54 protein-coding genes, 2 tRNA genes and 1 pseudogene (2 of these 57 running past the window's edge) are annotated in these 57,671 nt (G+C 45.5%); 29 read left to right on the top strand and 28 right to left on the bottom strand.

Going from position 1 to position 57,671, the window contains the following annotated elements:
- On the top strand, nt 1-1,009 hold the 3' portion of the coding sequence (locus C3Y98_RS10010; protein ID WP_135278448.1) for a methanol/ethanol family PQQ-dependent dehydrogenase. 878 nt of this gene lie to the left of the window's left edge; 1,009 of the gene's 1,887 nt are visible here — the last part of the coding sequence; the start codon falls outside the window, past its left edge; the stop codon is at nt 1,007-1,009.
- 26 nt (nt 1,010-1,035) lie between these two features.
- Nucleotides 1,036-1,359, top strand: a complete 324-nt coding sequence (locus C3Y98_RS10005) for a c-type cytochrome (RefSeq protein WP_135278447.1) — start codon at nt 1,036-1,038, stop codon at nt 1,357-1,359.
- 160 nt (nt 1,360-1,519) lie between these two features.
- Here C3Y98_RS10005 and C3Y98_RS10000 read toward each other — a convergent pair whose 3' ends face one another.
- Nucleotides 1,520-3,340 (bottom strand): sensor domain-containing diguanylate cyclase, encoded by a 1,821-nt coding sequence (locus C3Y98_RS10000; protein WP_135278446.1) that lies wholly within the window; start codon nt 3,338-3,340, stop codon nt 1,520-1,522.
- 193 nt (nt 3,341-3,533) lie between these two features.
- Nucleotides 3,534-3,737, bottom strand: a complete 204-nt coding sequence (locus C3Y98_RS09995) for a cold-shock protein (RefSeq protein WP_015832706.1) — start codon at nt 3,735-3,737, stop codon at nt 3,534-3,536.
- 367 nt (nt 3,738-4,104) lie between these two features.
- Between C3Y98_RS09995 and infA the strand changes: the two genes are divergently transcribed.
- The 6 genes from infA (at nt 4,105) to C3Y98_RS09965 (ending at nt 10,630) form a co-directional block, all read left to right on the top strand.
- Nucleotides 4,105-4,362, top strand: a complete 258-nt coding sequence (gene infA / locus C3Y98_RS09990; RefSeq protein WP_135278445.1) for a translation initiation factor IF-1 — start codon at nt 4,105-4,107, stop codon at nt 4,360-4,362.
- Between the two features lie 44 nt (nt 4,363-4,406).
- Nucleotides 4,407-4,802 carry a hypothetical protein gene (locus C3Y98_RS09985; protein WP_135278444.1) on the top strand — a complete coding sequence of 132 codons (396 nt, stop codon included), beginning with the start codon at nt 4,407-4,409 and terminating at the stop codon, nt 4,800-4,802.
- Between the two features lie 62 nt (nt 4,803-4,864).
- A complete protein-coding gene (locus C3Y98_RS09980) occupies nt 4,865-6,163 on the top strand; it encodes a TolC family protein (protein WP_135278443.1) in 1,299 nt (432 codons plus the stop codon).
- Entirely contained in the window at nt 6,160-7,248 is a 1,089-nt protein-coding gene (locus C3Y98_RS09975; RefSeq protein WP_135278442.1) for an efflux RND transporter periplasmic adaptor subunit, read from the top strand. The genes C3Y98_RS09980 and C3Y98_RS09975 overlap by 4 nt, the downstream gene beginning before the upstream one ends.
- Entirely contained in the window at nt 7,248-10,319 is a 3,072-nt protein-coding gene (locus C3Y98_RS09970; RefSeq protein ID WP_135278500.1) for an efflux RND transporter permease subunit, read from the top strand. The genes C3Y98_RS09975 and C3Y98_RS09970 overlap by 1 nt, the downstream gene beginning before the upstream one ends.
- Nucleotides 10,316-10,630: a DUF3240 family protein gene (locus tag C3Y98_RS09965; RefSeq protein ID WP_135278441.1), complete on the top strand. Its 315-nt coding sequence runs from the start codon at nt 10,316-10,318 to the stop codon at nt 10,628-10,630. Before C3Y98_RS09970 ends, C3Y98_RS09965 begins: the two co-directional genes overlap by 4 nt.
- A 175-nt stretch (nt 10,631-10,805) precedes the next feature.
- On the opposite strand, the gene C3Y98_RS09960 is transcribed toward C3Y98_RS09965, so the two are convergent.
- The 3 genes from C3Y98_RS09960 to C3Y98_RS09950 all read right to left on the bottom strand — a co-directional run bounded on the left by C3Y98_RS09960 (nt 10,806) and on the right by C3Y98_RS09950 (nt 12,880).
- A tRNA-Asp gene (locus C3Y98_RS09960) sits at nt 10,806-10,882 on the bottom strand.
- A 70-nt stretch (nt 10,883-10,952) separates the two neighbouring features.
- Nucleotides 10,953-11,028: transfer RNA gene (locus tag C3Y98_RS09955), tRNA-Val, on the bottom strand.
- A gap of 142 nt (nt 11,029-11,170) precedes the next feature.
- Nucleotides 11,171-12,880, bottom strand: coding sequence for a diguanylate cyclase domain-containing protein (locus tag C3Y98_RS09950; protein ID WP_135278440.1), 1,710 nt, complete (start codon nt 12,878-12,880; stop codon nt 11,171-11,173).
- 348 nt (nt 12,881-13,228) lie between these two features.
- Between C3Y98_RS09950 and C3Y98_RS09945 the strand changes: the two genes are divergently transcribed.
- Nucleotides 13,229-13,549 carry a PepSY domain-containing protein gene (locus C3Y98_RS09945; RefSeq protein WP_135278439.1) on the top strand — a complete coding sequence of 107 codons (321 nt, stop codon included), beginning with the start codon at nt 13,229-13,231 and terminating at the stop codon, nt 13,547-13,549.
- Nucleotide 13,550: 1 nt separating this feature from the next.
- Here C3Y98_RS09945 and C3Y98_RS09940 read toward each other — a convergent pair whose 3' ends face one another.
- From C3Y98_RS09940 to ftsY, 6 genes are all read right to left on the bottom strand, one after another.
- Nucleotides 13,551-14,882, bottom strand: a complete 1,332-nt coding sequence (locus C3Y98_RS09940) for a sensor histidine kinase (RefSeq protein ID WP_135278438.1) — start codon at nt 14,880-14,882, stop codon at nt 13,551-13,553.
- Nucleotides 14,882-15,547, bottom strand: coding sequence for a response regulator transcription factor (locus C3Y98_RS09935; protein WP_135278437.1), 666 nt, complete (start codon nt 15,545-15,547; stop codon nt 14,882-14,884). The genes C3Y98_RS09940 and C3Y98_RS09935 overlap by 1 nt, the downstream gene beginning before the upstream one ends.
- Nucleotides 15,548-15,550: 3 nt before the next feature.
- Nucleotides 15,551-15,880: a PepSY domain-containing protein gene (locus tag C3Y98_RS09930; protein ID WP_209308787.1), complete on the bottom strand. Its 330-nt coding sequence runs from the start codon at nt 15,878-15,880 to the stop codon at nt 15,551-15,553.
- A gap of 171 nt (nt 15,881-16,051) precedes the next feature.
- Nucleotides 16,052-16,972, bottom strand: a complete 921-nt coding sequence (ftsX, locus tag C3Y98_RS09925) for a permease-like cell division protein FtsX (protein WP_135278436.1) — start codon at nt 16,970-16,972, stop codon at nt 16,052-16,054.
- Entirely contained in the window at nt 16,969-17,682 is a 714-nt protein-coding gene (ftsE, locus tag C3Y98_RS09920; protein ID WP_135278435.1) for a cell division ATP-binding protein FtsE, read from the bottom strand. The genes ftsX and ftsE overlap by 4 nt, the downstream gene beginning before the upstream one ends.
- Before the next feature lie 44 nt (nt 17,683-17,726).
- On the bottom strand, nt 17,727-18,707 hold the full coding sequence (gene ftsY / locus C3Y98_RS09915) for a signal recognition particle-docking protein FtsY (RefSeq protein ID WP_135278434.1): 981 nt from the start codon (nt 18,705-18,707) through the stop codon (nt 17,727-17,729).
- A gap of 313 nt (nt 18,708-19,020) precedes the next feature.
- Here ftsY and C3Y98_RS09910 point away from each other — a divergent pair, with 313 nt between their 5' ends.
- From C3Y98_RS09910 to C3Y98_RS09870, 9 genes are all read left to right on the top strand, one after another.
- On the top strand, nt 19,021-20,346 hold the full coding sequence (locus tag C3Y98_RS09910) for a M16 family metallopeptidase (protein WP_135278433.1): 1,326 nt from the start codon (nt 19,021-19,023) through the stop codon (nt 20,344-20,346).
- Nucleotides 20,347-20,381: 35 nt separating this feature from the next.
- Nucleotides 20,382-21,722 carry a M16 family metallopeptidase gene (locus C3Y98_RS09905; RefSeq protein ID WP_245234361.1) on the top strand — a complete coding sequence of 447 codons (1,341 nt, stop codon included), beginning with the start codon at nt 20,382-20,384 and terminating at the stop codon, nt 21,720-21,722.
- A 138-nt stretch (nt 21,723-21,860) separates the two neighbouring features.
- On the top strand, nt 21,861-22,421 hold the full coding sequence (gene rsmD / locus C3Y98_RS09900; protein WP_135278432.1) for a 16S rRNA (guanine(966)-N(2))-methyltransferase RsmD: 561 nt from the start codon (nt 21,861-21,863) through the stop codon (nt 22,419-22,421).
- Complete coding sequence (gene coaD, locus C3Y98_RS09895; RefSeq protein ID WP_135278431.1) at nt 22,408-22,908, top strand: pantetheine-phosphate adenylyltransferase; 501 nt, start codon at nt 22,408-22,410, stop codon at nt 22,906-22,908. Before rsmD ends, coaD begins: the two co-directional genes overlap by 14 nt.
- Nucleotides 22,909-22,911: 3 nt before the next feature.
- A complete protein-coding gene (locus C3Y98_RS09890; protein ID WP_135278430.1) occupies nt 22,912-23,163 on the top strand; it encodes a YfhL family 4Fe-4S dicluster ferredoxin in 252 nt (83 codons plus the stop codon).
- A 16-nt stretch (nt 23,164-23,179) separates the two neighbouring features.
- Nucleotides 23,180-23,569 (top strand): lactoylglutathione lyase, encoded by a 390-nt coding sequence (gene gloA / locus C3Y98_RS09885; RefSeq protein WP_015832685.1) that lies wholly within the window; start codon nt 23,180-23,182, stop codon nt 23,567-23,569.
- Between the two features lie 78 nt (nt 23,570-23,647).
- Nucleotides 23,648-23,902 (top strand): GIY-YIG nuclease family protein, encoded by a 255-nt coding sequence (locus C3Y98_RS09880; protein WP_245234360.1) that lies wholly within the window; start codon nt 23,648-23,650, stop codon nt 23,900-23,902.
- Nucleotides 23,892-24,137 (top strand): hypothetical protein, encoded by a 246-nt coding sequence (locus tag C3Y98_RS09875; RefSeq protein WP_135278428.1) that lies wholly within the window; start codon nt 23,892-23,894, stop codon nt 24,135-24,137. The genes C3Y98_RS09880 and C3Y98_RS09875 overlap by 11 nt, the downstream gene beginning before the upstream one ends.
- 230 nt (nt 24,138-24,367) lie before the next feature.
- Nucleotides 24,368-26,062 (top strand): cation:proton antiporter domain-containing protein, encoded by a 1,695-nt coding sequence (locus tag C3Y98_RS09870; RefSeq protein WP_135278427.1) that lies wholly within the window; start codon nt 24,368-24,370, stop codon nt 26,060-26,062.
- 206 nt (nt 26,063-26,268) lie between these two features.
- Here C3Y98_RS09870 and dnaJ read toward each other — a convergent pair whose 3' ends face one another.
- From dnaJ to waaC, 4 genes are all read right to left on the bottom strand, one after another.
- Nucleotides 26,269-27,399, bottom strand: a complete 1,131-nt coding sequence (dnaJ, locus tag C3Y98_RS09865; RefSeq protein ID WP_135278426.1) for a molecular chaperone DnaJ — start codon at nt 27,397-27,399, stop codon at nt 26,269-26,271.
- 101 nt (nt 27,400-27,500) lie between these two features.
- Complete coding sequence (gene dnaK, locus C3Y98_RS09860; protein WP_135278425.1) at nt 27,501-29,423, bottom strand: molecular chaperone DnaK; 1,923 nt, start codon at nt 29,421-29,423, stop codon at nt 27,501-27,503.
- Between the two features lie 134 nt (nt 29,424-29,557).
- Nucleotides 29,558-30,115 (bottom strand): nucleotide exchange factor GrpE, encoded by a 558-nt coding sequence (gene grpE / locus C3Y98_RS09855; RefSeq protein ID WP_425339468.1) that lies wholly within the window; start codon nt 30,113-30,115, stop codon nt 29,558-29,560.
- 27 nt (nt 30,116-30,142) lie between these two features.
- A complete protein-coding gene (waaC, locus tag C3Y98_RS09850; RefSeq protein ID WP_209308786.1) occupies nt 30,143-31,102 on the bottom strand; it encodes a lipopolysaccharide heptosyltransferase I in 960 nt (319 codons plus the stop codon).
- Nucleotides 31,103-31,162: 60 nt separating this feature from the next.
- Between waaC and C3Y98_RS09845 the strand changes: the two genes are divergently transcribed.
- Complete coding sequence (locus tag C3Y98_RS09845) at nt 31,163-32,308, top strand: glycosyltransferase family 4 protein (RefSeq protein WP_135278423.1); 1,146 nt, start codon at nt 31,163-31,165, stop codon at nt 32,306-32,308.
- Complete coding sequence (gene rfaP, locus C3Y98_RS09840) at nt 32,301-33,122, top strand: lipopolysaccharide core heptose(I) kinase RfaP (RefSeq protein ID WP_135278422.1); 822 nt, start codon at nt 32,301-32,303, stop codon at nt 33,120-33,122. The genes C3Y98_RS09845 and rfaP overlap by 8 nt, the downstream gene beginning before the upstream one ends.
- Before the next feature lie 57 nt (nt 33,123-33,179).
- On the opposite strand, the pseudogene C3Y98_RS09835 reads toward rfaP, so the two are convergent.
- Nucleotides 33,180-34,085, bottom strand: a pseudogene (locus C3Y98_RS09835) (lysophospholipid acyltransferase family protein); the annotation flags it as partial.
- Between the two features lie 91 nt (nt 34,086-34,176).
- Here C3Y98_RS09835 and C3Y98_RS09830 point away from each other — a divergent pair.
- From C3Y98_RS09830 to C3Y98_RS09795, 8 genes are all read left to right on the top strand, one after another.
- Nucleotides 34,177-34,953, top strand: a complete 777-nt coding sequence (locus C3Y98_RS09830; RefSeq protein WP_135278420.1) for a lipopolysaccharide kinase InaA family protein — start codon at nt 34,177-34,179, stop codon at nt 34,951-34,953.
- Nucleotides 34,954-34,983: 30 nt separating this feature from the next.
- Nucleotides 34,984-35,787 carry a glycosyltransferase gene (locus C3Y98_RS09825; RefSeq protein ID WP_209308785.1) on the top strand — a complete coding sequence of 268 codons (804 nt, stop codon included), beginning with the start codon at nt 34,984-34,986 and terminating at the stop codon, nt 35,785-35,787.
- Between the two features lie 2 nt (nt 35,788-35,789).
- Nucleotides 35,790-36,686: a 2OG-Fe(II) oxygenase gene (locus tag C3Y98_RS09820; protein ID WP_135278495.1), complete on the top strand. Its 897-nt coding sequence runs from the start codon at nt 35,790-35,792 to the stop codon at nt 36,684-36,686.
- Between the two features lie 27 nt (nt 36,687-36,713).
- Nucleotides 36,714-38,231 carry a lipopolysaccharide kinase InaA family protein gene (locus tag C3Y98_RS09815; protein WP_135278419.1) on the top strand — a complete coding sequence of 506 codons (1,518 nt, stop codon included), beginning with the start codon at nt 36,714-36,716 and terminating at the stop codon, nt 38,229-38,231.
- Nucleotides 38,232-38,305: 74 nt separating this feature from the next.
- Complete coding sequence (locus C3Y98_RS09810) at nt 38,306-40,024, top strand: carbamoyltransferase family protein (RefSeq protein ID WP_135278418.1); 1,719 nt, start codon at nt 38,306-38,308, stop codon at nt 40,022-40,024.
- A 183-nt stretch (nt 40,025-40,207) separates the two neighbouring features.
- On the top strand, nt 40,208-42,022 hold the full coding sequence (gene edd, locus C3Y98_RS09805; protein ID WP_135278417.1) for a phosphogluconate dehydratase: 1,815 nt from the start codon (nt 40,208-40,210) through the stop codon (nt 42,020-42,022).
- A 182-nt stretch (nt 42,023-42,204) separates the two neighbouring features.
- The gene (gene eda, locus C3Y98_RS09800) at nt 42,205-42,831 is read left to right on the top strand and encodes a bifunctional 4-hydroxy-2-oxoglutarate aldolase/2-dehydro-3-deoxy-phosphogluconate aldolase (protein WP_015832665.1); all 627 of its coding nucleotides are present in this window, start codon (nt 42,205-42,207) and stop codon (nt 42,829-42,831) included.
- A 113-nt stretch (nt 42,832-42,944) separates the two neighbouring features.
- Entirely contained in the window at nt 42,945-43,607 is a 663-nt protein-coding gene (locus tag C3Y98_RS09795; protein ID WP_135278416.1) for an HAD family hydrolase, read from the top strand.
- Here the strand turns inward: C3Y98_RS09795 and galE are convergent.
- The 12 genes from galE to C3Y98_RS09735 form a co-directional block, all read right to left on the bottom strand.
- Complete coding sequence (gene galE / locus C3Y98_RS09790) at nt 43,588-44,571, bottom strand: UDP-glucose 4-epimerase GalE (protein WP_135278415.1); 984 nt, start codon at nt 44,569-44,571, stop codon at nt 43,588-43,590. The genes C3Y98_RS09795 and galE overlap by 20 nt on opposite strands.
- A gap of 23 nt (nt 44,572-44,594) precedes the next feature.
- A complete protein-coding gene (locus C3Y98_RS09785) occupies nt 44,595-45,347 on the bottom strand; it encodes a glycosyltransferase family 25 protein (RefSeq protein ID WP_135278414.1) in 753 nt (250 codons plus the stop codon).
- A gap of 46 nt (nt 45,348-45,393) precedes the next feature.
- Complete coding sequence (locus C3Y98_RS09780; RefSeq protein WP_135278413.1) at nt 45,394-46,059, bottom strand: cytidylyltransferase domain-containing protein; 666 nt, start codon at nt 46,057-46,059, stop codon at nt 45,394-45,396.
- Between the two features lie 25 nt (nt 46,060-46,084).
- Nucleotides 46,085-47,020 (bottom strand): hypothetical protein, encoded by a 936-nt coding sequence (locus C3Y98_RS09775; protein ID WP_135278412.1) that lies wholly within the window; start codon nt 47,018-47,020, stop codon nt 46,085-46,087.
- Between the two features lie 15 nt (nt 47,021-47,035).
- Entirely contained in the window at nt 47,036-48,601 is a 1,566-nt protein-coding gene (locus tag C3Y98_RS09770) for a hypothetical protein (protein WP_135278411.1), read from the bottom strand.
- 4 nt (nt 48,602-48,605) lie between these two features.
- A complete protein-coding gene (gene waaF, locus C3Y98_RS09765; RefSeq protein WP_135278410.1) occupies nt 48,606-49,643 on the bottom strand; it encodes a lipopolysaccharide heptosyltransferase II in 1,038 nt (345 codons plus the stop codon).
- Between the two features lie 12 nt (nt 49,644-49,655).
- Entirely contained in the window at nt 49,656-51,116 is a 1,461-nt protein-coding gene (gene hldE / locus C3Y98_RS09760) for a bifunctional D-glycero-beta-D-manno-heptose-7-phosphate kinase/D-glycero-beta-D-manno-heptose 1-phosphate adenylyltransferase HldE (protein WP_135278409.1), read from the bottom strand.
- A 113-nt stretch (nt 51,117-51,229) separates the two neighbouring features.
- Nucleotides 51,230-51,793 carry an SIS domain-containing protein gene (locus C3Y98_RS09755; protein WP_135278408.1) on the bottom strand — a complete coding sequence of 188 codons (564 nt, stop codon included), beginning with the start codon at nt 51,791-51,793 and terminating at the stop codon, nt 51,230-51,232.
- Nucleotides 51,793-52,782 (bottom strand): ADP-glyceromanno-heptose 6-epimerase, encoded by a 990-nt coding sequence (gene rfaD, locus C3Y98_RS09750; RefSeq protein WP_135278407.1) that lies wholly within the window; start codon nt 52,780-52,782, stop codon nt 51,793-51,795. The genes C3Y98_RS09755 and rfaD overlap by 1 nt, the downstream gene beginning before the upstream one ends.
- Nucleotides 52,783-52,861: 79 nt before the next feature.
- Nucleotides 52,862-53,965 carry a ferrochelatase gene (gene hemH, locus C3Y98_RS09745; RefSeq protein ID WP_135278406.1) on the bottom strand — a complete coding sequence of 368 codons (1,104 nt, stop codon included), beginning with the start codon at nt 53,963-53,965 and terminating at the stop codon, nt 52,862-52,864.
- Between the two features lie 52 nt (nt 53,966-54,017).
- Nucleotides 54,018-55,040 (bottom strand): heat-inducible transcriptional repressor HrcA, encoded by a 1,023-nt coding sequence (gene hrcA, locus C3Y98_RS09740; protein ID WP_209308783.1) that lies wholly within the window; start codon nt 55,038-55,040, stop codon nt 54,018-54,020.
- Between the two features lie 37 nt (nt 55,041-55,077).
- Nucleotides 55,078-56,967, bottom strand: coding sequence for a sulfatase-like hydrolase/transferase (locus C3Y98_RS09735; protein ID WP_135278405.1), 1,890 nt, complete (start codon nt 56,965-56,967; stop codon nt 55,078-55,080).
- A gap of 243 nt (nt 56,968-57,210) precedes the next feature.
- Between C3Y98_RS09735 and C3Y98_RS09730 the strand changes: the two genes are divergently transcribed.
- A protein-coding gene (locus C3Y98_RS09730; RefSeq protein ID WP_135278404.1) for an NAD(+) kinase crosses the window boundary here: on the top strand, nt 57,211-57,671 show its 5' portion. It continues 409 nt past the right edge of the window; 461 of the gene's 870 nt are visible here — the first part of the coding sequence; the start codon lies at nt 57,211-57,213; its stop codon lies beyond the right edge, outside the window.

The raw sequence follows: 57,671 nt of genomic DNA, 5'->3' as shown, positions 1-57,671 counted from the left end.
AAACGGTGGTGGCCCGACTTGGGGTTGGTACTCATATGATCCAAAATTAAACCTGATGTACTACGGTACTGGTAACCCAAGTACTTGGAACCCAGATGTACGTCCAGGTGACAACAAATGGTCAATGACTATTTTTGCACGTGATGTCGATACCGGTGAGGCGAAATGGGGTTATCAAATGACACCGCATGACGAGTGGGATTACGACGGCATGAATGAAATCATTTTGTGGGAAGCTAAAGGTAAGAAACTAGCTAGCCACTTTGACCGTAATGGTTTTGGATATACATTTGACCGTACCAATGGCTCATTGCTCGTTGCCAACAAAATGCATCCATTTGTGAACTGGGCTTTTAATGTAGACCTTAAAACTGGTATACCAAATAAAGACCCTAAATTCTCAACCCACCAAGATTACAACGCACAGGGTATTTGTCCTTCTGCACTTGGGGTAAAAGACCAGCAGCCTGCTGCATTCTCCCCAAAGACTGGCATGTTCTACGTACCGCTTAACCATGTATGTATGACATATGAGCCTGTTGAATCTAAGTACGTTGCAGGCCAGCCATGGGTAGGTTCAACCCTCACCATGTTCCCAGGACCAGACGGTGTAATGGGTGGATTTATGGCTTGGGACGGCTTAAAAGGCAAGTCAGCTTGGTATAAAAAAGAACAATTCTCAGCTTGGGGCGGTGCGCTGGTTACATCAACTAACCTAGTGTTCTACGGTACATTGGATCGCTGGTTTAAAGCAGTGGACGCCAACAATGGTAAAGAGTTGTGGAAATTCCAAGTAGGTTCAGGCGTGGTTGGTAATGCCATTACTTATAGCAATAAAGGTAAGCAATATGTTGGCGTGCTATCAGGTATTGGTGGCTGGGCAGGCGTGGCAATGAACCTAGGTTTAACTAACTCCACTGATGGCTTGGGTGCTGCTGGTGGTTATAAAGATCTAGTGAAATACAACGCTGCACCTGGTGGTGGCGCAATGAACGTATTTAGTCTGTAACTTGTTAAGTCATAAGGAAATATAAAATGTCTCTATTAAAGAAAACAATTTTATTAAGTGCATTGCTCTTGAGTGCACAAGCGGCTAGCGCTGCTGATCCGGCAGAAAGTCTTGCACAAAAGAGCGGATGTTTGATGTGTCACGGAATTCAGAATGCGATTCTTGGCCCATCTTACAAAGATGTAGCCACTAAATATAAAGGTGATGCAGCTGCTGAAGCACGTTTGGTTGCAAAAGTGAAAGCCGGTGGTGGTGGTGTTTGGGGCAAGATGGCGATGCCACCTAACAGCCCGCAGGTAAAAGATGATGATATTAAAACGATTGTGAAATGGGTACTTAAGCAGGCCTAGCTGGTTGAGTATTCTGTCATAAAAGAAAAGGGTCAACCGTGAGGTTGGCCCTTTTTTTATCGTCAATTGTGAATGCTCACTTCTCTACAGGCCCCTACGCCGCTTGCTTCCGATTAAAGTACTGAGCATACAGCGTATCTTAGATATTATTCACGAGATTTTATTCAGTGTGCACCTTGGGTGGCTCCGCCCCCACAACGCGGTTACGCCCAGATTGCTTCGCTAAGTATAGCGCTGCGTCTGCTCTTGGCAGAACGCTATCCACAGTTTCACCGTGCACACGCTCCGCAACGCCAGCACTAAATGTAATCAGTACACGTTCATTATTGTGTAAGAAGAAGTTCTTGGTAAGGTCACGCTGCAAGCCAGAAACCACACTGACAGCATCGTTCTGGTTGGAGCCAGGCAGCAGAATCACAAACTCCTCGCCGCCATAGCGCGCTAAGACATCGGTGCTGCGTAAAATACCTTTCACCACCTTGGATAAGTGGGCAAGCGCTTTATCGCCTGTAGAGTGCCCCATCGTGTCATTGATCTTTTTAAAGTGATCAACGTCTAGCATTGCCAGCGAGAGTGATGTGCCATGCCTGTCTGAGCGTTCAAATTCACGAATCAAGGCCTCATCCATACCTCGCCTGTTTAAAGCGCCGGTGAGGAAGTCTTCATGTGCAGCTTCGCTAATGTAGTCCAGCTTGAGTGTGAGCTCGTTGATTTTCTTTTCGGCCTCTTGTGCTTTTTTCTGAGACTCAAGCAGCGTCTCATGATTGGCCTTGGCTTCGGTATTCATTTCGCCAATATCGTCTACTAAATGCTCTAGTATTGTATTGAGTTCAGTAATGTCGTTAACGGCATTAATTTGATTGTGATACTCCTGAATCTTGTTCTGGTAGTTGCCGGTAGAAGAGGTGATGTCGGCCAGCCTGCTGACGAAGGTATTCACCATGCTTTTCAGGGTTTCTTTCGCTTCAATCAGGCCTGGTTTAATTTGCGCCTGTTTGAAAATGAGCTCTTTCAAGCTGCTTTCGGCGTTATAGACTGTATCAATTTTTAATGGCTTAGAAACAATCTCTTTAACGATGGCAATTTGCGCGTGTAGCCATTCATCTTCAATAGTGAGTTCTGCCATACTGGAAACAAGTAGGCGCAATATTTCAATCAGCGCTTCTTGCATTCTGCGCTGTGCGTCAGTTTGCATTTCTGCTCGAAGCAGGGTTGAGCGTAGTGTGCCGTTCAGTTCTTCGATTTGCGCTAATGTTTGCGCTGCTTCAGCTTCTTTAATCAGCTCTTCCACACGGTTCGCCGCACTGGGTGAGTCCGCGAATTTTGGCATGACAATAATCCGAATGGTTCTCACCAATATGTCACGCCAGGCAATCGCGATATCTGCAGGCGTCGAGCTGTTATTGTCGCTGTGCTGAGGCACATGCTTAGTTGCCTGCACATCATGATGATTGAGGGCTGGTGTGTGATTGGCAGATATTTCAATGTCTGCCGCTTTGCCCTCGCCCCACGAGGTAATGAGAGTTTGAATCTTTTCGGCCAGCTGAGCTGGATCGTTACCAAACGTGGTGATGAGGCGATTTAACCCATCACGTTTGCTTGATGCGGATAGTTCTGTATGGTTAAGCTCCAGCTGCTTAAGCAAGTAGCGCAATAGGGGGCCCCACTGTACATCACTATCTTTATCTGCGTCGTTAAGAATAAGCGCACGCAGTTGCGCATCGAGATTAATAGCATCATTCTTTTCAATCAGATTCGGAATACGTTTTGCAATTGATGCGTATTTAGGATGCTCTTTGCCTTTTTCTACCAGTATTTTATTAAGTGTAATATCCAGTAAAGGTTTGCCGTTGGATGGAGTGCCCCCTGCAATCTCATCGTAAACTTTACTGTAGTTTTCCGGCGTAGGCGGTTTCTGGCTCTTTGATAGCTGAATTAAAGTTTGGCGAGCAATTTCAAGTGGTGTTAGTTTTTGTTCCATAAGATCCGACTGATTAATCCTTTTGGGTGATTGTTACATGATGTCGCGCTTGTAACAAGCCACCATCTTACTCTGGAGTCAATTTTTATATAAGTATAAGAATAAACGCTCATCGCTTGATAGTGCAAATACTAAATCTATAGGCAAAAAAAATGACCCGATAAAGGGTCATTTTAAATGGATTCTTTAAGTACTAAATCTTCTGAATGTTAGAAGCTTGTTTACCTTTTGGTCCGTCAGTCACGTCGAAAGATACGCGTTCGTTTTCTTTCAAACTTTTGTAACCGCTATCGTTGATAGCTGAGAAATGTGCGAATAAATCGTCACCGCCTGCGTCAGGAGTAATGAAACCAAAACCTTTAGAGTCATTAAACCATTTTACTAAACCTGTTGCCATATCTTATTCCATACTTTTTAAAAAAGGGAGGCACCCTGAAAGTTCGGGTTTTTAAATACAATCAATCTACGAAAGACTAAAAAATTAAAAATTCAAACGCCTACATTGCTTTTTACGGACAATTTGGGAGCCTGTCAAGCACAATTTGAATTATCTTTGTAGGGTCATACTTGATAGTTATTAAAATCAGGCACTTATTTAACTGATTAGCTTGCTAAATTAGGTTTCTGGGGCTATAGTGCGCGTGCGTTAAGTAGTGCTTGCGTAAACTATTTTATACTCAATATTCCCAACGTTTTACGATTGCATCAACTTTTGATTCGCTTTTTGCTTTAACACGGGTCTTACATGATTTTGGAGCAAAGCAATGGCAAAAGAAGAGTTGATTGAAATGAGCGGTGTGGTAACGGAGATTTTACCGGATTCGCGTTATCGTGTAACTTTAGATAACGGTCATGTATTAATCGCATATACCGGCGGTAAGATGAAAAAGAACCATATTCGCATTTTAGCGGGTGACAAGGTTACGCTGGAGTTATCTCCTTACGATGTAAACAATGGCCGCATTACATTTAGGCATATTGATAACCATCATAGTTTTACGCCTAGAAAAAGAACCTACTAAACACATCGTTTGTCATCTTCCTCAATAGCTGATACATTTATTCCATGCTCAAAGGTTTTAATAAAAAACTATTGATGGTCATTGTGGTTTGGTTTGCGGTATTGCAAGCCTTTACCCCATTTATCCATGCGCATGTGCAGGCGGATGCTCCTGTTTATGGGCATGGCTTGCATATGCATGAGGCAGGGTTGTTTCAATCGCTAGATGCTGTACATACATTTAAGAATGTTAATGATGTGCAGGTGATAGGGGTGGATAAAGCTTTAACTAAAACTAAAAATTTAGAGGCATTACCTGTGCCGCTATTTTTGATGTTATTTATTATTCCTTTACTCGCCATTTCTCTCCGGCGTTATAAATATGCGTTTACGGCGCATATCAGTATTCCTCCTTTTCTCCAGTCTGTAGCGGGGCCGCGCGCTCCACCTCTCTTCTCCTAAAAGTCCAAGATTCAATATTCGTGCTTGTCACGAATGATTTTCTGCTTTTTTAGGAGTGCGATATGTCTATATTCAGCCGACTTTGGCTAGTAATAGCGCTATCTGTCAGTTATAGCAATTTGCTTCATGCCGAGACTCATCTTCAAGGTGATGTTGCGTTGTCATCATCACTTGTGGATGAAAGTAATGCTGGGCGTCACTTAGACTTACTTAAAGTTAACCCAAATTTGCATTTATCCGAGGTGCTGGAAAAAACCTTTATACGTAGCCCTATGCAGTCTGCATTGCAATCTAGAAATGCGCTGGTGGCTTCCAAGCAAACCTTGGCGCATGCTGTCTTACCTGCCGCTCCGGCGATGGTTGTGTCGCATCAAAATGATGCTCTGGCTAGCGGTCGTGGTGAGCGTGAATGGTTAGCTGAAGTTGAGTTGCCAGTTTGGATGCCCAATCAGCGTAATAAGCGCCTCATGGTTGCCGATGCGAGTAGCAGTAGCCTGATGGCTAGCCGTGGCAGTTTAAAGCTGCACGTAGCTGGCTTGCTCAGGGAGGCGCTGTGGGAGCTAGCGATCAGTGAAAATGGCTTAGCCCTGACTGCGAATAAATTAAAGCTTGCCAATCAGCTTCAGCACGATGTGGAAAAGCGTTTTTTAGCGGGTGAGCTTGCAAAGACAGAAGTGATGTTGGTACAGCAGGAAACCTTACGCGCAGAGCAGGATAACCTACGTGCGGAGGCCGAAGTCATGCATGCTCGTCACCGATATTATGTGCTGACAGGTTTGCGCGAGATACCCGCAGGCTTTGTTGAGTCACAGTCGGCTTTGCGTGATTATCAGCAGTCACCTATCTGGCTTGAGGCGCAGTCCAAGTTGGATTTAGCACAAACAGAGCGAGAGCTTGCGCAAGTGGAAAGCCGTGAAAACGTGCAGCTTTCATTGAATATGCGCAGTATCCGTGGCGGCTTCGATGTACTTTTCAATGAAAGTGTTGGCTTGAAATTACGCATACCATTGGGCAGTGAGGTGCGTGCTGCACCAATCAAAGCAGCAGCCGAGCAAAATGTAGGTAACGCTTTAAGTGAGCAGGCAACCTTGCAGTACACCTTGGAAACTGCGATGCATGAAGCCGAGCATAATCTGGAAGTAAGCCGTGCAGAACTTGGGTTGGCGACTAAGCAGCATGAGATTGCGGCCGAAAGTGCCAGGCTTGCGGATAAGGCGTTTAAATTAGGCGAAACTGACTTGGTGAGCCTGTTGAGAGTGCAGGCGCGAGCTTTTGAGTCTGAGCGTATATTCACTAATCAAAAAATAAAAGTGCAGTGGGATATCGCCCGCTATAACCAAACAGTAGGAGTGCTCCCATGAGATATTTTCTTGTATTAATCAGTACGCTGGTATTTCTCAGCGGCAATGCGCAGGCAGATGATGTGGTGATGAGTCTGGCGCAACAAAAAAGTCTGGGCGTTGTAGTGGCTCCAATCAGTAAAAATACTTTATTGAGTAGCCGCCGCTTTCCTGCCGAAATTGTGATTCCAGTTGGTCAGGAGCGCGTTGTTAGCGCGCCGCAGTCAGGTTTGTTAGATCAAATGCATGTTGCAGCTGGGCAGACGGTAAAAAAGGGGCAAGTAATGGCGCATTTAATCAGCCCGGACTTGTTGGGATTGCAGCGCGACTACCTGCAAGCATTAACGCAGAAAAAGCTGGCAGCAAAAGCGTTAGCACGTGATACGGAGTTATTAAAGGACGGCATTATTGCACAGCGCAGGTACTTAGAAACTGAGAGTGCGCATGATGAGGCTAGTGCCAATTTAGCTCAGCGTAAGCAGGCATTAAAATTGTCTGGCGTGAGTGATGGCGTTATTGCAAAACTAAGCCCATCAGCAGGAATGGCTAGCGGACTCAGCTTATTAGCGCCAATTTCTGGCCAAGTATTAGAGCAGATGGCGACGACTGGACAGCGTGTTGATATGGCAACGCCTTTATACCGAATTGCGAAATTGTCTCCGTTGTGGCTTGAAATTCATGCGCCACTTGAAGGCTTGCCATTTGTGAAGGAGGGCATGCAAGTGCAGGTGCCTAAGTTGCAGGCAAGCGGTCATCTTATTGCTGTGATTCGTAGTGTCAATAAAGCCGACCAGACATTGCATTTACGGGCGGAGATAACCAAAGGCGCGGAAAAACTATCGCCAGGACAGTTCGTAGAGGCTGAAATTAACCTGGGTGATCAATCTAAGCATTTTAGTGTGCCCAAATCAGCACTTGCAAGGCAAGGCAGCAATGCCGTGGTGTTTGTACAGACGCAAACAGGCTTTAGGCCGAGTAAGGTGACGGTGATTTCTGAGCAAGGGGATGAGGCTGTAGTAGATGCGTCGTTTATAGGTGCCGAGAAAATTGCAGTGACCGGTATCTCTGCGATTAAAGGCACATGGTTGGGTTTAGGGGGTGAATGATGCTAGCTAAGCTGATTCAATTTGCACTAACGCAACGACTATTAATGGTGATTGCTACACTCGGTTTGGCGGCTGCAGGTACCGTTGCTTATCGCGCATTGCCTATTGATGCCTTTCCCGATGTGTCTTCTACACAGGTGAAAATTGTGGTTAAAGCCCCTGGTATGACGCCTGAGGAGGTAGAGGCAAGAATTACAGCACCGATAGAGGTTGAGGTGTTAGGCATACCCCATCAAGTGGGGGTGCGCTCAGTCGCTAAGTATGCACTCACTGACATTACGATTGATTTTGAAGATGGTACGGATATTTACTGGGCCAGACAGCAGTTGTCAGAGCGGCTAAGTGCAGTCTGGCCGAATTTGCCTGACAATGTGTCTGGTGGTATGGCGCCAATGACAACACCCTTAGGTGAGATGTTTATGTTCACCGTGGAGAGTGATGAGCTGAGCCTGCAGGAACGACGCAGCCTATTGGACTGGGTGATTCGCCCACAATTACGCACAGTTGCCGGTGTGGCAGATGTTAATGCGCTAGGTGGCTTAGTGCGTAGTTTTGAAATCGTACCGGACAATGCACGCATGTACGCAAGAGGTGTGGCAATAGATCTGCTGCAGCAAGTACTGCAAACCAATAATCGTAACGGTGGTGCTGGGCGATTGAACGATGGTGAAGGCTCTTTACTGGTACGCTCAGAGGGTGGTTTTAAAACCATTGAGGATGTGGAGAACACCGTGGTGCGCACGGATCATGGCATGTCTGTGCGGGTAGCCGATGTTGCGACTGTACGTATTGGATCAATTACACGCTATGGTGCCGTAACCAGTAATGGTCAGAATGAAACCGTGCAGGGCTTGGTACTGGGCTTACGCGGAGCTAATGCACAAAAGGTGGTTGAGGGCGTAAAAGCCAGACTGGCAGAAATAGCGCCACAGTTGCCTAAGAGCGTCAAGATTAATGTGTTTTATGATAGAGGCGGCTTGGTTGAACGTGCTGTTAATACCGTGACGAAAGCACTTCTTGAAGCTGTAGTCCTCGTGTTGATTTTATTGGTACTGTTTTTGGGTAACTTTAGAGCAGCGCTGACCATTGCTTTTATTCTGCCGCTTTCTGCATTGTTTACATTTTTATTGATGCGCAGTTTCGGTATGTCTGCCAATTTAATGAGTCTAGGCGGACTTGCTATTGCCATCGGTATGTTGGTAGATGCGGCAGTGGTGGTGGTGGAAAATGTGGTATCGCATCTGGCAGATAGAAAGCAGGCCGGCACATTACCGCGTATGCATATTATTTATCGAGCAGTGCGCGAGGTTAGCGTGCCAGTCACTGCTGGTGTGCTGATTATTATTACGGTATTTTTACCTCTGCTCACATTGCAGGGCTTAGAGGGTAAGTTATTCACGCCAGTAGCCTTGACCATTATGTTTGCGTTAGCCGGCTCGCTCGTATTGTCGTTGACGGTGATTCCTATGCTGTCTTCCTTTTTATTAAAAGAAGTGAGTCACGATAATCCATGGTTGGTGCGTAAGGCACTGGCGATTTATGAACCAATATTGATCTGGTGTCTGGCTCATGCAAAGGTGATTGTCATCGCAGCGCTAGTCATGCTTGCCCTTACTGGCGTAGTGTATAGCCAGATTGGTAAGACTTTTATGCCAGTGATGGATGAAGGCGACATTATTATTGGGGTAGAGAAATTACCATCGATTAATCTTAATCAAACCATCATTACCGATATGAACGTGCAGCGCGCGATATTAAGCCAAGTACCGGAAGTGAAAGGCGTGTATTCGCGAGTTGGTTCCGATGACTTGGGTTTGGACCCGATGGGCTTAAACCAAACTGATAATTTCTTGATATTAAAGCCGATGCGTGAGTGGCGCATGGCGACCAAAGAGGAGTTGATTGATGAGCTGCGAAAAGTGATGAACCAGCTACCAGGTCTCGCCTTTAGTTTTACACAGCCGATTGATATGCGTGTGAATGAAATGATATTGGGCGTGCGAGGTGATCTGGCGATTAAAATCTTTGGGCCAGACCTCAATACGCTGAATGCAAAAGCACAGCAGATTGTTAAAATTTTAACCTCTATTCCGGGTAGTCAGGACGTATATACCCCGCAAAACAGTGGTGTGCAGTATTTACAAATCAAAATTGACCGAATGGCGGCAGGACGCCTTGGCCTGAGCGTCACCGAGATAGAGGCGATATTGCTCGCACAGCTTGAGGGTAAGCAGTTGGGCGTAGTGCAGGAAGGGCAGAAGCGCACCCCGGTATTGATTCGAGGCAGTCAGGATCTACGTGCATCTCCCGCAGACTTCGGTAACTTAATGTTAACACTGGACAATGGTACGAATATCCCGCTTTCGGCTGTGGCTAGAATTGAGCGTGAAGAAGGCCCCGTCAAAGTTGATAGGGAGCGTGGTGCACGTTTCGTTGTGGTGACAGCCAATGTGCGTGATCGTGATTTGGTGAGCTTTGTGGAGGAGGCCAAGCAGCGTGTACAGGCAGAGGTTAAGTTTGATGAAGGCTATGCTGCAAAATTTGGCGGGCAATTTGAGAACCAGCAAAGAGCGTCTGCTCGCTTAGCTATTGTGGTACCAGTAGCGATCGGATTGATATTCTTATTGTTGTTTGCGACATTTGGGTCGGTTAGGCAGGCAGCATTGATTTTGTCTAATATTCCTTTTGCAATGATAGGCGGCGTGTTCTCACTCTGGCTGTCAGGGGAGTACTTATCCGTCCCTGCCTCTGTTGGCTTTATCGCATTGCTTGGGATTGCTGTGTTGAATGGTGTGGTAATGGTGAGTTATTTTAACCAGTTACAGGCGCAGGGGATGGCGATGGTTAATATCGTGGTGGAAGGTGCTAAACGCAGGTTGAGGCCTGTGTTAATGACTGCGAGCATTGCTGCCTTTGGCTTAATTCCTCTGCTGTTTGCAACTGGGCCTGGCTCTGAGATTCAGCGGCCTTTAGCTATTGTCGTGATCGGTGGTCTGGTTAGCTCTACCGCGCTTACATTAGTGTTGTTGCCAATCTTTTATCGCAGGTTTTTTAATGGGGTTACAAAATGAGTCAGTCTCCAAGCGAACAAGGCTTATTAATACTGATGGCGCCAGTGAGTTTAGAAGAAACATTGGTTGATTTGTTGTTACAAAAAGACCAGATATCTGGTTTTACTACCACTAATGTCAACGGGCATGGCAGGCAGCATGCCGAGCTGAGTCTGGTTGAGCAGGTAGCTGGCCGCCAAAAGCGTGTGCAGTTTATGATGCATGCCAGTTTCGCGGAGTTACAAGGGTTGGTGGTCGAGTTGAAGCAAGTGTTTAGTGATACCGGCATGCACTATATATTAATGCCGGTTGCCGAGGCGCAATCTATTTAAAAGTTTAAGCTAAGGTATCGGAACGCTTATATCGTCAGCCATGCTGCTTAGCGGTATGGCTGATAAGTTTGGCTTGTAGCATCCGTATGGCTGGCGTCGAGAGGCGTTGGCCATTTTTGATAACTAGAAAAGAAAAAACCTTTATAAGTTTTCACTTATAAAGGTTTTAAAATATTGGCGGAGTGGACGGGACTCGAACCCGCGACCCCCGGCGTGACAGGCCGGTATTCTAACCAACTGAACTACCACTCCTTGAACTTTATGTATTGATAAAATCAGTACATATTCAGTTAAAGCTCAAATTTTCGTCAGTGCAAATTTTTGGTGGGTGCTAACGGGGTCGAACCGCTGACATTCGCCTTGTAAGGGCGACGCTCTACCAACTGAGCTAAGCACCCTGCAGCACTAACGAAGGCCGCATATTACAGATAATGCGGCATGTTATCAACACCTTTTTCACTTAATTTAAATAAAAATGATATTTTTTTTATGGGCGCAATTTATTGGCCCAAGATTTCAATATTTTGAGGTTTTTTAGTGCTAAATAAAGTCGCTGTCAAGTCTAATTTGGTTGCGACCCGCGGCTTTTGCGGCATACATGGCATCGTCTGCCCGTTTTAAAATTTCATCTTCATCCGACTCATGATTAATAAAGACGACTACGCCTATGCTGGCAGAACATAAATGCTCAATTTTTGTTTTGTTGTCATTGGTATTTAATGACAGTAAATATGGCGCCAATAATGCTTTACGTATTTTCTCTGCAATACGGTTGGCTTGCTGTACGGATTTTTCTTTGTCAGTGGTTAACGTGTTCAGTAGCACAATAAACTCATCACCGCCAAATCGCGCTACAGTGTCGCTTTGACGTACACAGCTTTTGATGCGTTCTGCCACTTCTAGCAATAGTGCATCTCCAAATGCGTGGCCATAAGTATCATTGATGGGCTTGAAGTTATCTAAATCCAAGAACATGAGTGCGCAGTAACGGCTATTACGCTTGCTTGATGCTATGGTCTGGCTCAAGCGGTCTTTAAGCAGGCGCCGGTTGGGGAGTGTGGTTAGCGCATCGTAAAACGCTAGCTGGCGTACTTCATCTTCCAACTGTTTACGTTCTGTAATATCTAAATTGTGTCCTTGCAGATATAGCAGCGTTCCGGTTTCGTCTTTAATCGGTGTGACACGGCAATAGAAGTCACGGTACACGCCATCGTGCCGTTTTAATCTAAAGTAATGGTCATGGCTAGATTTCTTTTCAAAGTCTACTTGCCAGATTTTTTGCGCCTCGGCTAAATCCTCTGGATGCACCACCGAAACCCAGTTTTCTATGGTTAGACTGTTTTCTGGGTTTTGGCCGGTAAAATCAAACCACTGCCTATTGGTATAGGTGAACACTTTGCCGTCAAACGCCCACATATGTATATTGGTGTTGTTTAACAGCACTGATAGTTTTTGCTCGCTGTCAGCCAGTGCTTTGCTTCTGTTTGCAAGCTCGGAGGTGCGCTGTTTGATTCTCTCTTCCAGCGTTTCCTGATTGAGCAAAATTTCGTCAGTGGCGCGTTTGAGTTTATCTAAGACCACTTTAATGTGCTTGATAAACGGGTTGAAAATTAGCATGGCTTCTAGCGTAAGCAGGAGCAAAGTAAACATCCATAAGGCGGTTTCGGCTTTTTCTAACCGCTTGATGGCCGCTTCACCTTCTAATTGATATTGGTGTACTGCTTTATCTAGCGATGAAACTAAAGTACCGGGTGCAGTGAGCGTGATATAGCGCAACGCTGGGTTGTCTATCGACAGTTTTTCATTATCGGCGGCAATTAATGCACGTACCGTATTGATGTAAGTTCTTACTTGTTGGTTAAGAGGTTGCTCTCCATCGTAATACATGGCCTTGATAGCGGGCGACATGGTGCTGGGTAGCCCCATGTCTGGATTGCCATGCAATAAACCGTGATGTGAGGCTGCCATCAGTTCGACAGACTCTTTTAGCTTGAGGCGTATGGCTGCGCGTTCATTTTTGGGAGCTGTGACCAGCAAATTGGCAAATAAGGCTGTGCGTTGGCTTAACATCCGTTGTCGTCCACTTACGTTAACCACAGCGGCCGTACCATTTTGCTCAGAGATAACGAGTTTCAGGCTAAACCATGCGGCGGTTGAAAGTGTTGCGACGAGAGATAGTGCAAGGACGTAACGCCAAGTGAGCGCTTGAGCGATGCCTAAGTCATCTTTGATGTGTAGTTTTGTGAACAAGTATTTTCTCAGTTCTTGTCACTGCATATGACAATTGACTATACGCCAAATTTCTACATCAATGAGGAGACATTCGCATGTCTGTCTGCTGTTTGAAATGTTGAGTTTAGTACATGGTTCAACTCTAACAAAATTGTCTGTACAGGTAAAGTTACCCTGTTGGGTATATGGTTTAATAATTGTGATGCCGTCCCTATTTGAGTGTTATTAGCAGCAATGTCAGTTTGATTAAGTTTCAACACATATTGCGAAGTGATAAACCTTAAGTAATTGTTGTGATGACTTTTTAAGCTTGATTTAAGCTTAGGTGCATAAAGTGTACTCACCATTTATTACAGGAGTTACATCATGAGAAAATCAATCCATACATTGACCTTAGCATCACTTATTTCACTTAGCTTATTATCACCATTAGCATTTGCAGATGATGATATTCATGAAATTGAAGCTATCTCAAAAGAGTTAGGGTTAATTACTTTAGAGCAGGCAAGAACCAAAGCGTTGGCTGCAAAGCCTGGCGCGGTAGCCGATGTCGATCTGGAAAATAGAAGGTTTGGCAAAGGCTGGGATTATGAGTTTGAGATCGTAGATGCTGATGGTCGTGAGTGGGAGGTGTTAGTGGATGCAAAAACCGGTGCGGTACGTGATGTGAGCCGCGAGTGGTTTTAGGTTAAGGGATACGAGGGCTAAATCTAATTTCAACGCGTAAGCCGCCAAGCGCGGCTGAGCGACTAAAGCTGAGCTTAGCCTCGTAGCTGTTTGCAATGTCGTACACGATGGCAAGTCCTAAGCCGCTACCAGCAACCGTTTCATCTGCTCTAAAGCCTCGTTGTGTGAGTGAGTTCAGCTCATGCACTGGGCAGCCTGGGCCGTCATCTTCTACTACAAAAATAGGTGCTTCATTGCCAGTGACTGTCAGTGACACATTGCGTGCGCACCATTTACAAGCGTTATCTAGCAAGTTGCCCAGTATTTCTAATAGGTCTTCACCATCGCCATGAAACCTTGTCCCTTCTGCGACTTCCCACGTGATATTCACGGTTTTGGTTTGATAAATCATACGCATGGTATGCGTCAGCTGTGCAATCTCGGTTTTTAAATCCACCTGCTGCATAGGTTTTGCATTGCCCACTAAACGCGCGCGTTTGAGTTCGCGTTCGATAATTTGGTCTAGTGATGCTGTCACCGCATAAATGGATGTGCGAATCTCGGGTAGGCCATCAATTTCTGCGCGTTCCGCTGTTTGGTTCAGCAGCGTCAGTTTGGTTTTGAGGGCGTGTGCTAAGTTGCCTAGAGACTCTCGGGAACGTTTGGACTTCTGTTGCACCGTATGCAATAGGTGGTTAAGCTCTGTAATAAGCGGTGCAATTTCTTCTGGGCCTTTTGAAGCAATTTGGTCAGCCTCGCCACGCTCTAGTTTGGCAATGTCGCTTTGCATCTCTTTTAGTGGTAGAAGTGCGCGGTGTATCATCAGGCGTTGTATCGCGAGTAAAAGGATGAGGCCAAGCAACGAGATGGCGGCATAAATCAGCTGAAAGCGTTCAATACTGGCTTTTAGCGGGCCAAGGTTTTCAGCAATGGCTATCGTGATTGGCAGCGTTTGCTTTTGGTAGCCATGAGCCACAATCAGCAAAGACTGCTGTTCTGGGCCTTGGCGGTAAATTAATTGCTGCTCACCTGCAGCTAAGGAAGTGACGCTAATGTCGGTATCCCACAGTGAGCGGGAAATTAAGCGCTGCTGCCCAGAAATGACCACATAGTAATTGCCTGAGAATGGACGCTGGTAAATGGCACTTAAGCGCTGTGCGTCAATTTCCAGTTGGTTAGATGCATTTAATCTGGCGCTCGCAAGGAGGCTTTCCCCTTCATGCTCCAGACGTTTGATCAGCTGATCTTCACTGAGTTTATTAATCGCATAGCTAACCACTAGCCATTGTAGCAATAGCAACAATACCAAGCTAAGCGTGATGCTCCATGATAACCTGCCTTTGAGTGAGTGCATTAAGAGCTAACTCCGAACACATAACCTTGGCCGCGCCGGGTTTGTATGAGATGGCTACCAATCTTCTGGCGCAGGCGGTTGACGTAAACTTCAATCACATTGCTGTCTTTATCTGCATCATATTCATATACATGCTCTGTTAATACCGATTTAGACAGAATATGCCCAGGGTGCAGCATAAAATAGCGCAGCAGCCTGAACTCTACGTTGGTGAGGTTATGCTGAGTGCCATCGCCAAATATCACGGTTTGCGTCTGCTCGTTCAGCTTGAATTGCGCAGCGTGCAACTCGCTTGCCTGATTTAGCATACTGCGTTTCAATACGGCACTGATACGTGCCAGCAGTTCTTCAATTTGGAAGGGTTTGCTGACATAGTCATCCGCCCCCGTGTTAAATCCAGCCACTTTGTCCTGCCATCCGCCCCGGGCGGTGAGAATGATGACCGGTGTGTTGATTTGCGCATTGCGCCAGTGTGTCAATATCTCTAATCCATTGCGTTTGGGCAGGCCTAAATCCAGTATAGCTAAATCATAAGGTTCTAACTTACCCTGTATTTCTGCTTCTATACCATCAGTGGCTAAGTCTGTGGCATAACCCGCGCGCTGTAGGCTGGTTTGCAGCTGTTTGCCGAGTATGGGGTCGTCTTCAACCAAAAGCAAACGCATGGGTTAATCCTCAAGTTCCATTTTGATGAGCTTGCCGGTTTTTGCATCCAGTTTGATTTCCCAAACTTGGCTATGTGCATCCAGCAGTTCTACCTCATAAATATACATGCCTTTTTTGTGCTCAAGCTCAGTTTCCAGCACTTCACCAGGTTTAATTTCTTTGGCTAGTTTGGTGATTTTTTCTAAAGGGAGTATTTTTCCTGCACTTAATAGCTGACGTGCAGTTTGCTGATTAATATCAGCTTTTGCTGAATTGTTGGTGAAAGTAAAAGTAGCTGCTAACAATACGCATGCTACAGTTAACAATACAAAAATGCCGAGTTTTTTCATCATAATATGCTTTATTTGCTAAGGGCTAGTTGCTGCTTTAGCAAAGACTCCAAGTGAAGGTCATGGTCATGTATTGTGCATGCGTAAGCTTAACTCAAGCTTAATGATGGCGCATAAGATGATTGACGCCTGTTGTACTCAGGCGTTCAGGCGTGCGTTATCGTGAGGCAGGCATTAGTTGATTTTGTAGCTTGCAATCGCACGTGATACTGCGATGTATGACCCAGCCCAGCCTATACAGACTGCAATAATGATAACTGCTAGAAACAGCTGTAAATTGAATAACGATAAGCTGAAGTCATTGCTATACAAATGGGCGATTTGCGACATGGAGAGATTGAACACGTGAATAATCCCTATCAGCATCAGTACTGCCATTAACCCACCAAATAGTCCGTATAGTGCACCGGCATATAAAAAGGGCATGCGTATAAAACTGCTAGTCGCCCCAATCAGGTTGCTCACTTCAATTTCATCTTTTTGCGTCAAGATTTGCATGCGTACTGTGTTGCCGATAATCACCAGCAATACAATCGCCAATAAGCCGGCAATCATGGAGATTAGCTTTTTACCTAAGCTCAGTAATGATGATAGGCGTTTTACCCATTCGGTATTTAATAGCGCTAGTTCTACGTTGGGTAGGTTTTGCAGTGTGTCTTTGAGTTGAATCAAGCTATCTGGGTCGGCGGATTTGGCTTGAATGAAAAATGCATCAGGCAATGGGTTCTTGCCCAACTGCGATACGGCGTCGTTAACATCCTGATTACTTTGTGATTTAAGCTGTAGTTGTTTCCAGGCTTCCTCTTTTGTCACTAAGTGAAAGCGCTCAATCTCTTCATTCTGTGCTAGTTGACGTTCAATTGTTTTAATCGCGCCAGCACCAGCTTCCACATTGAGAAACAGGCTGATTTCTGTGTCTTTTTGTATGTGGTCTGTAAGTTTTGATAAGTTATCTACCGCCAAATAAAATAAGCTGGGCAGGCACATTGCCACCCCAATCACCAGACAGATCATAAACGTTGACAGCGTATTGGCTTGCATGCGCTTAAGTACCAGCTTAAGGGTTTGTATATGTTGGTTTAGCCAGTTACTCATGATGTAAAACGCTCGATAGAGGATGACTCTTGGTTAAAGTTGGATGTGTTGAGTAAAGGCTCGCTCAATGAGCCTTGGTTAATGTGCAGCACGCGGTTTTGTGCGGTGCTCATGCCTAGAGCGTCATGTGTAGACATGATCACGGTGACCCCAACTTGGTTAAAGGCATAGAAAATTGCCATAATGTCTGCTGCATAGCTTGCGTCTAAATTACCGGTCGGCTCATCCGCAAGTAGGATAGATGGGCGGCTGACCACTGCACGTGCGATTGCCAAACGTTGCTGTTCGCCACCGGATAGTGTGATGGGCATGGCTTTTTCTTTATGCAGCAAGCCTACTTTATCTAACGCGGCACGCACACGCTTGGCTGCCTCTTGTCCGGATATGCCGTTGATGTGTAAAGGTAAAATTACGTTTTCAAAACAGTTTCTATCGTAGAGTAACTTATGATCCTGGAAAATCAAACCAAAGCGACGGCGTAGAAATGGGATGGCAGAAGGTTTTAACTGGCTGACATTTTGATTGGCAATTAATACCGTGCCGCTAGTGGGGCGCTCTGTGGCTGCAATCAGTTTTAACAGCGTGCTTTTACCGGCACCGGAGTGACCGGTCAGAAACACAAACTCACCAGCATCAATGTTAAAGCTAATGTTTTTGAGTATTTCATCGCTACCTGGGTAGCGCTTGGTGACTTTATCAAATTGAATCATGCTGGTATTTTAGTCTTAATATATGCACGCGGATTAAAAATAGTTTACGACTCGATCATCGCGTCAATAAACTCATTGGCATTAAACGGCCTGAGATCGTCGATGGCCTCGCCAATCCCAATATAGCGAATCGGAATCGGTCGCGCCTGCGCGATGGCGGCAATCACCCCGCCTTTTGCCGTGCCATCCAGCTTGCTGAGTACTAAGCCTGTCACGCCCAAGGCGTCATCAAAAATTTTCACTTGAGATACTGCGTTTTGCCCAGTGTTGGCATCTAATACCAGCAACACTTCATGTGGCGCGCCAGGCAGGGCTTTATCCATTACACGTTTTACTTTTGCAATTTCATCCATCAGGTGCATTTGTGTCGGTAAGCGCCCTGCGGTATCTGCCAGCACAATATCTATATTTTTTGCACGTGCCGAGTTGATTGCGTCAAACATCACTGCCGCAGGGTCGCCGCTGGTTTGCGCAACCACATGTACATTGTTACGCTCACCCCAAATTTGTAATTGCTCGCGTGCTGCTGCTCTAAACGTATCGCCAGCAGCAATCAGTACACTCTTGCCTTCTGATTGAAATAGCTTGGCTAATTTGCCGATAGTAGTGGTTTTGCCCGCGCCATTGACACCAGCCAGCATAATAATAAATGGTTGATGATTGGTTGTGACTAATGGTTGCTCTAGCGGAGAAAGTAAGTCAGATAGTGCATCCTTTAATGCCGCCTTGAGTTGCACTGTGTCGTCTAGGCTTTGGCGTTTTACACGGCCTTTGATGTCATCCAGTAAGTGCTGGGTGGCATTGATGCCTACATCTGAGGTGAGGAGTATGGTCTCTAATTCTTCATAAACCTCTGCATCAATTTTGCCGCCACCAAAGATACTGGCAAGTTGGTTACCCAGCTGATTTCTGGTCTTTGCTAAGCCTTGTTTTAAGCGAGCAGCCCAGCTTTGGCTGGGAGTTGCATCTATGGGGCTAGCCTCTGCGGCAACTGGCGTTTTGTCTTTTTTGAAAAAATCGAACATAAATTTTTAACTGAGTTTAGTAGCACTATTTTAGCTTAATTTCGCTTGTGGCAAACCAGTTCATTTGATGTATGTTAATGAATGTTTATGTATTTTTAATAGTGCTGTGTTGATGGTTGATATTGCTCAATCTTAAAATCACGCCAGTAATTTATTGAGATGCCAGCAAGGCTGAACTAAGTCGGTGGTATCCTTGTCCCAAAGTCTGCATTCAATGCATCTTTTGAGCAGATGTTAGCTTTTGAATATTGATCACAATAACTGGAGATTTAGTCCTGTGCGTACAAAATGTTTTTTACTACTTTTGTTAGTAATGCCCGTCGCTGTTTTTGCTAATCCACTCATTAAAGAATATAAGCTGGATAACGGCCTTAAGTTGGTGGTACAGGAAGACCATCGTGCACCGGTCGTGGTGTCCCAAGTGTGGTATCGCGCAGGCAGTCTGGATGAAGTCAATGGTAAAACCGGTGTGGCACATGTACTTGAGCATATGATGTTTAAGGGGACGAAAAAGGTGCCTGCAGGGCAGTTCTCACGTTTAATTGCGGCCGCCGGCGGTAAAGAAAACGCCTTTACCAGCACCGACTACACTTGCTATTTCCAGCAACTGGAAAAATCACACTTACCCCTTTCCTTCAAGCTAGAAGCTGACCGCATGGAAAATCTGCAGTTAAGTGAAGAGGAATTCTCTAAAGAGATTAAAGTGGTGATGGAAGAGCGGCGCTGGCGCACTGATGATAAACCGCAATCTCAGGTAAATGAGGCATTTCAAGGCGTAGTGTATCGCGCACACCCGTATTCACGCCCCGTGATTGGCTTCATGAATGATCTGGAAAATATGACCGTTGCTGATGCGCGCGAGTGGTATCACAATTGGTACGCGCCTAATAACGCGACGCTGGTAGTGGTCGGCGATGTGAAAGCCGATGATGTTTATCAGTTGGCAAAACAATATTTTGGCAAAATAAAACCTAAGGCATTGCCTGAACGTAAACCGCAAGTAGAGCCTGTCCAGCTAGGTGAGCGGCGCGTGGTGGTAAAAGCGCCAGCAAAGCTACCATACTTGTTGATGGGCTACCATGTGCCGCCTGTAGTTAACCCTGAGTCAGACTGGGAGCCTTATGCCTTAGAAGTGTTGGCTGGCGTATTAAGTGGCAACCCTGCCGCACGTTTAAATCAAACGCTAGTGCGAGATACGCAATTGGCGATAGATGTGGACGCAGGTTACGACCTATTGGCGCGTGGTCGTCAAAGCTTATTTTCACTAGATGGCACACCAAGCGAAGGTAAAACTGTGCTTGAGTTAGAGCAGGCTTTAATTGAGCAGGTTGAGAAAATCAAGAAGACAGGTGTTTCGCAGCAAGAGCTTGATCGTGTTAAAGCTGGCGTGATTGCTGCGGATGTGTACCAACGAGACTCCATGTTTTATCAAGGCATGCAGCTTGGCACGATAGAAACCATCGGATTCTCTTGGAAAATGCTAGAAGATTACCCTAACAAATTGCGCGCGGTGACGGCGGAGCAAGTACAAGCAGTGGCAAAAAAATATTTGCATCAGGATAACCTAACCATTGCGACACTAGACCCGCAGCCGATTGCACCGAATGCAAAGCCGCAGGGTAAGCCGCACGTGCATTAATTAGACATTACACTTTGATTTTTAAGGTAAAAATAATGAATTTGCAATATATAAAAAGAATAGTAGCATCAGGTTTTTTAATGATCAGCACTGCGGCAATGTTTGCAGCAACCAGCGTACAAGCAGCGGTTAAGATCGAGCAATGGCAAACTTCAGCTGGCTCAGCCGTGTATTTTGTAGAAAACCATGATTTACCGATTTTAGATTTAAGTGTGAACTTTGCTGCAGGCAGTGCGCGTGATACGTTAGAAAAATCCGGAGTGGCAAGCATTACGCGCTACTTGATGACATTAGGCGCTGCCGGTATGAGCGATGAAGCGATTGCCAATAAATTTGCCGACGTAGGGGCGGTGTTAGGCGGTAGTTTTGATGCGGATCGTGCTGCATTATCGTTACGTACGTTAAGTAGTGAGCGTGAGCGGTTACAGGCACTCAATGTTTTTACGCAGATACTGCAAAAACCAGACTTTCCTGACGCCGTGTTAGCGCGTGAGAAGGCACGGATTATTTCAGGCTTGCAAGAGTCTGCGACACAGCCAGAAAGTATTTCAACAAAAGCGTTTATGTCAGCGCTATATGGCACCCACCCGTACAGCCTGGATGACAGCGGTGAAATTGATACAGTAGCTGCAATTAAGCCTGATGATTTACGTGCGTTTTATCAGCAGTTTTACGGTGCCAAGGGTGCAGTCATTGCCATTATTGGCGATGTAACGCGCGAGCAAGCACAGCAGATTGCGGAAAGCCTCAGTACTGGATTACCTGCATCATCAGCACCAGCGCCGATTGCCGCTGTTACCGCGCCTGGTCAGGCAAAAGAGCAGCGTATTGCGCATCCGGCATCTCAGTCGCATATTCTATTGGGTTATACAGGCATTAAGCGTAATGATCCTGATTTGTTCCCACTTTATGTAGGCAACTATATTTTAGGTGGCGGCGGATTTGTTTCCAGACTAACAGAGGAGGTGCGCGAGAAGCGTGGCTTGGTGTATAGCGTATACAGTTACTTCATGCCTATGGCTGAGGCAGGGCCGTTCCAGATTGGTTTACAAACTAAAAAAGATCAGGCAGAAGCCGCATTGGTATTAGTGCGTGAAACACTGGAAAAATTTCTTAAAAATGGCGTCACCGAGGCAGAGCTAAAAGCAGCCAAAGCCAATATTATTGGCGGTTTCCCGATGCGCATTGATAGTAATAAGAAGATTTTGGATTATTTAAGTGTGATTGGTTTTTACAAATTACCGCTAAATTATTTAGATGGGTACAATAAAAACGTAGAGAGTGTGACCGCTGCGCAAATTAAAGATGCATTTAATCGCCGTTTGCAGACTCAGAACTTTGTTACTGTGATTGTAGGGGACCCGAACGCACAGTAACTTTTATGTCATCTCATTGTGCTTAAATTAATGAAAGCATTTGATTGCCGTGATAGTAAGGCAGTGATTTGCAATGTGGTGCGATGAGAATTGATAGTAAAATGCGGTTTTATTGCAATCAATCGCACCGCATTTTATATGGCAGAAAAAAAACTAAATACTGTACGCATCAATGCAGGAGAATGGCGGAGCCGTTTACTCAAATTTCCTGATGCACAGGGCTTACGCCCAACGCCAGAGCGCGTTAGGCAAACGGTATTTAACTGGCTGGGGCAAGACCTTACCGGTAAAAAGTGCTTAGATTTATTTGCTGGCACCGGCGTGATAGGGTTTGAAGCATTATCACGGAATGCTCAATCAGTCGTGTTGGTAGAAAAAACCACCGCAGTGTACCGCGCGATGTTAGACAATCAGTCAACGCTGAAAGCTGATGCTGCGCAGGTGCTTAATATGGATGCCATGGTTTTTTTAGATAAAAATCAGCAACTGTTCGATGTGATTTTTGTTGATCCACCATATCATCAAGGGTGGCTGAATAAAGTGCTAGCGCAACTGCCTAAGCATTTAAATACGCAAGGCGTGGTCTATGTGGAGGCTGAATATGCATTGGCAGATGACGATACATGGCAAGTATTTAAGCAGAGTAAAGCAGGTAATGTCTTTTATCATCTGATAAAATTGCGCGATGACACAAACTAAAAAACGCATTGCTGTTTACCCCGGTACCTTTGACCCGATTACTTTGGGACATGAGGATCTTGTCCGCCGCGCCGCCTATTTGTTTGATGAGGTTGTGGTCGCGGTAGCGGGTAGTACTAATAAAAGTACCTTATTTAATTTAGAAGAGCGTGTTGCACTAGCGCAAAATCTATTTGCCTCTTACGATAATGTAAAAGTTGTTGGCTTTAGCGGTTTGCTGATGCAGTTTGTACAAGACCAGTCCGCACAAGTGGTGATTCGTGGCTTACGCGCTGCTTCAGATTTTGAATATGAGTTCCAACTAGCAGGGATGAACCGTAAACTCTATCCCAAGCTGGAAACGCTGTTTCTGACACCTTCTGAAGAATATATGTTCGTTTCATCAAGCTTAGTGCGTGAAGTGGCTAAGTTGGGTGGCGCGGTAGATCAGTTCGTGTCTAAATCGGTTGAAGATGCAATTGTGAAAAAGTTAAAAGAGAGTCTTTAGTTTATGGCGTTGATGATTACAGATGAATGCATTAATTGCGATGTGTGCGAGCCTGCATGCCCGAATAGTGCCATTTATCAGGGTGAAGAGATCTATGAAATTAACCCGGATTTATGTACTGAATGTGTAGGGCATTATGATAAGCCACAATGCCAGCAAGTGTGCCCGATAGATTGTATTCCACACGACCCGGATAAAGTGGAATCTAAAGAGCAACTGCTGGAGAAGTATCATCAAATAACAGCATCTAATTAATAATTAAGGACAGTAAATGCGCATGCTACATACTATGCTTCGTGTTGGTAACATGGAGCGCTCAATTAAGTTTTATACCGAAGTGTTAGGCATGAAGTTATTACGTCAGCATGATTACCCAGATGGTCAATTTACCTTGGCCTTTGTGGGCTATGGTGCTGAGAGTGACCATACCGTATTAGAGCTGACCTACAACTACGGTGTAGAAAGCTATGACATGGGCAAGGCTTACGGCCATATTGCCATCGAGGTTGATGATGCTTACAAAGCCTGCGAAGCCGTGCGTAATGCTGGCGGCAAAGTGGTGCGTGAGGCCGGGCCAATGATGCATGGCACTACCGTGATTGCCTTTATTGAAGACCCAGATGGCTATAAGGTCGAGTTTATTCAGGCTGGCACTTATTAATTCTTAGTGGCAATTAACGTGCATGGTGTGTGTTGCCTGTTTAATTGCCAACAAGAACGTATGTTAAGTGCTAGTAAAATGACTTGGTGTTTATACCTGCTGGAATGTAAGAACGGCGCTTACTATGCAGGGATCACCAATGATTTAGCATCAAGGTTTTCTGCGCATGTGGCCGGTAAAGGAGCACGTTATACACGCGCCAACCCGCCTATTAAAATACTAGCTTCTAAGCCTTACCCAGATCGATCGACCGCAAGCATTGCTGAGGCGCAGTTGAAGAGTTTACCCAGACATAAAAAACTCAATTTTTTTGAGGGTGTTAATGATGGATAAAAGTGCTTTACTCAAAGCAGTGCAGGCAGCACAAGCGGGCGATTGGGATCTCGCACATCAAATTGCACAAGATGAAAGTAGTCCCACCGCTAATTGGCTGCATGCCGTGCTGCACAAGATTGCAGGCGATGAGTGGAATAGCAAGTATTGGTATGGCCGCAGCGCAGGGCGGAGTTATCAGGATTTTTCTGATATTGAGGCCGAATTGGGGGCGATATATCAAAGTTTAATCTAATCATTAAGAACGATATGCAGGCAAACCTTGTCTGCTATATGTAATGTATTTAGATTGAGCGTCAGAATAAAGCGCGACTTGATGTGTACGTGTTGCGTCAGGTTGCCGCTGTGCTAGTGTATTAGGCAGATAAAGTGCTGCGATACTGAGTTAGTGCTTAAAACGTAATCTAGAAAATAATTCAAATAAATGCTAACTGCTAGGTTGGCTCGATAAAGTTGTAAAGGCCTATGGATCATAACGTCACACTCATTAGTACTATCGCCGCCGGATTTGGCCTTGCTTTGATTTTTGGTTTTATTGCAGAGCGTTTCAAGCTGTCTGCCTTAGTGGGTTACTTAGTGGCTGGCATGTTGATTGGGCCGGCGACCCCAGGTTTTGTGGCCGATGCCCATATTGCCTCTCAATTATCAGAAATTGGCGTCATGCTGCTCATGTTTGGCGTGGGGCTGCACTTCTCCGTTGATGATTTAATGTCGGTTAAACGTATCGCTATACCGGGCGCAATTGTGCAAATGAGTATCGCTACCGTACTTGGTATGTACGTTGCCAACGCTTGGGGGTGGACGTTTGGTGAAGGGCTGGTATTCGGTCTGGCATTATCTTGCGCCAGTACCGTGGTGCTGCTAAGAGCGCTCGAATCCAGAAACTTGATGCAAAGCATCAACGCTAAAATTACGATAGGCTGGTTAGTGGTGGAAGACCTGCTGACGGTGCTAGTGCTGGTCCTGTTGCCTCCGTTAGCAAGTTTATTAGGCGGCACTGCAGTAGATGGCGGCACAACCTCGATTTGGCAAACTCTGGGACTGACGCTATTGCAGGTGGCTGCATTCATCGTGATTATGTTGGTGGTCGGTAAGCGCTTGCTGCCGTGGTTGCTATGGCATGTAGCTAAAACAGGCTCACGTGAGCTTTTTACGCTGTCTGTGATCTCGGCTGCTATTGGCATTGCATACGGTGCCGCTGTGCTGTTTAGCGTTTCGTTTGCGTTGGGCGCCTTCTTTGCGGGCATGGTGATGCGTGAGTCTGAGTTTAGCCATCGTGCAGCGCAAGAGTCATTGCCACTAAGAGACGCGTTTGCTGTGCTTTTCTTCGTTTCGGTGGGCATGCTGTTTCAGCCATCGATTCTGCTCACTAAGCCATTGAGTGTGCTGGCGGTCGTTGGAGTGATTGTCGTTGGAAAATCAATTGCCGCGATGGCGATTACGCTGGCATTCCGTTACCCGCTTAATACGGCGCTAGTCGTAGCGGCAAGCCTTGCGCAAATTGGCGAGTTTTCTTTTATCTTGGCAGGCCTAGGAGTGTCGCTCGGCATTCTTCCGGCTGAGGGCATGAGCCTGATTCTGGCCGGTGCATTAATTTCTATCGCTATTAATCCTTTGTTGTTCTCAGCCATTAAGCCATTTAGAAAGTGGCTAGTAGGGCTGTCTAGCTTAGCGCGTGAGTTAGAGCAACGAGTTGACCCATTTGCTGAGCTACCTATGAGTACAGAGCGTAAATATTTAGAAGGGCAGGTCGTGCTTGTGGGCTACGGGCGTGTGGGCAGTAGAATCGCCAACGAGCTAAAAGAGCATAATATTCCTTTTGTGGTTGCCGAGCAGAATCGCGCTATTGTAGAAAGCTTGAGGAAAAAAGGTATTCCTGCCGTTTCTGGCAATGCGTCTGAACCTGGGGTGTTAATCCAGGCGCATATTGCGAACGCCTCTATGTTAGTTGTGGCGACACCAGAGCCGATTGATGTGCGCAAGATGGTGGATACCGCGAAAGCACTCAGGCCTGAAATTGAAATTGTGCTGAGGACGCATAACGAAGATGAGTCCGAATTATTGCGCAAAGATAAATTAGGCACAGTGTTTTATGGGGAAGAAGAGTTGGCGATCGGCATGTCTAAATTCGTTGTGAACCAGTTTGCACCTAAGTTGTAGTGAAAGGTAGTTAAATCTGAGGGGCTAGTTTCGGCCGAAAGTCGACATCAATTAAAGAGTTTTTAGAAACGATTTTTTATTATGTTGGTAGGATTGTCTATAAAGCTGAGAGCGTGCCATGAGTCAAATTAAAAGGCCTGCAATTGCAGGCCTTTTAATTTGAGCGTAAAGGTTTTGTTTAGCTAAACAAATTATCTAAACATTAATTATCCAAAAAAGTCTTTAGCTTTATCTACCCAGCTTTTATTTTTGGGGCTGTGCTTGCCAGCGTCTGCCTGCGTGCTTTCTTCAAACTCGCGTAGTAGTTCTTTCTGGCGCGTGGTTAGTTTTACCGGCGTTTCTACCACCACGTGCACCATTAAGTCACCGTAGTCACTAGAACGTAGTGGTTTAATGCCTTTGCCACGTAACCTAAACACGCCACCGGTTTGGGTTTCAGCAGGGATTTTCATTTTTGCTGAACCATCCAGTGTCGGTACTTCAATTTCGCCACCCAGTGCTGCGGTGCTGAAGCTGATAGGCATTTCGCAGTGCAAGTTGCCACCGTCACGTTGGAAAATCTCGTGGGTTTTTAGGTGAATTACAACATATAAGTCACCCGTTGGGCCGCCGTTAACACCGGCTTCGCCTTCACCACTTAAACGAATTCTGTCGCCTTCATCCACACCTGCTGGAATCTTAACGGACAGTGTTTTGTTTTGTTTAACGCGGCCAGCACCGTGGCAGCTAGGGCACTTGTCTTCATCTTTAATGACTTTGCCTGTGCCGTGACACTTAGGACAAGTTTGCTGTACTGAGAAAAAGCCTTGTTGCATACGTACTTGGCCGTGACCGCCACAGGTTGAGCAAGTGACAGGTGATTTGCCTGATTTTGCGCCTGTGCCGTTGCAAGGGTCGCACTTAGCTTGTACCGGAATGCGAATCTTGGTTTCAGTGCCTTTGGCTGCATCTTCAAGCGAAATTTCCATGTTGTAACGCAAATCGGCACCGCGATACACATTGCTGCGTTGGCCGCGTGCGCCACCGCCAAAAATGTCACCGAAGATATCACCGAACGCATCGCCGAAGCCTGCGCCACCAAAGCCGCCTGCGCCGCCACCCATGCTTTGGTCCACACCGGCATGGCCGTATTGATCGTAAGCAGCACGTTTCTGGTCATCAGAGAGCATTTCGTAGGCTTCTTTGGCCTCTTTAAACTGATCTTCTGCTTTAGGGTTGTCCGGGTTGCGGTCAGGATGGTACTTCATCGCAAGTTTGCGATAAGCTTTTTTAATCTCTTCTTCAGAGGCATCCTTATTAACGCCGAGGACTTCGTAGTAATCTTTTTTAGCTGCCATATTATGTAGTCTGTAGTAGTTAGTTGTGACTTGCTGGTTAAATGGAAAAGTCGTTAGCATCGTTTGACGCTAACGACTGTTGACCATAAGCTAGCGCTAAATTAGTCTTTCTTCACTTCTTCAAACTCTGCATCTACTACGTCACCATCCACAGTTTTTTCACCCTCTGGGCTAGGTTGAGCACTTTGCGTGTTAGCTTGCGCTTGTTGCTCTGCGTAAACTTTCTCACCTAATTTTTGTGACGCTGTGGTTAAAGCTTCTGTTTTAGCTTCAATTTCAGCTTTGTCGTCTGATTTTAATGCTTCTTCCAAGTCTTTAACTGCAGTTTCAATTGCTTCTTTTTCCGCTGCTTCTAATTTATCGCCGTGTTCTGTCAGTGATTTTTTCACAGAGTGTACTGCGCCATCAGCAGCGTTGCGTGCATCTACAAGTTCGCGCAATTTGCGGTCTTCATCAGCATACTTAATTGCATCTTCTTCCATCTTCTTGATTTCTTCTTCAGAAAGACCAGAATTTGCCTTGATGGTAATTTTGTTCTCTTTGCCAGTTGCTTTGTCTTTTGCAGAAACATGCAAAATACCGTTAGCGTCAATGTCGAAAGTCACTTCAATTTGTGGCATGCCACGTGGTGCTGGTGGAATGTCGCTCAAATTAAATTGACCAAGTGATTTGTTGGCAGACGCCATTTCGCGCTCGCCTTGCAACACTTGAATCGTTACCGCATTTTGGTTGTCATCAGCAGTTGAGAACACTTGTGATGCCTTGGTAGGGATTGTGGTGTTTTTCTTGATGAGTTTAGTCATCACGCCACCCAATGTTTCAATGCCTAATGACAATGGTGTTACGTCTAGCAATAACACATCTTTCACGTCGCCTTGCAACACGCCGCCTTGAATTGCAGCGCCTACGGCCACTGCTTCATCAGGGTTTACGTCTTTACGTGGTTCTTTACCAAAAATCTCTTTAACTTTTTCTTGCACTTTAGGCATACGGCTTTGACCGCCAACCAAAATCACGTCGGTGATGTCAGAAGCTGAAACGCCAGCATCTTTCAATGCAGTGCGGCAAGGAGCAATCGTGCGCTCGATTAAGTCTTCTACTAAAGATTCTAGTTTTGCGCGCGTGATTTTTACCACTAAGTGTTTCGGGCCTGATGCGTCAGCAGTAATGTATGGCAAGTTCACTTCAGTTTGTTGTGCGCCTGAAAGTTCAATTTTTGCTTTCTCAGCCGCTTCTTTCAAACGTTGTTTTGCTAACAAGTCATTACGTAAGTCCAAGCCGTTTTCTTTTTTGAACTCATCAGCCAAGAAGTCGATTAAACGGTTGTCAAAGTCTTCACCGCCTAGGAATGTATCACCGTTGGTTGAAAGTACTTCAAACTGGTGCTCGCCATCAATGCTAGAAATTTCAATGATAGAAACGTCAAATGTACCGCCGCCCAAGTCGTAAACCGCAATCTTACGGTCGCCTTCTTGTTTGTCTAAACCGAAAGCCAATGCCGCTGCTGTAGGTTCGTTGATGATACGTTTTACTTCTAAACCAGCGATACGACCTGCGTCTTTAGTCGCTTGACGTTGGCTGTCGTTGAAGTAAGCCGGCACAGTAATCACCGCTTCTGTTACTTCTTCGCCTAAATAGTCTTCCGCAGTTTTTTTCATTTTGCGTAAAACTTCAGCTGAAATTTGTGGCGGCGCCATTTTTGCACCGCGAATCTCTACCCATGCGTCGCCGTTGTCAGCTTTGGCAATGGTGTAAGGCATCAAGCCGATATCTTTTTGTACTTCTTTTTCTTCAAAACGGCGGCCAATCAAACGTTTTACCGCGTATAGCGTGTTTTTTGGGTTGGTCACGGCTTGGCGTTTAGCTGGTGCGCCCGCTAAGATTTCGCCATCTTCTTGATACGCGATGATTGAAGGTGTGGTGCGTGCGCCTTCAGCGTTCTCAATCACGCGTGGCTTGCCACCCTCCATTACAGCTACGCAAGAGTTTGTTGTACCTAAGTCAATACCAATAATTTTTCCCATTTTATTTCCTTTTACTTTAAATTTGTTCCAACTGCTTTTAGCGCTAAAGCTTAAAAGCAGCTTAATTGATAACCTTGTTTGCTAGATGGTGATTGTTTTTCTAAATTCAAGTACTTTTGCGATAGAAAAACGAATTACTTGGCTACCATCACTAATGCAGGACGCAATACGCGATCATTCAAGGTGTAGCCTTTTTGTAGTACGCTAGTCACTGTGTTTGGCTCGCCGCTGTTTTCTAACATTGAAATAGCTTGATGTTTGTTCGGGTCAAATTTTTCACCCAATGGGCTGATTTCAGCAATGTTGAATTTCTCAAATACGCTGGATAATTGTTTAGCAGTCAGTTCAACACCATCTTTATAGCTTTGCACTTCGGTAGCTTCAATAGCTAACGCGGCATCTAGGCTATCTTTTACTGCTAGTAACTCGCCTGAAAATTTCTCTAAAGCAAATTTACGTGCTTTATCGATATCATCAACAGCGCGGCGGCGAATGTTTTCACCTTCGGCTTTTACATAAAGTACGCTGGCTTTTGCCTCTTCAAGTGCAGCTTCCAGTTCAGCAATTTTTGCCTCTGGTGTTTGTACATTTTCTGTTGTTGTTTCTAGCTCAGGTTGCGGCGTAGATTGTTCGTCTTGCATGGTTGTCCCCGGTTCATTATTAACACTTCTGTGAATGTGGGGATGCTGAATTGAAATTCAAGCCAACTTGCAAAATTTTTATAGAATATTTTTTAGGGCGTCGGTTACCTGTAACGGTTCAGGAATTATATTGATGTTGCCAAGGTTAATGGCAGGGGCGTGAGCTCCTGCATATACGCCAGTGAGCGCAGGGTTGGTGTCGGTGTAAATGGCGACTGTCGGAATGCTTAATGCGACGCTTAAGTGTGATAAGCCTGTATCCACACCCACAGCCGCCCGCGCTTGGCTGATAATAGTGGCTAGCTGTGCAATGCTTTGCTTGGGCAGTACGGTTGCGTTGCTAAGTGCGCCTGCAATTTGCTGTGCGCGTTGAAACTCAGCGGCGCTGGCCCAAGGCAAGGCTAGCTGTAAGTTCAGCTTCGCTAATTCCGTCCCTAGTTCAATCCAGTGTGTGACTGGCCATAATTTACTGTCGCGGCTGGTGCCATGTAGGCCCACTATGTAAGGGGCGTTAAGGCTCAGGTCAGGTTGTGCTGATACAGCTATGCCGTAACTAGGTAAGTCAGTCGGGATTGTGTAGCCAAAGCTGAGCGCTGCCAAGGTGCGGATTCTGGCCACCGCATGTTGGTTGCGAGCTACTGGATGGGGCGTATTGTAAAAATGGCTGGCGAGCGGTTCGCGGGCAGAGTTTTTATCAAAGCCATGTTTGTGCCCGCGGCTCATTGATGTAATCAAGCCACTTTTTATTAGCCCTTGTGTATCTAAAATTATATCGTAGGGTTGTTGGGCTATCCTGCGCTTTGCTGCACTAATTTCCGACCAGGTGTTTTTGCTAAAAATCGCTTTGCGCCATCTGCGCAGTGCAACTGGAATCACACGATTTACTCCAGAGTGCAGCTTGGGGATGTCAGCAAAGCTTTCTTCCACTACCCAGTCAATCTCTGCATCAGGGTAGTGCGTGCGGATGTCATGGATAATAGGTAGATTGTGGATAACATCGCCCAATGACGAAGTTTTAACGATAAGCAGTTTCAGCATATGTGACATTTTCGCATACAATTAGATTTTTTCATCACCTGTATAAAGTCTGTTAGCCCATTGAAGTTTGCATTCCTCATTTTTAAGGTATTTCCATATGGCGGCGTACAGCGCGATATGTTGCGCATCGCTCATGACTGTGTGGAGGCTGGGCACGAAGTCACTATTTACACAGGTGAGTGGCGTGGAGATATGCCGGATGCACGCATCCACGTGGAGATTCTGCCTAGTCGTGGTTGGTTAAACCATCAGCGTCATCAGTCGCTAATCAACGCAATGCAACATAAGTTACAGCAGCAGCCTGTAGATCTAGTGGTCGGCTTTAATCGCATGGCGGGCTTGGATGTGTATTATGCGGCAGACCCTTGCTACATTCAGCGTGCGTACGAAGAGCGTTCCTGGTTTTATCGCCTGACTGGGCGTTATCGTTTTTTTGCGGCGGCTGAAAAGGCGGTGATGGGGCTGCAAAGCACTTGCCAGATACTATTACTCACTGAGCGCGAGAAACTTAGTTTTCAGCAATGGTATGCGACGCCGGATGAGAGGTTTCATTTACTCCCGCCCAGCATTCCATCGGACAAGTTTGCTAATAAAAATCGTGAGCAGTGCCGCAGTTACACACGTCAGCAATTTGGCTTGCCGTCAGATGCTAATATCGTACTGACGGTGGGTTCTGCATTTATGCGTAAAGGGGTAGATCGGGTAATCGATGCCATGGCGGCTTTACCTAAGGGGCTGCAAGATAAAACCTGGCTGGTTGCGATAGGCGAATATGAATCGAATAGCAATATTGCGGCTTATTGCGAAAAACGGGCGATTGCACACCGATGCTTGCATGTGGGCGGCCGTGCTGATGTTGCGGATTTGATGGTGGGCGCAGATGTGTTTGCGCATCCTGCGCGTTCTGAGCTGGCGGGCTTGGTGTTGATTGAAGCGATGACCGCAGGCTTGCCGGTACTGGTGACTGACGTTTGTGGCTATGCGCCGCATATTGCAGAGGCCGAAGCCGGCCTAGTGCTGCCTGCGCCATATAGCCAAACTGAGATGAATCATGCGTTAGCGCAAATGTTGCAATCGTCACAGCAAGCGCAATGGCGTGATAACGGGATGCACTATACGAACAATATTAAGAATACATCGTCAGACAGTGCTGAAGCGGATTATATTATCGCGCTAGCGCAAACCAGAGGTGGCTCACGTGACTAAACTAGAATTGCCAGTATTGATCAGTAAGTTTTTAGGCGCGGATGCTTTTGATCAAGTCATGCACCTGCAGGGGCGCGTGTATCGTAATGTCACAGGTAGGCGTACCGTGCAGGTGCAATTTGGTGACGAAAGCTATTTTGTTAAGCAGCACTTTGGCGTAGGCTGGAAAGAGATTTTTAAGAGCTTTTTAAGTTTTAAAGTGCCAATTCTAGGCGCACTCACAGAAGTAAGTGCTATTCAGAAACTCAATCAAATAGGCATCGAAACTACGCCTTTGGTTGGTTATGGGGTACGTGGCTGTAATCCGGCGACCCAGCAATCCTTTATTATCACTAAAGATTTAGGCGATATTATTTCTTTAGAAGATCTATGCGCAAACTGGAAAAACAACCCGCCGGATGCGCGTTTTAAAAAACGCTTAATTATTGCTGTGGCGGAACTGGCAAGAAAGCTACATAAAAACGGCCTGAATCATCGAGATTTCTACCTATGCCATTTGTGTTTGGATGCACAGGCATTGCAGCAAAACCAAATCAAGTTGTACTTAATTGATTTACACCGTATGCAGATCCGCCCTCACCCTGCGCTGAAAGCTACGATGAAGGATATTGCTGGATTGTATTTTTCTAGCATGGATGTTGGGCTAACTGCGCGTGATTACCTGCGTTTCAAGCGACATTATGCGGTTGATTTTGATGGCGTGACCTTGGATTTTTGGCAACACGTCGCAGCAAGGGCGGATAAGCTATACGCTAAATTTCACAGTGATAAATTTCAAAAGAGATTACAACAAGAGCATGCCGAGGTAGATTAAGGCGCAGGCCGAGTTGGGCTGTATTATTAAGCTGGCTATAGCTTTAAACTTAGCGATTTAAAGCTCAGCTTCTGCTTTTTTCTGCTCTCGTTTGAGTACACGATTTCTCACTCTATATCGAGGATATTGCCATAAGTACTGCGTAATATTCTTGCTTACTTGCTGCTCTATTGCCTGATTTAACAGTGCAGGGGTGGCAATGGCACCGTCTTCAAGTTTGGTCATATGCACCTGAAAGCCCTCGCCGTGACTGAGGCGTTCACCAAATACCATAATCACGGTGGCACCAGTTTTTTCTGCAAGTTTACCGACCAGTGTCATGGTGTATGCAGGTTTGCCGAAAAATGGTGCCCATTCGCCTTCGCCTCTGCCTGGTACTTGGTCAGGCAAAATGCCGATTGCTTCACCACGTTTTAATGCCTGTATTAGGTTGCGTACGCCTTGCAAGTTAGCTGGGGCTAACTTTACTTGCTGACGGGTGCGGCCAGTCACTGTCAGTGCATGGAGCCAGTGTAGTTTAGGGCGGCGATATAGCACGGTGATAGGGTGTTGTGCGCCGTAAAAAACCGAAGTGATCTCAAAACAGCCCATATGCGGCGTGAGGAAAATAATCCCTTTTTTCTTTGCTCTGGCTTCTTCAACCAGATGCCAGTCGGTACAGGGTTTTACCCACGACAGTACTTCTTGCTCATCTTTTTGCCATAGCGCTAAGCTCTCAAGGAGGGATTTTCCCGCCTCAGCCATGTTCAGTTTAATCAGTGCATTCAATTCTGTGCCTTGAGGCACTAATCCGCTTTGCGTTAAATTTTCTGTAATGACCGTTTTGGCTTGAGGCATCAATAAATACAGGATGTTACCAAGCGCGGTACCTAATTTATGGATAGTGGGAAGCGAGAGTAAAGTGAGGGGTTTGAGTAGGAATTTAAACATTGTTGAAATCATAGCATAGCGGAGGATAATGGCTAGAGGAGTGAATCTGGATTAACTGATATAATCGCCTAGTCCGCACAAAAGTATAGTCTACGCAAAAGAATTATTAGCTAAATTTTCATTCATGACAACATCATTTACTTCGCCATTTGCTTCATCTCGGCATGCACCCATTTTAAAGCGTCATCAGCTTAATAGTTTTGATGCAATTTGGGATTATGAAATTCAATGGTTTGAAGAGCCGAATCAGCGTCGCGGTGGTTGGAGTGGCGTGGGCCGCATTGCGCTGGAGAATGGCAGCGCAACACCGCTATTTTTGTTTGTAAAAAAACAGCAAAATCATGGTCGCAAAACCTTATTACACCCTTTCAGCGGAGAGCCAACATTCAGGCGAGAGTTTGCATGGCTGCAATTTTTAGAGGCGCGTCATTTTCATGCGCCTAAAGTGGCCTTTTACGCAGAACGTGGCACAGGTGAAAATCAACGTGCAGTGTTAGTGACAGAAGCTTTAACCGAATATCAAGCGCTGGATGTGTTGTCTGAAGATTTTCGTGCAAAAGTAGGGCGTCAACAGCAAATGGTGTTGATACGAAAAATAGCTGAAGAAGTTCGGCGTTTTCACGATTTTGGCTTGGTGCATAGGGCCTTGTATCCTAAGCATATTTTTGTTAAAAATGCAGAGGGCGCTCCGGATGTTGCCTTGATTGATTTGGAGAAGGCTAGAGTCAGTCGCTGGTTCTTTTTTCGAGCTTACTTTGATTTGGCAGCATTAAATCGACATGCCGAAGGCTGGCGACTCACGCAACGGCTGGCTTTTTTTAAGCGCTATCTACGCATTGAAAAACTGAATTTTTTGAGTAAAGTGTTGTGCAGATTGATTATTCAGCGCTCGAGAAGATAAGATTAAACCTATTCTATTCATGGAATTAAATTGAACATTACACTTACTCACCCTTTGCCTAAATTTAGCATTGCGCTTGTTAATTACAAGACCTTAGAACTGACTAAGATTTGCCTAGAGCTATTAAAGAAGCATCTGGATAGTGCAGACCTTGACCCGAAGAGCGTGGATGTGTGGGTGGTGGACAATCATTCGCAAGATGAGAGTGTTGAATACTTGCGTACGTTGGATTGGATTCATTTGATTGAAAGAGCGCCCACTGAGCATGAAGAGGGATTTGTTGCGCATGGCAGGGGTTTGGATCTGATTTTGCAGCAAATCAAATCAGATTATCTGTTTTTAATGCATACGGATACTTTTGTGTATGACGCCAGTGTTTTTGAATGGGCGCTTAAGTTTTGTCTGGCCGATGAAAAAGTCGCGGCAGTCGGTTGTCTGGAACAATTGAACCGTGGATATTTGCGTACGGTGTGGCGTATTACTTCAAGGTTCTGTAAGCACTACTCAAGAAGATTTAGATTATTTTTGGGCTTGAATGCACGGCAGCCTAAGCCTTATGTTGAGGCATATTTAAAAAGCTTTTTTGCCTTGTGGAATGTTAAGTTGATGAAGCAGCAAGGTTATGTGTTTTTAATGGAAAACCGCATTCCGGGTTATGCATTGCAAGATAAATTGAAGCAGGATGGATACAAACTAAAAATTGTTTCACCGATGAGATTGTTTAAGTTTTTGGATCATATTGAAGCTGGCACGGTTGGGTTGCGAGCGCTTTATAGCGATATGAATCGTCGCGTGAAAAGAAAAAAATCAATTTTGAAAAAGTTTGAGAGTTAATGATGAGCGATGTGAAGTCACTGTTACCAATTAAAACTGATGATGGCTTTGTGCTGGATCATGCGGTGTCGCGTGCGATAGGCGAAGATTTAATGGGCGAGTATGCCTTTGCGGAACCCTACCCACATATCGTGATTGATAACTTTTTACCAGCCGAGATGGCGGAGCAATTGTTAGCACATTTTCCAGAAGATGCTAAAGCACACGACAAGACCTATCAAAAAGGCTATGGCGGTACACATAAGCGTCAGATACTGCCTTACGATTGCGATCTTTATATGCGTAATGCGTTTGCCTTTTTTAACTCAGCGCCGATGCTACAGTTTTTAGAAGGCGTGACCAATATTCGCGGTTTATTGCCGGACCCTTATTTTTCTGGTGGCGGGTTGCATGAGACTAGCAACGGTGGGCTGCTAGGTATTCATGCCGACTTTAGAGTGAATGAGTCACTGCAAACCTTAAGGCGTGTGAATCTGCTGATTTATCTCAATAAAGATTGGCAAGATTCATACGGCGGTATGCTGGAACTGTGGGATAGAGATATGACGTCTATGGTGAAAAGTGTCGCCCCTATCTTTAACCGGTGCGTAATTTTTAATACAGATGAAGACAGTTTTCATGGGCATCCAGACCCGTTGACTATGCCTGATGGTATTAGTCGCAGGTCAATCGCGCTTTATTACTATACCGCCGTCCCGATCAGCAATGATTCTGGAGAGTCCAGGCATACGCTTTACGTGGCAAGGCCAAATGATAGTGAGCAGGTAAAAGCTGACGTTAGAAAGCTCGCAAAAAAACGAGAGAAACGCGCAAAGAAAATGTTTAAAGCCCATGAGCAGCAATCCTTTAAACAGAAGTTGGTCAGCCTAAAGACTAGCTTGCTCGGTTTGTTTAAGTGATTAAGCCTTAGTGTATTTAATTTTTTAATGAATACAACCGCAGCTGCTTTAAAGTTGAAGCAATTTGGCATCAATAGCCCTTCAATCACGCTTGCCGATGGCACTGTGCTGGAGGTTTTGCATGTCGTGCGTGTTGTGCCTGCTAAGCGCTTGGTCTGCCAAGGGCGATGGTGTGGGCAATTGGTCTATGCCAAACTCTTCTTTGGTCAAGGCGCTGCCAAGTATTTAGCGCGTGATAAGCAAGGTGTAGAGCTGCTGTTACAGGCCGGTATCGCTACACCACCGATATTGTTCACGGGTTTGTCGCTTGATCATCAGCAGCATGTGCTGGTATTACAGGCAATTACGCCAGCACAAAATGCAGAAATTTGTTGGAGTGAGTTAGCGCTAGACGCACCTGTGCGCATAAAGTTGGCTGAGAAATTAGTGCTAGAGGTTGCCGCGCACCATCAAGCGGGGTTATTGCAAACAGACTTGTATCTGAAGAATTTTCTGCTGCAAACGGTTGACTCTGCTAATGGGCAAAGCGCTAAAGTCTTTACCTTGGATGGTGATGGGATTCGCCGGCTACCGCGTTTATTTTCGTCATGTAAGAAAAAGCAGAATCTGGCAACACTGTTCTCTAAAATGGATGCGTTGGACGATCACCGCATCCCTGAGTTGTACCGCGTGTACTGCGAGCGCTTAGGTCAGCATAGCTCGCCGCGAGATGAGGCCAAAATTTTGCAGTTGACGCAGCAGGTGCGCCGTCAGGTTGCAAGCGGCTATGCGGATAAAAAAGTGTTTAGAACCTGCACCGACGTTAAGGTAACGAAGAGCTTTAACTCTTTTGTTGCCGTTGCCAGTGCATTGAATGCGGAGGAATTTTCCGTGTCGGTATTGGATAGTGCATTGCTAGATAAAAATGCCAACTTCAAAAATGGCAATACTTGCACGGTTGCCAAAGCTAAGCTAGCAGGTAGTGACGTGGTCATTAAGCGTTACAACATCAAAAACTTTTGGCATGGTCTAAGTCGGGCATTGCGCGCGACAAGGGCAGCTAAGTCATGGGCGAATGCATATCGGCTAATGATTTCCGGCATATTGACGCCAGCACCAATTGCCTTGATAGAACAGCGGTGGGGATGCTTTAGGCGCCGCGCTTACTTTGTGAGTACCTATGTTGAGGCGCCAGATGCATTGCAGTATTTTGCCCAAGCTGAAGGTTTGCATGATAAAAAAGCAGTAGCGCAAAATCTGGCAGCGCTATTTTATAAAATGTATTTACTGAAAATTGCACATGGGGATTGCAAAGCCACTAATATTAAAATTGTGGATAGCGCCCCGATGCTAATTGATTTGGACAGTATGAAGGCATACCCAATGCATATGCTGGCTGCGTCTTGGTTCAAGTTGCAGCATCTAAAAGATTTAAAAAGGCTGATGGAAAATTGGGCTGATGATGCTGAAATACAGGCTTTATTAAAAGAGGCTTTTGTTCAAAAGTACGGTGAGCACGGCGTGTCTGAGCAAGATAATATTTTAATTCGTGCAAAAATAGCTTAAGCCAGTAAAATAGCAATAATTGTAATGGTCATAAAAACGGTATTTGCGTAAGAACATAATTTGAAAGTAATCGCATGATTGTATTAGGTTTATCTGGTGCTTTAGGTCACGATGCTTCGGCTGCTATATTGGTCGATGGCAAAATTGTTGCTGCAGCTGAAGAAGAGCGTTTTATTAGAGATAAACACGCTAAAAATCAATTTCCATATGAAGCTGCCAAGTTCTGCTTGAAGCAGGCTGGTATTAAGGCGGAAGACGTGGATATTGTCGCTTTCCCCTACGCGGAAATCCCTTTGAGCACAAATGCACGCTGGCACTACGCTAAGCGTCACTGGTATGCACCTGATCGTGCATTAGACGCTATTTTTAACGGTAACCGTCGTTTCCGTCGTAACCGTGATAAGTCTTTGAAGCTTATGGCGGATTTGGGTTTAAGCAATGCCAAGTTCGTGCCAGTTGAGCACCATTTGGCGCATGCCTCTAGTGCTTATCACCTGAGCGGCTTTAAAGAAAAAACGGCGATTGTAGGTATTGATGGTAAAGGTGAGTACGCGACCACATTCTTTGGCTATGGTGAAAACGGGAAAATTCATAAAATCAAAGAATTCTATGACCCTGATTCGTTAGGCGGCATGTATGGTGCGATTACAGAGTACCTTGGTTTTGAAATGCTAGATGGCGAATTTAAAGTCATGGGCATGGCACCGTATGGTGATGCGAGTAAATATGATTTATCTAAGTTAGTCACGTTTGAGAACGGTGATTTACGCGTCAATACCGAGCTGGTGAATGTGGTCGGCTTACGCCGCTACAAAGAGAATGGCAAGGGCTATTACTTCACACCAGAGCTGATTGAATGGCTGGGCCCTAAGCGCCACGGCGATGAAATTGATGATCCTTATATTCACTATGCTGCTTCTGTGCAGGCGCTGTTAGAAGACGTTGCGCTGAAAATGATCGATTATTACCTTGGTGACATCATCAAGGAAACTGGCCGTATTGCGATGGCAGGCGGTGTAGCGCTGAATGTGAAATTGAACCAACGTATTATTGCAATGCCTCATGTAAAAGAGTTGTTCGTACAGCCTGCATCTGGCGATAACGGCACCTCATTAGGCGCCGCTACTTATGCCGCACACTTGGCGGGTGACTCTATCCAAAAAATGGAGCACGCATACCTAGGCCCAGCCTTCACCTCAGAAGAGTGTGTTGCTGCCTGTGAGGCGCACCCAGAAAAGCCTATTTTCACGCGCGTGGAAAATGCGCCACAAAAGGCAGCCGAACTGTTGGCGAGCGGTAATCCGTTAGCATGGTTACAAGGCCGAATGGAGTTTGGTCCGCGTTCATTGGGTTGCCGTAGTATTTTGGGTGACCCTAGTTACCCGGGCGTGGCAGACCGTATCAATGCGCAAATCAAATACCGTGAGCGCTGGCGTCCGTTCTGTCCAAGTATGTTGGATCGTGTTGCTCCAGATATTTTGCAGACTGAGCATCCTGCGCCTTACATGACTTTTACGTTTGATGTGGCAGAGCATTGGAAATCACGTATTCCGGAAGTAGTGCATGAGGATGGCACTGCACGTGCGCAAGTCGTTACGCGTGAAACCAACCCGCGCTATTACGAGCTAATTGAGCATCTGGAGCAGTTGCGAGGGGTGCCTGTGGTGTTGAATACATCGTTGAATCGCCGAGGCGAACCCATGATTTGTTCACCAACTGATGCCTTGAATATGTTTTATGGTTGTGACCTGGAATATTTGATGATGGAAGATGTTTTGGTCACAAAAAAATGATTTGATATCAATCAAGTAAGTGTAAATTCATATCAAACAGGCCGCTAAATTAGCGGCTTTTGTTTGACGATAAGCCTTACTTTAGCGATAATCGGGGTTGAAGTTTGTCTTTACTTAGTAAGTCGTTTTTATTATCTAAGTTCCGCTAGTTAAGTCAGTTATCTGAGTAGAGTGTCTAAAATTATGAAACAGTCCCATATAGAAGTTACTGAACGTATTATTGAGAAAAGCCGCCCAACGCGTGCTGCCTATTTGAATCGTTTAGATGATATTGTTAACCGACCACGCGGTGCTGATCGATTGGGCTGCGCCAATGTTGCGCATGCCTTTGCTGCGATGCCAGCTAATGATAAGTTACGTGTTGTTGTAGAAAAAGCCCCTAATATTGGTATTGTGACCGCATACAATGAAATGCTTTCAGCGCATCAGCCGTATGTAAACTACCCGGATATTATTCGTGACGAAGCCCATAAATATGGCGCTACCGTTCAGGTGGCGGGCGGTGTGCCTGCAATGTGTGATGGCATTACCCAAGGTGAGCCAGGCATGGAGCTTTCATTATTTAGCCGCGATACCATTGCCATGAGCACCGCGATTGCGCTTTCACATGATGTGTTCGACGCTGCATTGTTGCTAGGCGTGTGCGATAAAATCGTACCAGGCCTTTTGATCGGAGCTCTACAGTTCGGGCATTTGCCATGTGTATTTGTACCGGCTGGCCCAATGAGCACCGGTATTGATAACACTACTAAATCTAAAGTGCGTGAGCAATATGCGCAAGGTAAAGTAGGGCGCGAAGAGTTGCTCGCTTCTGAGTCTGCTGCATATCACGGTGCTGGTACTTGTACGTTCTACGGTACCGCTAATAGTAACCAAATGTTGATGGAAGCCATGGGCTTGCACGTTCCAGGTGCTGCATTTGTGCATCCGCACGAAGGTTTGCGCGAGTTGTTAACGCGTGAGTCTGTAAAAATGGTGTTAAATAACATCAAAAACAAAAACTTTACGCCGATTGGCCGTATGGTGGATGAGCACGTGATTGTTAATGCCATGGTTGCCTTGCTGGCGACAGGTGGTTCAACCAACCACTTGATCCACTGGGTAGCGATTGCGCGTGCGGCAGGCATTATTATTGACTGGACAGACTTCTACCATTTAGCTAAAACAACGCCATTACTGGCAAGTGTTTATCCTAACGGTAAAGCTGACGTGAATGAGTTCCAATCTGCTGGCGGCCCTGCATTTGTGATCCGCGAGTTGATTGATGCTGGTTACATGTTCCCTGATGTACTGACAGTAGCACACGGCGGCTTACGTGAATACGGTAAGTTGCCAGTCAAAGAAGAAAACAAAGTGGTGTGGAAAGACCTGCCAAAAGAAAGCAGCGATGAAACTATCGTGCGTACAGCAGCATTCCCGTTTAACGAGTCAGGTGGCCTACGATTGCTAAAAGGTAACTTGGGTCGCAGTGTGATTAAAATTTCAGCAGTGCCTGAAGACCGTCACATTATTGAAGCACCTGCAATTGTGTTTGATGCACAAGAAGAGTTGTTGGCTGCGTTTGACCGTGGTGAGTTAGAGAAAGACTTTGTCGCCGTGGTACGTTTTCAAGGCCCTAAAGCCAACGGCATGCCAGAACTACACAAGTTAACACCGCCAATGGCTGTGCTACAAAATAAAGGCTTTAAGGTTGCTATTGTGACGGATGGTCGTATGAGTGGCGCATCAGGCAAGATTCCTGCTGCTATCCATTTAAGCCCAGAAGCTTCAGCGGGCGGTCCACTGGCTAAAGTGCGTGATGGCGACATTATTCGCTTAAATGCAACGGTAGGTATGGTCAACGTGCTGGTGGATGAAGATGAGTGGGCAGAGCGTGAAGTGGCCGAGCTTTCTGATAGCAAACGCCACAATAACTCGCATGGCTTTGGCCGTGAGTTGTTTGGTGGTATGCGTAAAAATGTACTATCAGCCGAAGAAGGCGCCGTAACCTGGTTATAACCGTTTGAAAATATAATTTATGTGGCGTTACTTTCGCTTGCCGTACTATTCGTACTGTCTTCGCCCAAGTGCCTTGCCTAAATTAATTTTGAAACGGTTCAAGTATCGGGAAGTTTTATAACACACGGTTCATGCTTACGCATGAACCCGATTGAATTAAATTAATATCATAGGTAGAAAAAATGAGTACATTAGATTTAGCTAATCACGGTCCAGTGATTCCAGTGATTGTGATTAACCGAGTAGAAGATGCTGTGCCAATGGCAGAAGCACTACTTGAAGGTGGTATCAAGGTGTTAGAAGTAACATTACGTACTTCATGCGCACTCGCAGGTATGGAGCAAATTGCTAAACACGTACCTGATGCAATTTTGGGCTCAGGTACAGTGCGTAATCTTAAAGATGCACAAGCTTCTAAAGATGCTGGCTGTCAGTTTGCAGTAAGCCCAGGCTACACTAGTGAGTTGGGTCAATACGCACGTAAAATCGGCTTGCCGTTGTTGCCAGGCGTTTCTACCGGCTCTGAAATCATGATGGCTAATGCAGATGACTACTACTTCTTAAAACTATTCCCAGCGGTTGCGGTGGGTGGCATTAACCTATTAAAAGGTTTTGCTGGTCCATTCGGTGATGTGAAGTTCTGCCCAACTGGCGGTGTAACAGTTGAAAGCGCGCCACAGTTCTTGGCGTTGCCTAACGTAGTGGTTTGTGGCGGCACATGGTTAACACCAGCCGATGCAGTAGCACGTGGCGATTGGGCGCATATTACTAAATTGGCTAAAGAAGCGAGTGCAATTAAAGCCGCTTAACTGAATGCTGTGAGCTGGTGAATGAGGTTCACTCAAATTTAATATCAGCAAACTATCATCGGGCTTTGTACTAAGTTTTAGTGCAAAGCCCTTTTTTATTGGGAACATAAAGTGTGCAGGTAGATATTAAAAAATATAAATCCATAGTATTTGACTGTGACGGCGTCGTACTTGACTCTAATCTGGTGAAAACCGAAGCCTATTTCCGCACTGCTAAAAGCTTAGGGGCAAGCGATGCGCAAGCGCAGGCATTGGTTGATTACCACGTAAGGCTAGGTGGCATTTCGCGCTATCATAAATTTGACTGGTACTTGCGTGAAGTGCTGCATCAGCCCGCCACAAAGGAGGCGGTGCAGGTGTTGTTAGATGAGTTTGCGCGCGAACTTGAAGTTGTGTTGATGGAGTGTGCAGTTGCAGAGGGGTTGCCTGCGCTGCGTGCCGCCTCACCGCAAGCTAACTGGATGATATTGTCTGGCGGCGATCAGCAGGAGATACGTACCTTATTTGCCAAGCGCGATTTAGCTAAATATTTTGATGGCGGCTTGTTTGGTAGCCCGGATAATAAAGATATGGTACTTGCCCGCGAAAAAGAAAATGGTAATTTGCAATTCCCCGCATTATTTATCGGTGATAGTAAGTATGACTTTGAAGCAGCAACACGTGCGGGCTTGGATTTTGTTTTTCTAAGCGGCTGGACCGAGGTGAAAGACTGGCAAAGTTTTTGCGCACAACATCATATCCTAGCGTTAGAGGCAATCAAGGATATGTGCCAGTAATTCTTTGTTCCCAGCGCCATGCGTGCTGCACTATTGTCTCTAGGCTGGAAAGGTTCGGGCTCCAGCCTAGCTCACGTTGTGCGCGTGTAGCGTCAGCAATCAGGCGTGCAGGGTCACCATCGCGACGTGCGCTATTGATGATGTGGATAGGTTTTCCTGTGACCTTCTGTACGGTGTTAATAACTTCCTGTACTGAAAAGCCTTTACCATTGCCTAGATTAAACTGATTGCTTTGCTGTTGTTTTTCTAAATACTGCAAGGCGAGCAAATGCGCTTTGCATAAATCCACAACGTGAATGTAATCTCGAACACAAGTACCATCGTCCGTATCATAATCCCTGCCAAATACATGTATATCAGGTTTACGTCCTGAGGCAACTTGCAGTAGCAGAGGGATGAGATGTGTTTCAGGATCATGGCGCTCGCCAAGCTGACCTTCTGGATCGGCCCCTGCTGCATTAAAGTAACGCAGGCAGATTGACTTTAATCCAAACGCCAAATCGTAATCGGCTAATACTTGCTCTATGATCCATTTAGACTTGCCGTAAGGGTTCACGGGTTGCTTAGGGTGCAGTTCATCTATAGGTACAGCGTTAGGCTCTCCAAAGATTGCTGCCGTAGATGAAAAAATGAATTTTTTGACATCGTGTTTCAACATCACATTGAGCAGGTTAAGCGTATTGGCGACATTGTTTTGGTAGTAAATGTCAGGCCGCTTAACTGACTCGCCCACTTGAATGTAAGAGGCAAAATGCATCACTGCTTCTGGCTGGTGTTGCTTAAATGCTTGCTCTAAGCTTACCGTGTCGGCCAAGTCGCCTTGTATAAACTCACCACCGAGTATCGCTTCGCGATGGCCACTGGAAAGGTTGTCAAAAGTAACGACTTGATGACCTTCAGCCAGCAGCATTTTTAGCATATGCGAGCCAATATAACCTGCACCACCGACCAACAGTATTTTCATCTTAATTTTCAGTTCTACAGAAACTAGCTAGTCTGTGCGCCATATCTAACATTTGCCAGCCAGCGTTTGCTGCGCCGGAGCATGCTCTTCCAGTTGTATTTTTTTCTTCTGGCCATCTGGCTAATGTCGCTGACTTCATCAGGTGCTTGGTATGCTACTGGCGGCTCTACAAGCAAGGTTTTTACATGATTCTGAAGCTGTTTGGCATAGAAGTCATCGATAGTCATGCTGGCCTGTGGGGCTTCATCGATAATTCTGTCGTATATACTGGCTCTCACCATGTAGGCATGGGTCAGGGTGATGCCTGTTACGGCGACCAAGTTTTTGGTTTTACGCTGACGTAGGCCATATTTCTTTTGATTGCCACCCAAATAGAGCATATCCCAATCAAGGTCGCCTATCTGTTGCATCACATGCTGCATGACCGTATTCGTATAAGGTTCAAATTCGCAGTCATCTTCTAAAATAAGCACATAAGGCCAGTTTTGGGCTTTTGCGTGTTTAATCACCGCTACATGGCTGGATAAGCAGCCCCACATTGCTTTAATTTGATGCTCAGCATTATGCGCTTCATTTTTACGCTGCAATGCGGCCATGATCTTGGCTTTAAAGCTTGCTGGGGGAGGGTTGTCCTGGAGCTTTTCAAATGACACTGCAGAAAACCTTTGTGCATCCACGATGTTCACTTTGTTAAACTGGTCTTGCATACCTTCCCAGCGGTCAGGACGCGAGTCTAGATTAATACAGCAAATGTATTTAAAAAAAGGTAAGTTCATATTCAGCTTCTTGAGGTGGCTTGTTGGGTAGTGCGGCTAATCGCTGTTAGTCGTTATTGCCATGTATCTTGGTATAGATATGGCGTGCAAGCTCAAAATCTTCATGGTAATCAATATCAACGACCATATTGTCAGAAGCAAATAGATAAGGGTTGACGCCTATGTGGTAATTAAAACGATTAACCGTCGTGCGTTTTAAGATAAATAAACTCCATAGCACCGAGTAAAGTTTAGGTAAGTCTTGCGATACCTTATGCCAGTAGCCAAAGCTATAGTTGACTGGGTTGCCCTTTTCGTCAAGTAAGTGGCCTTTAAACGGTTTGACTGCCACTAATGAGTCATAATCATCGCGCACCTTTTTCCACTCTGCTAGTGCTTCTTTAAACTGGTTAAATAGCGGTGATGTGACTTGTATCCACATGATGTCATCATCGCCCGGCAGTGGTTCGGTAAGTGCTTTAACCAAGTCTGGCTGATAGATTTTATTGCCGGTTAAAGACGGGTCTCTCAGCATGAAATGAAAGCCGTATTTCTCGCATAACGGACGCACTTTTTCTTCATCTTCTGAGGACACATAGACATTATCTGCCAATTCAAACTCTAAAATCTGTTTTGCCTTGATATCAAACAAAGAATCGTCATTATAAAAAGGACGAATGTTTTTTAACGGAATACGTGTTGAGCAGGTTTGTAGCGGAATGATAATTTTCATATTGTGTGCTGGTGCAATTTAATAGTTATTTTTGATGATGTACTTTAGCTAGATCTAGTGCTTGCTCTATCGTGATTTTTGGAATAATCTCATGTGGTAGTGTACTATCTTTTGACAGATTATAAACCTCAAATCCAATTGCCAGGCTTGCACGTTTGGCTTGTTCAAAGCAAACGCGTATATATGGCTCATAGTCACGCATAAAGTCAGGTGGCGCATGGTTACCGTCAGCGTAAAAATGTTTTTTACCGGTACCGCCCAAATCCATGCCAATAATAAAATTCTGTTGATATCCTAACGCAGGCGCTAGCTGTGTTGCCCAAGTAGCGACCGTTTTACCCGAAAATAGGCCTTTTTTCAGGTTGGTGCTATAGCCAACTGCCCTGCATAGTTCTGGAAATTTTGCATCTAAAAATATTTCAGCATCGTTTGCAGCTTCTTTCAGCAAATCGGTTTTGCTGATACGAGGCACGCCAAACTTTCTTGAGATGGATTCGATGAGGAAAATATTGCCGTGCTGGAGTAGTTCCGGCTCTCGCTCACATATTCTAGATAAGCCCACGTATGAAAAAAAGCAGTTTGCACCAGATAAGATCGAGTCTCTAACGCATGCCCATTGATTTTCAAATACTCGGCGATCCACAATAATGCAGTGCGTTGGATTTAAGTCAGCATCTTTAAATTTTTTGATAGCACAGTTTAGGCTAATGGTCTCAAAAGCAGCAAGCTGTTTGAGGTTTACCTCGGCTAATGAGGGTCCTGTAGCAACAGTAAAGCATGTACCTGTATATTGATGGCGTAAAGTGTGTGCAAACGCAATGTCAGCAATTGCTTTGCCTTTCCAGATAATGGTGCAGCGGTCTGTACCACGTTTAATGTCAAAGTCAGGGTGGCAGCTATACTGGTGTTTGAATTTTTCACCTAATCGTAAACGACGAAAAATAGATGTGAGCTTGTTCATGGTCTTGAAGGCCTGTTACTGCTTAACATAAAGCATAATCTTCTTTTTTTGATTAACGCCGTAAAACTCTTTTTCTAGTCGATACTGGCTTAATTGCTCACTGATTATCTTTTGTTGCTCATGCGTGTTTTCATCGGCTTCAGCATAAAGCATCAAGTAGTCATAGTGATAGATAGAGCCATTTTTGATTGCATCCAGCGTAAGTTGCCAGTGGTCCGAGTGGCGGCCATTAAAGTTAGCCCCTGCATAAAAAACAGTTTTGTCTGTCACGAAGAATATTCTATCGTTCGTAATATTTTTTTGCTTTACATAAGCAACCGCGTCTTTCTCAAAAGTGTAACCTGCCTTTTTAGGCAAGGTGTTCTTGATATAGGATGCGCTAAAAATAACGATTAAGGCGATGGTAAGCCACCTTTGCCATGGGCGATTAAATGCATTGGTACGCAGTTTGTTAATAAGCGATGCAAGGCAAAACGCAGCAAAAATTAGTGCGATAAATCCTATGGTGACAATATATCGATTGGACAATACAAACACCCTAGCCATGCTGGCGCTGGCGTTGATGATCGTAATCGCACCCACACCGTAAAAAATAATACGTGTGTCGGCTTGCAATGGTAGTCTTGCTGAGTCTTGTTGAGTGCGATGACATGTATTGCGATTGAGCACGTAAAGTGCAATCACTGGCCAGCTGATGATGCTGGCAACTTTTAATAGCAAAATGCTGAGCAGGCCAGCGACTAAAGCCATGAGGCCATAGTCTTCAAAGTAGCCGCCAAGCACATTCCCCATCATCGCCGCTTTGAGGTTAAATGCATGAGAAACATCCGATGCCAGAGATATAACCTCTTTGATGCGGCCAAAATCACTAAGCGTGACTGAAGATGACAGTAGTAGCATCGCCAGCATACATAGCGCCGCTAGTATAGATATACTGTTGATTAATAAGTACTGCCTAAGCTTTTGTTTAAAGCTTAGGTCGTGGCGTAGCCATAAGATGAATGGTAGGCCGATTAGAAAGGTAATGCCTTCAATTCTGAACAGCATGGCAACGATGGTTAATACCTGCCAGAGCAAGGCGTCGCTGATTTTCTGGATACGATAATACTGCACAAAAAATACCAAGCTGGTTAATAAAGCTGCCCAAAAGCCTTGATCACGAAGTAGCATGGGCAACACATCACCAACAATATAAGGTGTGCTTAGTAGCAGAAATACACCGCAAGCGATGGTTAATTTGTTGCCACCAGCCAGTTTAATCAGATAGCTGAAGCTAAAAGTGCTAATCGCAAAAAATACAACATCCAGCACTTGCGCTGAGGTGTGGATACTGAGTCCTGTGATGCTATGCACTGCGCTAATCAATAGCGAGTACAGCGGCCAGTTAAATACTGCAACCCCTTGTTTAAACTCACCGATCGAAAATAACCTGGCAGACTCAAAATAGAGCAAAGAGTCTACGTTGATCCAGCCATGCTGAATGTACAGGATGCGCCAAGCCGTGATGACCGCTAAAAACGACATCAATAAAATGAATTTTTTATCACTTAATTGTTGAATGACCGCTGTAATCTTTTGCATTTTGCTACGCTAAAAATTTAATATCTTGAATAATGGATGGCGGTGTCAGCCGTTTTAAACAGGCAAGATGTGCATCAGGCCCAGTTAACGGGCACACGCGTTTAAAGCAGGGGCTACAGCTTAGCCCCAAATATGCGACTACTGCTTCTGGGTGCATAGGCGGGGTATGGTGCGGGTCGCTTGAGCCATAAATCGCAATCACTTTTTTATCTAGCGCTGCAGCAACGTGCATTAAACCTGAATCGTTGCTGATGACCGTGTCGCAAAGCGACATTAAATCAATGGCGTCACCCAATTTTGTTTTGCCGCCTAAATCCAGGCAGCGGTTGCTTGTAAGCTGATTGATTTCTTGAGTGACAGGCAGATCTTTATCTGAGCCAAACAACCATACCTGCCAGCCGTGGCTTAATGCCGCATTGGCGACCTCTGCATAATATTCGGCTGGCCATCGTTTTGCCTCGCCGTATTCTGCACCCGGGCATAGCCCCAGCACCTTTGTCGTGGGTGCATTCTGTCCTAGTTTAGACAAAGCCTGCAGTGCATTGTTATGGTCAGCGATCAGACGCGGATTAGGAATGCTGGCGTTGTTCTCCATCGGTGCTTGATTTTTATCTGCGCTTAAAGCGACAAATCTATCCACGGTGCGTGGTAGTTTGGCTTTATCTAGTGGACGGATGTCATTGAGTAAACCATAACGGCATTCGCCCAAAAAACCGGTACGCTGTGGAATGCCTGCAGCCAAAGGTAAAATTGCTGACTTTAACGAGTTAACCAGGGTGATCGACTGGGTATAGCCTTGTTCTTTAAGGGATAGGCCAAACTTTACGCGGTCTAGTAACGCTAACTGACCATGCTTGAATGGTAATGCAATGCCACGGTTAATTTCAGGCATGCGCGCGATTAATGGTAGTGTCCATGCTGGCGCGGCTACATCAATAATGGCATTAGGGCGTTGGGTTTTAAGCGTTTGAAATAGGCTGTGTGCAAGCACCATGTCGCCCACCCAGGATGGGCCGAGAATCAAGATTTTTTCAGCTGACATTTTAGTACAGTATTAACTCTCAAGTTTTTTAATGATGTTGCTGGTGCTGCGTCCTGCCACTAAGTCAATTAACGCAATCTCACCGCCCCATGACTCTACTTCTTTGCCGCCCACTACTTGGTCTGCTGTATAGTCACTGCCCTTGGCAATGACAGCGGGTTTCACTGCGTTAATTAAATTCAGGGGTGTGTCTTCATCGAACAAAATAACGGCGTCCACGGACTCCAGCGCCGCAAGTACGCGTGCGCGATCATTTTCATGCACCACTGGGCGGGTTGGTCCCTTCAGTGCGCTGACAGAGCGGTCGGTGTTTAAGCCTAAAATCAGTTTGTCCCCACGTTTTTTTGCCGCTTCTAAATAAGTTACATGGCCAGCATGCAGTAAATCAAAACAACCGTTAGTGAACACGATTTTTTGCGCGGCTTTTTTCCAAGCCTCTACTTTTTGCATGAGGTGAGGCAAGTCACATACTTTATGCGCTTGCTCAGAAGACTGCTCACTGGCTAGCGCCTCAATTAGCTCATCGCGGTTAATCGGTACTGTACCTACTTTGCCAACCACTACACCTGCTGCAATATTGGCAAGCTGCAGTGCCTCTAATGGGCTAAGCTCGTGGATTAAGCCAGCAGCCAGCGTGGCAATCACAGTGTCGCCCGCACCAGATACATCAAACACTTGTTTGGCGGTAGCCGGTAATAAGTGGCTATCTGCATCAATCAGTGAAATGCCTTCTTCGCCGCGTGTCACCACCAAAAACTCTAGGTTTAGCGTGTTCTTAAGCGTTGTGGCTTTCTCAATTAGACTGGCATCATGGATGGATGTACCGCAAGCTTCAGCCGTTTCTTTTTTATTAGGGGTTAGGGCAGTCGCACCTCGGTATTTAGAGTAATCATGGCCTTTAGGGTCAACCAACACGGTGATGCCGTGTGTATGACATTGTGCAATCAACTGCTGGCAAATCTCTGTACTTAGTAGGCCTTTTGCATAGTCAGATAAAATGACTACGGCTGGCTTGCGTGCAATTTCTGCATTGATTGCGTCTAATAGCTGTGCGTTTTCTTCTGCACTAAAGGTTGTGTTGTCTTCCTGATCTAGCCGCATCATTTGCTGATGCCCGCCCAAAATACGCGTTTTAGCTACGGTAGGGCGTTGCTTGGAGCGAATCACATGCTCAACATTAATATTGGTAGCTGTCATTAAGTTAACCAGAATGTCGGCTTCGATATCGGTGCCTACACAGCCAATAACTCGCGTATTGATGCCAAGCTGTGACAAGTTTGCTGCAACATTTGCAGCACCGCCGGCTCTGTCCTGTTGTGATTTGATGAGTACAACGGGTACGGGTGCCTCTGGAGAGATGCGGTTCACTTCGCCCATTAAATAGCGGTCGAGCATGACATCACCAATCACAAGTGCGTGTTCACTGAAGTTGCCAAAATGTTTAACTGTGTCTAGAAGTTTTTGCTGGGTCATGGTGGAAGAGATTATACATCTAAGAATATGATATGCATTTTGTCATGCCGACGAAAATCGGCATTTGATGTGTTAGAGACGAGGATTGAGCGCACTAGTCTCAATCCATCACTTTAAGCAGACTCTAAAATTTCGCAGAGAGAATGCCCGACAAAAATATGCGCTTCTTGGATTCGCGCGGTTACGCTGGATGGAATCACTATATTGTATGTACATAGCTCATTCAGTTTGCCACCTGTGCCGCCGGTTAAGCCTACCGTTGTGGCACCAATCGCATTAGCGGCCTCAATTGCACTTACTACATTTGCACTATTGCCGCTGGTGGTAAGCCCGATTACTAGGTCTTCCGGCCGGCATAATGCTTCAATCTGCCTTGCAAAAATATAGTGGTAGCCATAGTCGTTACCAACAGAGGTGAGGATGGAGGTGTCTGTTGTGAGCGCGATTGCCGGCATACCTTTGCGTTCTTTTTTAAATCTGCCCACAATTTCGGCTGCAATGTGCTGGCTATCGGCGGCGCTACCGCCATTGCCCATCAGTAAAATTTTCCCACCATTTTTAATGGCGTTTTGCATAGCGATACCGACATCGCTGATGAGTGGAAACAGTGGCTCCAGTGCATTAAACATCGCCATATGGGCGGCGTGTTCGTCTTTTAGGTAGTTAACATACTTCATTAGCAGTATTTATCCTCTTGCATTAAGTAGTTCTGTACGTAGTCGCGCACACCATCCTCAAGGCTGTGGAAGGGTTGGGTGTAACCGGTGCTTGCTAACTTATGCATCACTGCCTCGGTAAAGTATTGATATTTACCCTGTAAGTCTTGAGGCATATCCACATAGGTAATGTGTGGCTCACGTTGCATGCCTTGCATGACACTGGTGGCTAAATCTTTAAAGCTTCTAGCATGGCCTGTGCCGATGTTATATATACCATTAGGCACGTCTTTTTTAGATAAGGCCGAAGTCACAAAGTGATTCACTACCGCGGCAGCATCTTTGACATAGACAAAATCGCGCATTTGCATGCCGTCTTCAACCCCAGCCTTAGTACCTTTAAACAGCTTCATAGTACCAGTTGCACTGAATTGGTTAAAGGTATGAAAGGCCACGCTCGCCATGCGCTCTTTATGGTATTCGTTGGGGCCATACACATTAAAAAACTTGAAGCCAGCCCATGACGGTGGTGTGGGTAGGTTTTTACTCACTTGACGCAATGCCCATTGGTCAAAAAAGTGTTTGGAATAGCCGTAACCGTTGAGTGGTCTCAGATTATCTATGCTGGCATCATCATAGCCTAGGTTGCCGTCACCATATGTCGCGGCTGAGCTTGCATAGAAAAACGGCACTTGTTGGCTGGCACACCATGTCCATAAGTTTTGGGAGTACTGGATGTTTGTCTCGACCAATTTATTAAAGTCGCGCTCAGTAGTCGCGCTAATCGCGCCCATGTGAATAACGGCTTCAATGTCGGTGCGGCCTTCTAGCCAAGGCATAAGCTGATCTTTATCAAGATAATGCGCATAATGGCGATGCGCCAGATTTTGCCATTGTTCTTCGTGCGTGATGTGGTCTACGATGACTAAATCATCACGCTGAAGTTTGGTATTTAGATGCCATGCGATGATAGAGCCTATCATGCCAGCGCCGCCAGTAATTACAATCATTGCTCAGTACCTAAATCATTATTACGCCACAAAAATAAGCAGCGTTTTTGAAGTTGTAAAGCGTTCAGTATAACGCTTATTAATTGTTGGCTAAACCTTGAGCCCTTAATTTTGTCATTTCTGCTTCTTTTTTGGCTGTGTCCGCATCCCAATCAGCACTCACCCAGCCGTGTAGGTTTTCCAGTGCGATCGTAGTCATCGCGTGTATCCATGCCTCATTTTCGTTGAGGGCTGGGATATAGTGGTATTCGCCACCACCGTTGCTTTGGAATATATGCTTGCCTTCCATGGCGATTTCTTCCAGTGTTTCTAAGCAGTCACTGGAAAAACCAGGGCAGATAACATCAATACGACTGACCTTGGCTTTGCCTAAAGATTCTAATAAATTGGCTAAGTATGGTTTTAGCCACTCTTGCTTACCGAATCTTGACTGGAATGCGATGGTGTACTCGTCTTGATTAAGGCTCAATGCATTTGCGAGCAGTCGTGCGGTTTTGTGACATTCGCAGTGGTACATGTCGCCTTTGAGTAAATGAAACTTAGGTACGCCATGAAAGCTCATGACTAATTTATTGGGCTTGCCATTGATGCGCCAGTGTTCACGTACACTTTGTGCCAACGCCTCAATGTAAGCGGGGTGGTCATGATAGTGCTTGATGGTGCGGATCGCCGGCATGTTGCGGGTTTTAAGTAGTACACGCCAAACTGCATCTAATGCACTGGCGGTGCTACTCGCTGCGTACTGTGGGTAAAGAGGAAATACCAGTATGCGGTCGCAGTGCTGTGCTTTTAGTTTCTGTATGGCGCTTTCCATAGAAGGGTTGCCGTAGCTCATCCCTAACTCCACGGTAAACGGTGACTGGATTTTTTGTGCTAAAAAGCCGCGTAATAGCAGCGTTTGCTTTTTTGCATGAACTAGCAAAGGTGAGCCCTCACTGGTCCACACGCTTGCGTATTTCTCAGCGGATTTTTTAGGCCTGATGGCCAAAATAATGCAGTTTAAAATAAACCACCAAACTAGGCGCGGAATTTCTACGATACGGCGGTCACTTAAAAACTGACGTAGATAAGGACGCAATGCTTGTGCTGTGGGTGCGTCTGGCGTGCCAAGGTTTGCCAGTAGAATCCCTACTTTCAGTTGGTCGCCGTGCTCGTATTTTGGTTCGGAGTTGTAATATGCCATGTTGCCAGTCTTTTAGTGTAAATGGTTGTGTTAATGCTTTGTATGCGACACGCTAGTTGGATGAAAGTGCATTTGACAGTAGTTTGGCGGTGATGTCTACAATAGGAATCACGCGTTCATATGCCATGCGCGTAGGGCCAATCACGCCTAGTGTACCCACAACCTGCCCATCTGCTTCGTACGGTGCGGTAATCATGCTACATTCGTCTAGGGGTAAGTAACCACTTTCGCCACCGATGAAGATTTGTATACCATCTGCACGTTGGCTGTTGTCCAATAACTGCATCAGGCTAGTGCGGCGTTCAAAAATTTCAAATAATTTGCGTAAGCTTGCAACGTTGGTGGAGAGGTCATCTACTTGTAGTAAATTGCGCTCTCCTGCAATCACCACACCATCCTCATCTCCCTTTTTGCTACTTGCCTCTAGTGCCGCTGACATCAGTTGATTCATATCATTTTGCATCTGCTGGAGCTCTGCATGCAGCTTTTGTTTCACTTCTTCAAACGTATGTCCGGAAAAGTGCGCGTTAAAGTAGTTACCTGCTTGTGTCAGTTCACTGGTGCTGAATGCTTTTTCGGTGAGAATAATGCGGTTTTGTACGTTGCCATCACTGGTAACAATAATGACGAGTATTCTTTTATCGGAAAGCGTTAAAAACTCTAGATGTTTAAATGCAATGCGCTTGTGTTTGGGCGTCATGACTACACCAGCAAACTGGGTGAGTTGCGAGAGCATATCGGCCGCATTGGTAATCAGCTCGCTTGGATTGGGCGATGTTAAGCCACTTTTAAGCTGATGTACGATTTGAGAGTCTAGTGGCTTCACAGTAAGCAGTGAATCTACAAATAAACGATAGCCCTTTTGTGTAGGAATGCGGCCTGCTGAAGTATGGGGGCTTGCGATGAACCCGAGCTGCTCTAAATCGCTCATGACATTGCGAATGGTTGCAGGGCTGACATCTAGGCCTGAGTGTTGCAATAAGGTACGAGACCCAATAGGTTGACCATCACTGATGTAATGCTCAACCAGGGTTTTGAGTAAAATTTGCGCACGTTTGTCTATACTGGAGCTCATGCGCAAATTATCGGTTAGTTAGCCTGATAAGGCAATGTTATCGGGGCGGTGCTGGTGTTTTAGCATCTTTTTTCTTGAAGAACTTGCTTAAGTCTTGCACGAGTTGCAGCATGGCAGGCTGTTTTGTTTGCAATAGGGTTTTACGTTCAGCATGAGGAAGTGCTGTGTCATCCCCTCGGCTAGCCGTCATGAGGGCAAAGCTTTTTGCATTCACAGGCTGGGTGATTTTAACTTCATCATCCACGTAAGTGACTTTATCCCAATCTGAGACATAAGTATGGTTACGTTTTTCGCCAGCCAGCAAGTTGTAGCCGGTCGCGTAATCACTGCTTGGGTTGCTAACACCCAGTAATGGCATGATGGTGGGTACGATATCCATATGACTGGTCATTTGGTCACTCACTAGTGGCGCTGAGTTTGGTTTGTAAATAACGAGTGGCGTGCGTACCTGTTGGTCTACAAAAGTTGAATTATGCCCCCAGAAGCCATGCTCCATAAACTCTTCGCCGTGATCGCCAACTAGGATAACAATGGTGTTATCTAATAGCTGGTGTTGTTTGAGGTAGTCAAAGATACGGCCGTATTGCATATCTAAGTGATGCACAGAGTTGATATAGCGATTTTTAATCGGGACAATGTCGTTACGTAATGCCGTTTTACTTAAGGTCGCGTAATTAAGGTCGTCACGGTATGGCGTTGCAATGACACTTTCAGGCGGGAAGTAATAGCGCGCGTGCGGTGACTCAAAAAACATAAAAGTGAAGAATGGTTTGGTTTTGTCTCTGTTATCAATAAATGACAGCAGACTTGTGACATTGTTACGGTCATTTTCCCAGCCGCTCGCGCCTTTGTTGTTATCGTGCAACTGACTGGTTGGAACGTGTGCAAAAATAGTCTTATCAAATTCTGGGTAAGAAAATTTGGCGCTGGTATAAAAGCTCATTTGGTACTGCTGTTGCTCCAACACATCAATAATCGCAGCACCGCGACGCTCTTCTAAAAAGGGAAACCAATAGTTTCCAGGCATGGCGGTAAACATGCCAAATACGCCCATGCGTGTACCATTGCCGGTGCTATAGTTGCGTGTGAATCTAGCCGCGCCTTTTGCAAACTCCCAGCTGTTAGGCATGATTTTTTCGTTGAGAGTATCTGCGCGCCAGGATTCAGAAGTGAGCCAAATAATATTGTATGGCTTGGCAGGTTGCTTGAATTGGATTGGGTTAAGTGGGTAATTGAGTTTGCCCTTTAGTTTAATCTTGGCTTCGCGCTGCGTGGTAAATCCAAGGCTTTTAAAGAAACCTCTAGCCGATACAGTTTGGTAAAAGGGAATAGCCTGTGCAACTACGTTTAATTGATTTGTGGTGTAACTGTCTAACGCAAAGCCCATATGCACCAGTACTGTGGCAATGAGTGCGGTGGCAGGTAGAAACTTGAATGATAGCTGTGGTGCTGCTTTTTTTACGTACAGACGGTGTGCTAACCATAACATGGCACCTTGCAAGCTGATAAAGCCCAAGGTAATCAATGCAAAGCCTAAATCAGAGGCACTACTGCCACCTAAAGACTCAATACCACCGGGTGTACTGACCAGATTGAAAATGAATCCATTAAAGAACATGCCATAAAGCGAAAATAGCTTAGCGTTAGCATACATCAGCAACGTAGTAATGCCACCCATAATAATCGCCGTGATGTACACGGCGCTGGTGTTTTTACTGCAGAATCTGACCAGCGCGGTAATGGCAATGGCTGGCAACAAGTAATATAAGCCATACAGCAGCCATGTAATGAGCATAAAGCCAAAAGGCAATAAGCCATCCTGAAAAATGCTTGTGACAGGCATTGAGTCAGAAACGAGAAATAGCACTGCAACGTAAGTGAGTAAGAAATATGTTTTCAGTATGTTGGTTTGATTTGAAGCCGTCATATATATTTTGTTATTAGATAATGTTAGATTGGGGTGTATAAGCAAAAAATACGCCAGTACGGTTTTCTTATGGTTTATTTGGCTAACTTATTGTTTACTATGTTTAATTCACTAGTCTTGGCATGTTGCTATGCGGCTAACAGGCTATTATGACGCAAAAAATGTAGGGGTGGATGATATTTATTGCATGCTATGTATTGTTTTCGCTTTGCTAAGATTTCATGACTATGTTTTAATTCTGCCGTGCAGACAAACTTTAAAAAAATAGCGCTTATTGGCAAATATATGAATGTATCGGCTTTACAGTTGATGCAGGCAGATTTAGCTGATTTAGCTCGACATCTATCCGCTAAAAACTACGAGGTGTGGATTGAGGAAAATACCGCACACCATGCTCAGCTTGCCGACTACCAAACACTGGCGATAGGCGAAATCGGTCAGGTTGCCGATCTTGCAATCGTGATGGGCGGCGATGGCACCATGCTCAGCGTTGCTCGTAGCTTAATCGACGCTGATGTTCCTTTGGTGGGCATCAATCGCGGCCGTTTTGGTTTTTTAACCGATTTGCGCGCAGAAGATATGTTGGTTGAGATTGACCGTATCCTTGCGGGAGACTCCATTAAAGAGCCGCGCATGCTGTTATCTACCGATGTAGTGAGAGATAATCAGATTATTTATAGTAGCCATGCCTTGAATGATGTGGT

This window comes from Methylotenera oryzisoli, assembly GCF_004661485.1.
Classification (GTDB): domain Bacteria; phylum Pseudomonadota; class Gammaproteobacteria; order Burkholderiales; family Methylophilaceae; genus Methylotenera; species Methylotenera oryzisoli.
The sequence above is the reverse complement of the archived record's forward strand: the minus strand, read 5'-3'. Positions and strand labels throughout refer to the sequence as shown.

Excerpts from the sequence above, each read along its gene's own strand:
- C3Y98_RS10005 (WP_135278447.1), top strand. The coding sequence starts at position 1,036 with ATGTCTCTATTAAAGAAAACAATTTTATTAAGTGCATTGCTCTTGAGT.
- C3Y98_RS10000 (WP_135278446.1), bottom strand. The coding sequence starts at position 3,340 with ATGGAACAAAAACTAACACCACTTGAAATTGCTCGCCAAACTTTAATT.
- C3Y98_RS09995 (WP_015832706.1), bottom strand. The coding sequence starts at position 3,737 with ATGGCAACAGGTTTAGTAAAATGGTTTAATGACTCTAAAGGTTTTGGT.
- infA (WP_135278445.1), top strand. The coding sequence starts at position 4,105 with ATGGCAAAAGAAGAGTTGATTGAAATGAGCGGTGTGGTAACGGAGATT.
- C3Y98_RS09985 (WP_135278444.1), top strand. The coding sequence starts at position 4,407 with ATGCTCAAAGGTTTTAATAAAAAACTATTGATGGTCATTGTGGTTTGG.
- C3Y98_RS09980 (WP_135278443.1), top strand. The coding sequence starts at position 4,865 with ATGTCTATATTCAGCCGACTTTGGCTAGTAATAGCGCTATCTGTCAGT.
- C3Y98_RS09975 (WP_135278442.1), top strand. The coding sequence starts at position 6,160 with ATGAGATATTTTCTTGTATTAATCAGTACGCTGGTATTTCTCAGCGGC.
- C3Y98_RS09970 (WP_135278500.1), top strand. The coding sequence starts at position 7,248 with ATGCTAGCTAAGCTGATTCAATTTGCACTAACGCAACGACTATTAATG.
- C3Y98_RS09965 (WP_135278441.1), top strand. The coding sequence starts at position 10,316 with ATGAGTCAGTCTCCAAGCGAACAAGGCTTATTAATACTGATGGCGCCA.
- C3Y98_RS09945 (WP_135278439.1), top strand. The coding sequence starts at position 13,229 with ATGAGAAAATCAATCCATACATTGACCTTAGCATCACTTATTTCACTT.
- C3Y98_RS09940 (WP_135278438.1), bottom strand. The coding sequence starts at position 14,882 with ATGCACTCACTCAAAGGCAGGTTATCATGGAGCATCACGCTTAGCTTG.
- C3Y98_RS09935 (WP_135278437.1), bottom strand. The coding sequence starts at position 15,547 with ATGCGTTTGCTTTTGGTTGAAGACGACCCCATACTCGGCAAACAGCTG.
- C3Y98_RS09930 (WP_209308787.1), bottom strand. The coding sequence starts at position 15,880 with ATGATGAAAAAACTCGGCATTTTTGTATTGTTAACTGTAGCATGCGTA.
- ftsX (WP_135278436.1), bottom strand. The coding sequence starts at position 16,972 with ATGAGTAACTGGCTAAACCAACATATACAAACCCTTAAGCTGGTACTT.
- ftsE (WP_135278435.1), bottom strand. The coding sequence starts at position 17,682 with ATGATTCAATTTGATAAAGTCACCAAGCGCTACCCAGGTAGCGATGAA.
- ftsY (WP_135278434.1), bottom strand. The coding sequence starts at position 18,707 with ATGTTCGATTTTTTCAAAAAAGACAAAACGCCAGTTGCCGCAGAGGCT.
- C3Y98_RS09910 (WP_135278433.1), top strand. The coding sequence starts at position 19,021 with ATGCCCGTCGCTGTTTTTGCTAATCCACTCATTAAAGAATATAAGCTG.
- C3Y98_RS09905 (WP_245234361.1), top strand. The coding sequence starts at position 20,382 with ATGAATTTGCAATATATAAAAAGAATAGTAGCATCAGGTTTTTTAATG.
- rsmD (WP_135278432.1), top strand. The coding sequence starts at position 21,861 with ATGGCAGAAAAAAAACTAAATACTGTACGCATCAATGCAGGAGAATGG.
- coaD (WP_135278431.1), top strand. The coding sequence starts at position 22,408 with ATGACACAAACTAAAAAACGCATTGCTGTTTACCCCGGTACCTTTGAC.
- C3Y98_RS09890 (WP_135278430.1), top strand. The coding sequence starts at position 22,912 with ATGGCGTTGATGATTACAGATGAATGCATTAATTGCGATGTGTGCGAG.
- gloA (WP_015832685.1), top strand. The coding sequence starts at position 23,180 with ATGCGCATGCTACATACTATGCTTCGTGTTGGTAACATGGAGCGCTCA.
- C3Y98_RS09880 (WP_245234360.1), top strand. The coding sequence starts at position 23,648 with ATGACTTGGTGTTTATACCTGCTGGAATGTAAGAACGGCGCTTACTAT.
- C3Y98_RS09875 (WP_135278428.1), top strand. The coding sequence starts at position 23,892 with ATGATGGATAAAAGTGCTTTACTCAAAGCAGTGCAGGCAGCACAAGCG.
- C3Y98_RS09870 (WP_135278427.1), top strand. The coding sequence starts at position 24,368 with ATGGATCATAACGTCACACTCATTAGTACTATCGCCGCCGGATTTGGC.
- dnaJ (WP_135278426.1), bottom strand. The coding sequence starts at position 27,399 with ATGGCAGCTAAAAAAGATTACTACGAAGTCCTCGGCGTTAATAAGGAT.
- dnaK (WP_135278425.1), bottom strand. The coding sequence starts at position 29,423 with ATGGGAAAAATTATTGGTATTGACTTAGGTACAACAAACTCTTGCGTA.
- waaC (WP_209308786.1), bottom strand. The coding sequence starts at position 31,102 with ATGCTGAAACTGCTTATCGTTAAAACTTCGTCATTGGGCGATGTTATC.
- C3Y98_RS09830 (WP_135278420.1), top strand. The coding sequence starts at position 34,177 with ATGACAACATCATTTACTTCGCCATTTGCTTCATCTCGGCATGCACCC.
- C3Y98_RS09820 (WP_135278495.1), top strand. The coding sequence starts at position 35,790 with ATGAGCGATGTGAAGTCACTGTTACCAATTAAAACTGATGATGGCTTT.
- C3Y98_RS09815 (WP_135278419.1), top strand. The coding sequence starts at position 36,714 with ATGAATACAACCGCAGCTGCTTTAAAGTTGAAGCAATTTGGCATCAAT.
- C3Y98_RS09810 (WP_135278418.1), top strand. The coding sequence starts at position 38,306 with ATGATTGTATTAGGTTTATCTGGTGCTTTAGGTCACGATGCTTCGGCT.
- edd (WP_135278417.1), top strand. The coding sequence starts at position 40,208 with ATGAAACAGTCCCATATAGAAGTTACTGAACGTATTATTGAGAAAAGC.
- eda (WP_015832665.1), top strand. The coding sequence starts at position 42,205 with ATGAGTACATTAGATTTAGCTAATCACGGTCCAGTGATTCCAGTGATT.
- galE (WP_135278415.1), bottom strand. The coding sequence starts at position 44,571 with ATGAAAATACTGTTGGTCGGTGGTGCAGGTTATATTGGCTCGCATATG.
- C3Y98_RS09785 (WP_135278414.1), bottom strand. The coding sequence starts at position 45,347 with ATGAACTTACCTTTTTTTAAATACATTTGCTGTATTAATCTAGACTCG.
- C3Y98_RS09780 (WP_135278413.1), bottom strand. The coding sequence starts at position 46,059 with ATGAAAATTATCATTCCGCTACAAACCTGCTCAACACGTATTCCGTTA.
- C3Y98_RS09775 (WP_135278412.1), bottom strand. The coding sequence starts at position 47,020 with ATGAACAAGCTCACATCTATTTTTCGTCGTTTACGATTAGGTGAAAAA.
- C3Y98_RS09770 (WP_135278411.1), bottom strand. The coding sequence starts at position 48,601 with ATGCAAAAGATTACAGCGGTCATTCAACAATTAAGTGATAAAAAATTC.
- waaF (WP_135278410.1), bottom strand. The coding sequence starts at position 49,643 with ATGTCAGCTGAAAAAATCTTGATTCTCGGCCCATCCTGGGTGGGCGAC.
- hldE (WP_135278409.1), bottom strand. The coding sequence starts at position 51,116 with ATGACCCAGCAAAAACTTCTAGACACAGTTAAACATTTTGGCAACTTC.
- C3Y98_RS09755 (WP_135278408.1), bottom strand. The coding sequence starts at position 51,793 with ATGAAGTATGTTAACTACCTAAAAGACGAACACGCCGCCCATATGGCG.
- rfaD (WP_135278407.1), bottom strand. The coding sequence starts at position 52,782 with ATGATTGTAATTACTGGCGGCGCTGGCATGATAGGCTCTATCATCGCA.
- hemH (WP_135278406.1), bottom strand. The coding sequence starts at position 53,965 with ATGGCATATTACAACTCCGAACCAAAATACGAGCACGGCGACCAACTG.
- hrcA (WP_209308783.1), bottom strand. The coding sequence starts at position 55,040 with ATGAGCTCCAGTATAGACAAACGTGCGCAAATTTTACTCAAAACCCTG.
- C3Y98_RS09735 (WP_135278405.1), bottom strand. The coding sequence starts at position 56,967 with ATGACGGCTTCAAATCAAACCAACATACTGAAAACATATTTCTTACTC.